We start from the raw sequence: 57671 nt of genomic DNA on the forward strand, positions 1-57671 counted from the left end.
ATTGATCGTTTCTGCCGCGATCAGTCGTGTGTTCAGGAACGGCGTCGCAAGTGCCGCTGATGACATCGCCAAAAAGGCTCTTCTTGATGATTTCATGGTATCCTCCCTTAGAAATCCCGCGTCCTGCGCGGTCAGTATTGTTTAGGTCTGACGCTCAAACGGCCGCGTCCTCCGTCTCGCCAGTGAGAGCGGTTGTCAAATTGCTGAAGAATTCAGCGGTCAACTTTTGTGCTGTGGATTTGATGAGACGATTTCCCAATGCGGCAAGTTTTCCTCCAACCGCCACATCAGCTTTGTAATCAAGTGTAGTAACGTCACCCTCTGGCGTCAGCGTCACACGCGCATTTCCTTTGGCAAATCCCGCAATCCCGCCAGACCCTTTGCCCGACAGCGTACATGATGACCCCGGCACAATATCGCTCAACTCGACGTCACCCTTAAAGCGCGCCGAAACAGGTCCGATTTTCAACTTAACCACTGCGGAGAAGCTGGTGTCACTATTCTGGACAAGGCTCTCGCATCCCGGGATTGCCTGTTCCAGAATGTCGCGGTCAAACAATGCCTGCCAAACCTCATCGGGTGTTGCGGCAAGTTTTTGGCTTCCTTCAAGTTCCATCGAAACGATCCTTTTGTTGAGCGCAATCACACATGGCCTAGAGCCTTCAAAATTCGAATTGGTGTCATCGGCGTTTGAGAAATTCTGGCCCCCATCGGGCGTAATGCGTCGTTGACGGCATTCATCGCGGCGGCACCCGCTGCGGCGGTTCCCGCCTCACCAACGCCCTTGGCGCCCAGAATTGTGTCTTTCGTTGGTGTCTCGACGTGCGCGATTTCGATATCGGGCATCTCACCTGCCATCGGGACCAGATATTCCGCCAAGGTGGCGTTGGTCATTTGGCCGGTTTCATCATAGAGGCATTCCTCAAAGAATGCGGGGCCAAGCCCTTGGACGACGCCACCGCGGATTTGTTCGTCGACCAAAAGCGGGTTGATGATGCGGCCACAATCTTCAACCACCCAATGTTTCAATATGCGGGTCATTCCAGTTTCAATATCGACCTCGACATAGCTGGCTTGGATGCCGTTGGTGAAATCAAACGGATAGCCCGATGGCGCAAAATGCTGCGCCACGGTCAGGGAGTTGTCGCACCCTTTGGGAAGCGTGTCCGGGCGATAAGTCGCAATACGCCCGATCTCAGCCAAGGTGATCCGCTCTGCACCTGAGGCCGCATCAACCACCGCATTGTTCGCCAGTTTTAAAAGCGCGGGGTCCGTCTGCAAGATTTCTCCTGCCAAGGTCAGGATCTGAGCCTGTAGTTTGCGGCCTGCACGCAGCGCGGTTTCCCCGCCAATGCCCGCGCCACGACACGCCCATGTTGCACCGCCACTTGGTGTGGTGTCCGTATCGCCAGTGACGACTTTCACCTTATCGGGCGTGACGCCCAACTGATCGGCAACCACCTGCGCGATAATAGTCTCGGTACCTTGACCCTGCTCGGTCACGGAAATCGCGCAATGCACATCGCCTGAGGGCGTAAGCCGCACAACAGCGCCGTCTTGGGCCGAAATACGCGCACCTCCGACCCCGTAGAACGTTGCACCAGGGTTCGTGATCTCAACGAAAGGCGCAATACCGATGCCACGATAAATGCCCTTTTCACGAAGCTCCGCCTGTTCAGCGCGCAACGCATCATAATCCATCGCCTCGCGCAGTTTTTCCAAACTCGCCTGATGTGACAGTTTCTCAAACTGATATCCTGTGGCCGAGGTATGCGGATAGGCATCATCCGCCAACAGATTCCGCTGCCGCATCTCAAAGGGATCAATGTCCAGTTTTTCAGCGGCGTATTCAATCAGCGCTTCGGTAACGGCACAGGCAATCGGGTGGCCGACCGCACGGTACTGGCTTGTTTGCACCTTGTTTTGAAACACCACCGACAACCGCCCACGATAGTCGGGCATCTTGTAAGGTGCGCCCATCAGACGAATGACTTGGTTACCCTCGGCAGCACTGGTGCGCGGATAGGTCGAGAAGGCCCCGATCTGGGTCATGTCGTCAACATCCATCGCAAGGATGTTTCCATCCGCATCAAGCGCCATACGCGCCGACACACGGTGATCACGCGCGTGAATATCAGAGACAAAACTTTCAAGTCTGTCCGCGACGAACCGCACGGGGCGTCCTAATGTAATACTGGCCGCGACAGTCGCCATTTCCTCATTGTAGACGTGGAGCTTCATCCCGAATGACCCGCCGACATCGGGTGCGATGACCCGCACTTTTCCCTCGGGCAAACCGAAATGACGCGCGTAGACATCTTGGAACTGGTACGGCGTCTGCGTGCCCTGATGCACATTGAGTTGCCCTGTCGAGCGATCAAAATCCGCAACGATTGCACGAGGCTCCAGTGTCACCGCTGTGTGACGTCCAAAGGTGAAGTTGCCCTCAACAATATGAGCCGCCCCCGCAAAGGCATCTTCGACATTGTCTGTTTTGAGGACCGTGCGAAAGCAAAGGTTGCTCGCGCTGCCTTCCGCGGCCAAAGGCGCACCCTCGACCAATGCGGCATCGCCATCGACAACCGCTTCTTCGTCCTCGATATCGAGCATGACAAATTCGCAAGCGTCTTCGGCCTCAGCACGACTGTGGGCCACGATCATTGCGACGGGATGACCGACCCATAGGACTTCGTGTTCGGCCAGAATATTTTGCGGCGTACTTTGCATGTTGGCAAAGTGATCCAATGTCCCGATCCAAGGCTCGCATTTATCGTTGAGCGTTTCTGCGGTGAAGACACGGACAACACCGGGCGCGGCCTCTGCCGCTGAGATGTCCAACTCGATGATCTTGCCCCGCGCCATTGGGCTGCGCACGAACGCCACATGCAACATGCGTGGAAGGCTCAAGTCGGTGACGAACCTCCCCTGCCCTGCGAGATGGCGCAACGCGTTCTCGCGGCGGTAGGATTTGCCGATATGAGGGGCCGGAGCTGTCATTGATCCGCCCCCGTGAGCGCCTTGCGCTGTTTTGCTGTGGCCGCGATGGCATCCACAATCGCTTCATATCCAGTGCAGCGACAGTAATTCCCCGACAGGGCGTCCCGAATTTCTTCGCGTGTTGGTGACGTATTTTGCGCCAGAAGCGCTTGGGCCGACATCATCATCCCATTGGTACAAAACCCGCATTGCAGGGCGTTGCGTTCAAAGAAGTTTTTCTGAAGATCGGAAACATCTCCACTGTCGTTGAGCCCCTCAATCGTGTCCACGCGTTGACCCGCAGCCTGAACCGCCAAGACCAGACAGGCATGAACAGGTGTGCCGTCCAACATGACGAGGCACGCGCCACATGATCCCATTTCACAACCCAAATGGGTTCCCGTAAGCTGCAATCCGTCTCGCAAAAAATCTGCGAGACTTGTACGCGGCTCAACCGCCTCACGCACATCTTCGCCGTTTACCGTCAGTGTGATCTCGGTCTTCATGCAACTGTCCTCAAATTTGACAAAACGCGCCCCAACAACACGCGGGCTAAATGCACACGCATGTGCGCAGGAAATTCCGGATCGTCGGTCGGTGAGAGATCGTTGGTCAACGCCGCTTGGGCCTCGGCGATTGTCGCCGCATCAATGGTGCGCCCGTTCAGGGCCGCTTGGGCAGAAACGGCGCGTGTTGGCCGGTCGCCCACGGAGAACAATGTGATGCTCATGTCCGTTGCAATGCCATCTGTCACGACACCCTGCACCGCGGTGCCGACCATCGCGTAATCACCACGCCGACGCGCGATTTCATCAAATCCGATAACCTGCCCTGCAACTGGGAGTGGGACAAAAATAGCCCGTAGTATCTCACCAGGCTCGATGGCTGTTTCATAGATATCGATAAAGAAATCATCTGCGGGAACACGACGGATTCCGGCTTCAGATACGATTTCAAATTCGGCTTTGAGCGCTAGTGCAACTGCTGGAAATTCAGAGGCGGGATCGGCATGGGCGACGCTGCCACCCAAAGTGCCCCGATTGCGAATAGCAGGGTGCGCAACAAAGGGTGCTGCGGCTGAAAACAGCGGCGCGTATTTCTGAATAAGGGGGTCGGTAATGGCCTGAACATGCCGTGTCATCGCGCCGATCCGCAGCCATTCACCATCAACAGTTACGCCCGACAGCTCTGCTATTTCGGACAGGTCAATCAACAGGGCTGGACCTTGCAAGCGCAGGGCCAGTGACGGCACAATGCTATGCCCGCCAGAAAGGTACACTGCGTCACCGCCAACGCCCGCATGGGCCGCAAGTGCGTCCGCAATGCTATCGACTCGAACGTATTCAAAAGCTGGTGACTTCACCTTCGCCCTCCCCTTTATCCTCCTACCAACAAGATTTTGTAACCAAGTGGTCACTTTTGATAGGCCTGCGACATATCGCCCGTCAAGAAAAAAGTGACCACTTGGTAATTTCTGCAATTCAGGCTAACATTGTCGAACACCAAGCAAGAGACGGATGACATTGGCAGACAGCACCAAAACCCAAACCGCCCCACGGCGTAAAAACATGCGTAGCGCGGAGCGTGAAAAACTCATCGTGACCGAAGCAGTGCGATTTTTTGCCGAATGCGGATTCGAGGGGAAAACCCGCGAGTTGGCAAAACGGATGGGTGTGTCCCATGCCGTGATCTACAAGCATTTTGAAAGCAAAGAGGCGTTGATCGAACGGGTTTACGAACACGTCTATCTGAAGCGTTGGGACCCAAACTGGGACTCTCTGGTATTGGATCGCAGCCTGAGCCTGCAAGAACGGCTGACACAGTTCTATATCGCTTATGCCGACCGTGTTTTTGAATATGATTGGGTAAGAATCTTTGTCTCTTCAGGGCTCAAATCCTATGGTCTGACAGAGCGATATCTCGGAATCATTCGCACCAAAATCATTCGCCCTGCTGCGATGGAATTCCGTCACGATTGCGGCAGAGCTGACGATCTCAGCCCTTTGACCGAAGAAGAACTCGAAGTGTTCTGGGGTCTACACGGCGCCGTCTTCTACATCGCTATTCGTAAATACGTGTACGGAGAGCCCTTAGAGATCGACGTCAAACAGGTCGTCTCCAGAACGGTGAGCAACTTTTTTACAGGACTAAAAGAACAGTCAGCTCAGACCTGAATGAGCTGGATTATAACAGCAATATAGGTAGAGCTTTTCAACAAAGGGTAGAGGGTCGCCCAATCTGGCGGATCAAGCATCTGCCAGATGATAAGGTGCTAAAGCCGCATAAACTGATCGTTTAATAATCAAATGGCACCCGCCATCATTGTTAAACGATCATCATCACGGTGAAACAGCAACCGTTGGCATTCGGTTTCCATCTCGAAAATGAGGCGGTTGATGCATCTCTATATTTTACATGACCTCTTCAATAGTCAGGTGCTAGACCTGAATGCACGGCGTTGTTCGGACCTATGACGCGAGCGCTGCGTTGACATGGAGGTCGCCCACATGAGAACGTAAATCGACAGTTTTCAGGAGAGTCTCTATGCGCCGTATTTTCGCCGCCCTCGTTGTTCTGCTCACTTTCACATCCGCCGGATTTGCGCAGTCGCCACTGCCCGAGCAACAATTACTCAATACCCGCAATGTGGATTTCTACGGGGCTGACTTAAAATCGATTTTCGACACCACTTTGGATACCTGCCAACGGGCTTGTCTGAATGATGCGCAGTGCAATGCCTTCACGTTCAATAGCCGCAGCGCTTCCTGTTTTCTAAAATCGGCAGTCGGGGAACAAACCGTCTATGACGGAGCGATTTCGGGCGAGTTGCGCCGCGTGCCGCAGGCCCGCCACGAACTTGCGAAACTGCGTGCGGGGGAATTGGACTGGTTGCGTGCGGGAGATTTCGATGCGGCCCGTCGCCAAACACAAATGCTCGGCGCTCAAACCTACGCAGGAAGCTGGAAGCTCGACGACGCGCGCGAAGCCTATGCGACCAAACTGTTCTATGACGACAAAATCGCGGCATTCAACTGGCTCGGCGTCGCGCTCGCACTATCCGATGAGCCCGACATGTGGATCGACTATGCGAGATTGTCGCAACAGGCCTATCACCTCATGGTCCAGAACAAACACCCTGCGGACAGTCGCCGCACGGCGCGCAATGCGATCCTGCCAAGTGCCATCAACGCCTATCTCCGCCAAAGCACAGATCAGGGCCGTGCCGCCGCACTTGTGATTCTCAGTCAAGCACTGGAAATGAATGATCGGGGCCGCGAGCAAATTCCCACTCTGCGCTTGGCACAACGCCTTGCCCCAAGTAGCAGCACCGCCGAACAACTTGCCCGCGCCGAACGTCTCTACGGATTCCGTATCATCGACAGTGACGTTGACAGCAACATTGCCCTGCCACGGGTTTGTGTCGAATTTAGCGAGTCTCTGGCCTCTGCGGGCGTCGATTATAGCAACTATGTCAGCTTACCCGACACAGCGACCAACGCAGGGTTTGCCGTCACCGCCGAGGGACGTTCGCTTTGCATTGAGGGCGTGGCGCATGGCGCTCGCTATGCCTTTACCTTTCGCAAGGGCCTGCCAGACGAAAATGGCGAGAAACTCGCCCGTGATGTCCCGCTTGAAGTCTATGTCCGTGACCGCTCACCCTCTGTCCAGTTTCCGGGTCGTGCCTATGTTCTACCGCGGGTGCCAGAGGCGGGCTTGCCCGTCGAGACCGTCAATCTCGACCATCTCGACCTGAGCCTATACCAGATCAGTGATCGCACGCTGATTTCCGCAATCCGCGAGGAACATTTCGGGCGGACGCTCTCCGATTACAGGGAGAAAGACTTCCGCAATAATTTCGCCAACGTGATCTGGCAGGGCGAAGCAGATGTCCAAAACACCCTGAACAAAACGATGGTCACGCGGCTGCCGCTTGACGGGCCAATGAAAGATCTCGCCCCTGGTATCTACGCGCTTGCGGCCTCTGTGCCTGATGATGATCGCGATTATTCTCAAAGCGCGCTGCAATGGTTCGTCGTCTCCGATCTTGGCCTGACCAGTTTCTCAGGCACAGACGGCCTACACGTCTATGTGCGCGGCCTGAATGACGCGAAACCAAAATCCGGCGTGACGGTCGAACTCTTATCGCGGGCGAACGATATTCTGGCCACAACCGAAACAGATGCTGAAGGACATGCCCTCTTCGAGGCGGGTCTCACACACGGCACGGATAGCGCCGCACCCGCAATGCTTCTGGCGCAGACGGGACCCAAGGACGCACCTGAGGACATGGTATTTCTCTCGCTGACCGATCCGGCTTTTGACCTGTCGGATCGTGGGGTCGAAGGGATGCCCCCTGCCCCGCCGATTGATGCCTTCCTTGCAACCGACCGCGACGCCTACCGTCCGGGCGAGACCATCCATGCAACAGTTCTTTTGCGCGATACAAACGCGACGGCGCTCTCCGGCCTGCCGCTGACCGCGATCCTGACACGCCCTGATGGCGTCGAATATTCACGCGTTCTCTCATCGGGGGACGTTGCGGGCGGGCATGTCTTTGACCTGCCGCTTGGCACCAGTGTCGCCCGTGGCACATGGCGTTTGGAACTACGTTCTGATCTGGAAGCCCCCGCACTCACCTCCGCGTCACTCTTGGTCGAGGATTTCTTGCCCGAACGCATTGATTTCTCGCTCTCGCTCCCAGATGGCCCCATCCGCGCGGGCGACACTCCGCCGTTGACCGTCGATGCGCACTATCTCTTCGGCGCACCTGCGAGTGAACTTGCGGTCGAGGGCACCGTGCGCCTGTCGCAGGCAAAAGGACTTGAGGCATGGCCCAAGTATCATTTCGGCCGCTATGATGAACCGCTTAGCTCGGTGATGCACGGCTTTGGCAACGGGGTGACGACCGATGCTCAGGGACAGGCGACAGTCCCGCTGGAATTGCCTGACCTTACAGCCAACGGCCATCTGGTCGAAGCCACAGTTGTCGCACGTGTTACCGAAGGCTCGGGCCGTCCTGTTGAGCGAAAGATGACCCGTATGCTCGCCCTTGACACACCCGTCATCGGCTTGCGTCCCGAATTTGACGGCCTTGTCGGAGAAGGCGATACAGCGCGGTTCAAAGTGGTCGGTCTTGCACAGGACGCAACACCCGCACCGATGGACATTCACTGGACCCTGAACCGTCTGGAACGCCACTACCAGTGGTATCAGGCCGATGGTCATTGGGATTGGGATGTCACCACAACACGCACACCGATTGCCACTGGAGACCTCACCACAGGCACAGACCCTGTCGCACTAGAAGCGCAGGTCGACTGGGGCGAATACGAGATGGTCGTCGAACGCACCGATGGCGAATATGTTGCCACATCCTACGCGTTTTCGGCGGGGTGGCATGTCCCCGTGGGAGCCGATAGCCCAGACACATTGGACATGTCCCTCGACGCCAAAACCTACGACGTGGGCGATACGGCCAAACTGCGACTGGTCTCACGTTATGACGGCACAGCGCTCATTGCGGTGATGTCCAACCACCTGATTGCGACACAATCGGTGGCCGTGAAAAAGGGCGAGAACCTTATTCCCGTAGACGTGACCGAAGACTGGGGAACCGGCGCCTATGTCACGGTGCAGGCCATCCGCCCAATGGATGCAGGGGCAAAGGTCGGTCCCGCCCGCGCACTCGGCTTGGTCTATGCCAAGATTGAACCTGGCAAGCGCGCGCTTACCGTATCTCTGGACGCCGATGAGGTCATCGACCCACGCGGGCCACTGCCCGTGACGGTGAATGTGGAGGGTGCAACGGGCTCCGCCTATGTAACCGTGGCCGCTGTGGACCTCGGAGTGCTGAACCTGACAGGGTTTGACTCCCCCTCCCCCACACAACATTACTTTGGCCAGCGCCGCCTCGGCGTGGAAATCCGCGATGTGTACGGGCGGTTGATCGACGGCATGAACGGCGCAATGGGACAAATCCGTTCGGGCGGCGACGCCACAGGCGGGTTGCAGCGCCAAGCCCCACCCCCAACAGAAGAACTGGTTGCCTATTTCAGCGGCCCCGTGGAAATAGGCGCGGATGGCACGGCGCAAATCTCCTTTGACATTCCGTCCTTCAACGGCACGGTGCGGCTGATGGCCGTGGCGTGGAGCGACGAAGCCGTGGGCGAGGCTGAACGCGATGTGATCGTGCGTGATCCTGTCGTGGTGACGGCAAGCCTGCCACGTTTCCTTGCGCCCGACGACACCACGCAAATGCTACTGGAGTTTGTTCACACCGAAGGGCCTGCGGGGGACATGCCTCTGACAATTGAGGCCACGGGCCTTGATCTGGGCACAGATATCCCCACGACAATCTCGCTCACCGAGAAAGGCAAAACCGCGCTGCGGATACCTGTGTTGGCACGCCTCTCTGGTGATTACGAGATGACGGTCACACTCACCACGCCCGCGGGCAAGGTGCTGACCAAAACGCTGCATGTGCCCGTGCGGGTCAATGATCCGCAGGTCTCGCAAACCCGCCGCTTTGAATTGGCTGCAGGGGATACTTTCTCGCTCACCCGCGACGTGTTCACGGGCCTGCGCGAAGGCACGGGATCGGCACTGATCAGTGCGGGACCATTGGCGCAACTCAATGTTCCGGCATTGATGCGCGACCTTGACAGCTACCCCTATGCCTGCACCGAGCAACTCACCAGTCGCGCGATGCCTCTGTTGTATTTCGACGAGGTCGCCGATGCGATCGGGATGACCCAAACGCAGGATGTTGATGACCGTCTCGAACAAGCGGTGCAACGCATTCTGACACGACAAAACAGCAGCGGCGCTTTTGGCCTGTGGCAGCCTGAAGGTGGTGATTTCTGGCTTGATTCCTATGTGAGTGACTTCCTGTCACGCGCAAAACTGCAAGGCGTCGATGTGCCTGACAATGCTTTCCGCACGGCAATGGACAATCTGCGCAATGAGATTTCCTACGCCTCGGATTTCGAGGTGGATCGAAATGGTGGCGGCGTGGCCTTGGCCTATGGCTTGATGGTTCTGGCGCGTGAAGGCGCGGCACGGATCGGTGATCTGCGCTATTATGCCGATGAAAAGGCAGAGGATTTCGCAACGCCACTGGCACAAGCCCAACTCGGCGCGGCACTGGCCTTTTATGGGGATCAGCCAAGAGCGGACCGTCTCTTTACCCTCGCCAGTCGCAACATTATGCGCCTCGCCAACGACAGCGAACGCGGGGTTTGGCGCGATGATTACGGCAGCACCCTTCGCGATGCCGCCGCGATCCTGAGCCTTGCGACAGATGCAGGAAGCAACGCGGTGGACCGTGAGGCCCTGACGCGGATGATTGCGCGCCATGATGGACCCCGCTCGACACAGGAAATGGCATGGGGACTTCTCGCCGCGCATAGCCTGATCGACGATCCGCGCACGGACGGGCTGACCGTCAATGGCGCATCAATGTCGGGCGGATTTGTGCAACGTGTCGTGGACGGGACTGGCCTGTCACCGCTTGAGGTTCGCAACACGAGCGCGGAGGACACCGACATCACACTGACCACCTTTGGTGTTCCAATCGGATCGGTGGAGGCGGATGGCTACGGCTACACTATCACTCGGCGCTATTTCACGCCAGAGGGCACTGCCATAGAGGGGCCTGTGGAGCAGGGCACGCGGCTTGTTGTCGTGCTCGACGTGACCCCATCGGACGACCTCAGCGGGCGATTGATGATCGACGATCCGCTGCCAGCGGGGTTGGAAATCGACAATCCGCATCTGATCTCTTCGGGTGATATGTCCATGATGCCGTGGCTCAAAACCTCCTATGCGGAACATGCCGAGTTCCGCGGCGACCGCTTCCTTGCACAGGTTAGCCGACAGGACGGGCAACCAATCCGATTGGCCTATGTGGTGCGCGCGATTACGCCAGGCGACTACCATCATCCCGCGGCCTCGGTCACGGATATGTACCGCCCTCAGTATAACGCGAATACCGCTTCGGGTCGCTTTATCGTCACGCCATGAGGCGGTCCCGCGCGGCGCGTATTGGCATTTTAACCGCCGCAGTTTTACTGGTGGCGGGCCTCGTGGGATTGGTCGGTTTCGGGCGGGCGTGGGTGGCGGAAACTCAACTGCCCTCACTCACCCCCGCGACCTCCGCCGAGGTGCTGGATGCCGATGGCCGTCTGCTGCGAGCCTTCACCGTTGAGGACGGGCGTTGGCGATTGGCGGCAGATCCCGAACGGGTCGATCCGCACCTGATCGAGATGCTCATCGCCTATGAAGACAAGCGGTTCTATTCCCACCACGGCGTTGATCCATTGGCCATGCTGCGAGCCACCGCTCAGGCGGTGCAACACGGTGAAATCATCTCGGGCGGCTCGACCCTGACCATGCAGGTCGCACGGCTTCTGGAGGACAGCGGGACGGGATCATGGCGCGGAAAGCTGCGGCAAATCCGTGTGGCCTTGGCGCTTGAGGCGCAGTTGAGCAAGGCCGATATTCTCTCACTCTATCTGACGCTTGCCCCTTACGGCGGCAATATCGAGGGAGTGCGGGCCGCCGCACGCATATGGTTTGACAAGGAACCAGACCGACTGACCCCTGCGCAGGCCGCGCTTCTGGTCGTGCTACCACAATCGCCCGAAAGCCGCCGCCCTGACCGTCACCCTGAGGCCGCAAAAGCCGCACGCGCCGCCGCCCTCACGCGATTTGTCCGTGCAGGAATTATCACGCAAGACGATGCCGATGCAGCGCTACGCGAACCCCTGCCCCGCAATCGCCACGCCTTCCCCGCGCTCGCCCCTCATCTAACCGCGCGCCTCCACCATGACGCCCCCGATACGCCAGTCCTGCGCACAACGATCAACGCTCCCCTGCAAGCCGCATTGGAACCTCTGGCGCAGCAAGCACTTGCTGGCCGCGATCCGCAAAGCTCCGTGGCGATTATGGTGGCCGACCATCAGGCAGGCGCAGTGCTGGCCACGGTCGGCTCAGGAGGATGGGATCGGCCCGGTGGATTTGTCGATATGACACGCGCGCTGCGCTCACCCGGATCGACGCTCAAACCGCTGATCTATGCCTTGGCTTTCGATGACGGGTTGGCCCATCCCGAAACCCTGATCGACGACCGCCCGACCGCCTTTGGCAGCTATGCCCCGCAAAATTTCGATGGCCAGTATCGTGGAGAGCTGCGCGTCTCCGAAGCCCTGCAACTTTCGCTCAACATCCCCGCCGTGGCACTGACCGAAGCCCTTGGTCCCGCCCGCCTGATCGCCGCCCTGCGCCAAAGCGGGGCGCAAACCGCGCTGCCCAATAGCGAAGCCCCCGGACTGGCGGTGGCGCTTGGCGGTTTGGGGATGACCCTCGAAGGACTGACACAGGTTTACATGACCTTGGCGCGGGGCGGCACACCGATACCGCTTCATTATCTGGCCGAGGACACACCCCGTGAAGGCCGCGAAGTGGTGCGTGCTGCAAGCGCATGGCAAATCGGGCATATCCTCGCGGGATTGATGCCACCTGCGGGACAACCCTTGGGCAAAATCGCCTATAAAACGGGGACGTCCTATGGCCACCGCGACACATGGGCCTTGGGGTTTGACGGGCGCTATACGGTCGGCGTCTGGCTTGGGCGCCCTGATGGCACCCCCATTCCGGGCGCCTTTGGTGCTGATGTCGCCGCCCCGTTGTTGTTCGACGTGTTCCAACGGATCGCCCCGCAAAGCACGCCGCTGCCCCCGCCCCCATCCGATGTTCTCTTGGTCGAAAACGCCGCACTACCCGCGCCGCTAAAACGGTTCCGCCCGCGTGGCGCAACCTTTGCACCCCACGCGGATGCACCAAAACTGACCTTCCCGCCAGATGGAGCCACGCTTCTCCTCGACAGCGCACCGCTCACTTTGCGACTACGTGACGGCGCGCCGCCATTCACTGTGTTACTGGACGGGCACCCCGTGATCATTGGCGCACGCAGGCGCGAGGTCACATTGCCACCGCTTGCGACTGGATTTGCGACCATCTCGGTGGTCGACTCAACGGGCCGATCAGACCGTGTGCGGATCGGCGTCACCCCCACGCCGTGAACCCGCTCAAAGACGGTGGGCAGGTCTAACCGTTCCCCTCGCGCTCTTCGTCCTCAACCATTTGGACCAACTCCTCATAGAGTGCCCTGTTTTCGGGGGAGAGTGTGCTGTCGAGGATAGGGTCAAACTGATCGGCACGGATCTCCGACATCGGCATGAGCAACTCGGTCAAAAAATGGTTTTGATTAACGTCCAAAAGCGCATCAAAAACGCGGGCAAGCTCTTTGGCCAATTCAGGTGACCAGTTGCTCTCCAACTCGACCGATGCCTCCCTGATCAACAGATACAGGTTTTCATCCCCGTTTCCGGAAATGGTTTGAACCTCACCAAGCCGCGCGAGATAGGATTTCCCGTGTTCGGATGCCTGAACCTGCCCCCCAACAGACAGGGCCGCAATCACAGCGCAAAGGCGAACTGCATTCAGTGTTTTCATTCGGACTGCTCCCAATGGATTACCAGTGTTCACAAAAGACTATAACCTCTTGGCCTTCGAGCGAAAGCCTGTCTAAATAAGTTGAGAAATTGGACCGTAAGCACGGCCAGACATCATATATTCAGTTTATTTTTCACCCGATTGGATCGGGTGAATAGGCAACATGAACCGCCGCTGTGCATAAGGAGAGGAATCTTAAATGCTGAAATCAATCATGTTCTCAATTACGCTTTTGTGGATGCCTCTCATAGCCCACGCCGACCTCGCGCTCGGGATGGTCACAACCCGTCTCGAAGGTGAGGATATGAAAACCTGGCTCATCATTGATAACGAAAACGCAGACCTGTCAGACATCGCAGAATTCGCGCAAGGGACTTCCAGCTTTGGCTACTTGACCATCACGGCTATGCCAGCGGAGAATCTGAACCCCGAGCAAAACGCCCTGACGTTGGAGGCTATGCTGGAGAAAGAAGGCGGAAAAATCCGCGCGATTACCCCCGTCGTGTCCGTTCTGCCAGAAGGTCCTTCCGCGCCCTATTGGAAGTCGGATGAGGACTCGGGATCTATCGAAATCAAGGCATTCAAAGTGACAATTTCCGAGGGCTGGCTTGATATCACAGGAACCTTCAACGGCACCGTCTACAAAGCTGAAATGACGGATTACGGAGAGCAGTTTTTCTACGAAGAACCGAGAAAGATTCTTGGCCGTTTCAACGCCACTCTGCCCGTGGAGTGAGAAACGAAACACGGGGCAAGGCCCCTTTCTCGCGATTGATCATTGCAGTTCATCGTAGCCACCGAAGAGTGAAACCTAAGACTGACGCGATCAATACAGCGGTAAGAAAAATGGCGGCCGCTCAGGGCTTAGAAGCTCCTTTATATTCCGCAATTTAACAAGGGCGGGGCATCCACATCAAACGTATAGAGGCCCATAAGCGCAAGTTGCACTTACAGGCCTCTAACACCCGGGAGGAAGGATTGGGTTACGCTTTTGGTGCGCGTTTCAGCGTGTTGTAGAAGTCCTCGAAAATCGCATCCCGATCCAGATCGAAGGCCTCAAGCATCATATGCGCGCCCTCTGGATGCTCCCAATACAACTCGTCATTGAGAACAGGCGACGGCATGATCTTGGTCGAGACATAATCAGGATCAAACAGCCATGCGACGTTGATGATGTCCCAGATCACCCATGTCTTTGTTTCCGCATCGGTAATCGCGAACATGTCGTGCAGCGGGTTATGCGTATACAAATGGTGGAGATAGTCGCCAATCGCACCTTTCCCGCTCACAAACCGCTCCATCTCGGGCAGCGAAATTTTCAGCTGCGCACCGACGTGATAGCCGGGCAGATAGACATGCGGGACGCCGCTTTCGAACAAAAGCTGCGAGGCGAGTTTGTCCTGCACGAGGTTCAATGACGGTTCATTGCAGAACGGTGCGTAGGACGGGAAGGATGCGGTCCAGACTACGACGATTTTCTCGATGATATCGGGCGCCATAAGCAAGGCGGACGCGATGTTCGTCAGGGCACCCATAGCAAGAACATACAGCGGGCGGTCATCTTCCGCGCGAGCCCTCTCGATGATGAACCGTGCGGCGGGTGTGTCGATGGGCTGATCAAAACTTTCGAGATAAGCGGGCGATCCTTTAAAGACCTTCCCCTCACTCGATACGCCGCATTTTTCGAAGACGCGCAGGATCTCTTGATAAGAGAGTTCCACCCCTTCGGCGGGTCCGACAAAGGTGACGTCATCAACGGTGCGGCCCTGTTCGATCAGACGCTTGGCCCAACCGCCGAAGCCACCCATGAACCGCTCGGCATCGCCCTTGCCTTCTGCCTGTTTGATCAGGTCATAGGACTCGAGCAAGCCTTCTCGGTGGTGGGCAAAGGAAAACGGCACGGCGGTGACACCTTCCAAATCCATCCGCTCGGGAGAGAGCAACGACCATGCGAGCGCATATTGGTCATCAATTTCGTTGGCGGTGTCGGTATCAATGATCACACGCGGGGATGGGCCGGGCCGACCAAGTCGCGCCTCAAAGGTTTTGGGGTCGATCTTAGGAAAGCGACTTAGGATTGTTGGGTTGATCATGTGAAACGTCCTTTTAGTTTCCAAAGCCTTTGCCGAAAGCTTCTTCTTTGATGAAGCGCTCGGAGATGATGAGCAGAATGATCCCGGGTACGGTCACAATCAAAGCGAGGCCAGCGGCGGAGGCATCGAGCGTTCCGCTTGAGATTTTCGAGAACAAAAGCGTCGGCAAGGTGATGACCTTCCCTTGTCCAAGGAAGAAGGTCAGCAAGAAGATGTTGGTTGACACAAGGAAGGTGAACAACGCCCCCGCCACAACACCAGGCAACAGCATGGGAAGGGTCACAAGGCGCAGGATCTGCAACGGGCTTGCACCCAAGATCATCGCCTGTTCCTCGAAATCACGGCCGAGGCCCTGATAGACAGATGTGAGCATTCGCACCATGTAGGGAATGGTCGGGATCAAATGGGCAATCACGATCCCCACGTAGGTACCCGCCAATCCGAGATGAATGAAGATCATCAACAGAGCGATACCAATCGCAGCTTCAGGCACAATCAGTGGCAGTGACAGGAAAAACTCAAACGCGTTTTTTCCACGGAACTGGTCACGCGCCAGAACCTTTGCGGCAGGCAGGGAGATCGCGAGACAGATGAATGTCACCACAAGTCCGATGACTACAGTGTTAACCGTCGCCTCCCACAGGTTGCTGTAAGGCGAGAGAACATAGTCCCATGCGAGCGGGAACATGGATTTCTCGCGCTGTTCAAGCCACCACGTACTTGGCAGGAGATCAGGCCACGCCCAACGGAAGGCGAAACTCTGAATGATCAAGGGAATGAACGGCCCAAGGATGAAGCCGACCACGATGATCAGGTAGAACTTCTGAAACGGCGAAAGACGTTCGTTCAGTGAAGTATCATGTGTTTTTTTCATATCAGTTCCGCCCCATACGACGCTCATAGCGTCGGTATACTGCGAGGTATGAGAACAAGATCACACCCGCGACCATTCCGATGGACACAACAGTTGCCATGCCTTGCAATTGCAATGTGTAGTCTGCGTCGTTGAAGTAGCGCCACGCCACCACTGGTAGGGTATCGGGGAACCCTCCCCCCAGAATGAACGGAGCTTCGAAAGCGCCGACGTTGAAGGCAAAGCAGATGAGCGTCGACGACACGATCCCTGGCAGGATTTGCGGCAGGGTAACGCTGAAAAAGATGCGGTACTTGCGTGCGCCAAGGATCGCGGCTGCTTCTTCGGTTTCGCGCCCTACACCAAGCAACACGGCATAAACCGCCAGAGTGATGAACGGTGTCTGCTTCCAGACGTAGACAGCAATGATGCCCCACCCGTAGTGCGTCTTGAGGATTTGGATGAACTGCGACGGGTCGTCTATCAGTCCGAAGAATGCCGCCAAGCGAGAGAGCATGCCGCCATTGCCGAGCATGATCATGGCAAGGGCGATCCCTACGGTATAGGGGATCATGAGCGGCAGTTTGTAGAGATATTTATAGAGCGTTTTGCTTGGGAAGGTTTTAACTAGCGCCAACGCCAGAAGTGTCCCGAAGATCAAAGCTAGGATCGTAGACACTGTCGCGTAGTAGAGCGTCAGCCACAGTGACACCCAGAACGTCGATGATCCCCACAGAGCTCCAAAGAACGAGAAGTCGGGGAAAGTGTTAACACCGAACCAAGGCGCAAAGCCGAGAGATTGCAGGACGGCAAGGAAAAGCGCACCGCCAAACAATACCAGCAACACAGCCATCATCGGGACGAGTTGCAGAATTTGCCAATACCGCGCCCTGCGCTGCCGTTCGGCGAGGGTGCGTTTGGGCGCACGCACAGGTTCTGGGACTGTCGCTAAAGGATTTGACATCCTGATCTCCATGTATGGGGATGGCGTCCGCCGCGTTTTATGCGCGGCGGACAAAGATTGTTTTACTTCGAAAGGTTCGTGTAGGCGCGTGCCACGATTGTTTCGATGGAGTCTGTGCTGTCACGCTCAATGTACTCGAGCCATGTGGCCTCGATTACATCAACTAGCGTCGCGTTGGTATCGGGCGCAACGTTGGCCGCAAGCTCCTCGGGCGTTACGCCGATCAAACCAGGGGACGCCTCAGCGAGAGTGGCGGCATCAGCCTCGCTAAGCTTCCACTCATCGATGCCTGCGGGCTGACCCGCCATCTGCATTTTCGTCGCCTGAGACTCTAGCGAGGTCATCCAGTTGGCCAGAACCATCGCCGCTGCGGGGTGTGGCAAATTGGATGGGGCACCCAGATAGTTCTTGTTTTTGATCATCGTATTCTCGGGGAAGATGAACTGCTGTGCAGCTTCTGGGAATGTCCCCATGGCTAGCCCTGTTGCCGCACCGTAGAGGCCAAACGCACAGGAGAAGTCGATCTCTCCGTTCAAGAACAAACCGTCCAGCGAGGGGTTGTCTTCAGGGTAGCGTGCGCTCCCGTTCGTCCCGTCGAGAAGAAGAGGCTCGATCTCGCGAAGATACTCGAACGCAGGTTCGATCAAACGCGCCAGCTCTTCTGCAGGGATGTCGTCACGCGACTGTTGGAATGGCTCCGCGCCCGTGCCATCAGGATTGAAAGCATAGACAACTTCCTGAACGAAGGTGTTGCCCAAATAGTGTGGCGGCTTGACGTAAGTGAACTTACCTGGGTGCTCTTCCAGATAGGCGTGCATCTCTTCGAAGGTGGAAGGTACATCTTCTGCTGCAACGCGGTCTGCGTTGTAGGAACAGACGTATTGATCACCCGACCACGGCATTTCTGCGGCGTTGTTTTCAACACCGAAGTCACGCAGGTTCAGTTGCGAACGCGGATCTTCGGGATCGAATTCAAGGTTTGCCGAGTTCGGCAGAAGGGTTGCAAACGAACCGAACAATGCGTCTTGTCGCTTGAGTGTCGCGAAGTTTTCACCATTCAACCAGATGAGGTCAATGCTTCCCTCGCCCAGACCCTTACCAGAGTTTTTCTCCGCAAGGACCAGATCCACCGCATCTTTGGTCGCGGTAATGCGAACGGGGTTCAGCTTAATGCCGAGATCGGACATAGCGGGTCCAACAATGCGGTCCATCCACACATTCAACGGGTCGATCCCGCCGTAGTAGTACAGGTTGACTTCGCCCTCTTCTTTGGCGCGCGCCTCGACAGTTTCCCAATCAAGCTCACCTGCCAAGAATGCTTCACGGAAGTCATTCACATCGTCTGCTGCGCCAGCCTGTGCCGCTACAATGGCGATAACGCTCGCCAGTTTCCATGAGTGCTTCATTGTAGTCCTCCCTAAAGTTTTCATTAATTCACTCCTCCAAAGTAAGTTTCAGGCTCAAGCGCCAATTCAGTTCCGCAGGAGCCAAACACGCTCGGGCGGGATATCGAGCCACACAGGCGTCCCGACGTCGACCAAACGGCGTCCACCTGGCTCATTGACTTCGATGGTTTGGCCTCCACAATCGACGGCATAACTTACGTTTGCGCCGAAGAAATCGCGCCCCGTTACCGTCCCGCCGATAGCATTGCCTGCAGGAGCCTCCAGCTTCAGATCAAGAGCCTCGCTGCGCAGCATGACCTGCACGGACTGGTTTGCAGAGATGTCATCACGCGCAACGACGCTGACTTCCCCGAGATCAGTTGTGACACTCGTGGCTGAACTCATACGGCCAGGCACGATGTTCGACGCGCCCATAAAGTCGGCGACATCAAGCGTCCTCGGATGATTGTAGAGCGCCTCAGGCGTATCGAATTGCGCCAGATGTCCGTTGAAAATCACAGCCACACGGTCGGCGAGTTCCATTGCTTCAACCTGATCGTGCGTCACGAAGATCGTCGTGATTCCGAAACGTTGCTGCAACTCGCGAATAAACTGGCGCATCTCGCCGCGCAGTTTCGTGTCAAGGTTCGCAAGCGGCTCGTCCATCATCAGGACAGACGGTTTGGTGATGAGTGTTCGTGCAATTGCGACACGCTGCATCTGTCCGCCCGAAAGCTGGGCGGGAAAACGGTGGCGAAACTGCGTTAGTTGTACCACGTCGAGGATCTCATCCAGACGCGGAGCAATCTCGGACTGTGGCGTGCCACGTACTTTCAGGCCAAACGCCACGTTCTTTTCAACGGTCATGTGCGGGAAAAGCGCATAGCGTTGGAACACCATGCCAACGTTACGATCTTGCACAGGCTGCTCGGACACGTCATGGCCATCAAACAGGATCTCACCACTTGTCGGATGCTCAAGGCCCGCGATCATACGCAAGGTAGTCGTCTTGCCGCAGCCCGATGGCCCCAACAAAGCGACCAGCTCGCCCGACTCGATGTCCAAGTCGATATTCTCGATTGCGGTGAACCCACCGAATTCTTTCCTAACCGACTTTATCTGCACTTTTGTCAACGAGCTTCTCCCACCCTAAATCTGTATTGATCAATTTGTAAGTACAAGCTGTACACGCTTTATGGAACCTGTCAAGCAATAGAAAGACTCGGCAGCCCATCATGGGCGGAAATAACCGGGAGTTGTTCCATTGCCATCCACGCCGAGAACTCATTGAAATCGGCTGACCATTCACCAGGCACCAAGACATAGTGGTGCTCAAGCCCGTGTTCCATCACTGTCGTAACCACATCAGATGCAGTGCAAGAACCTGTATTTGAACAGAAATTCGTTATCCAGCCGCGCGTTCCGGTGAAGCCTGTTTCGCCTCCAGCCTGCACATCCCCTTCAATGGTGAAGGTGGCTGTGCCACTGCGAGCAACTCGCAAAATCGTGTGCGGACCATCACTGAATTCATAGTCCACAATGGCCCCGAAACAGGCCCCTTCGGCTGTGCCTCGACCGATCATGGGATTATTGATCCACGCGGCATCTCCCGCCGCCATATAGAGAGGTCCGCCCCCGCCATGCCACATCAGAATACGATTCTGTTCCAACTGCGGGGAGGTCATATCCAGCAGGCAACCGACACGTCCCGTCAGTGCGCGGGCAACGAGTTGCGTCACCGTTCCGAGTACATCGCCTTCGGAGGCCACTGGGATATTGTCATTCTCTTCAAGCCACGTGAACGCCGCACCCGGATGGATACCCTCGACCTCTTGCAAAGTCGGCCAGTCCGATACGGCCAAGCCCGCGAACCCCTCTTGCGCCGCAATGTCACGAAGGGACAATGCCGCCCGCGCGGTTTTCTCCATATGGGCATCGGACACGCCGCGCATCGGTGCCTTCGCAAGCATCGCCGCTACTTCACGCGCAACAACATCCTCGGCACAGTTCGCCATGCCTGCAGTCATGCGCATCATATCAACGTGGACGGGTTCAACCCCCGTGCTGCGCTTCAACGTGTCGGGAGACACTGCCATATTGTAGAAGGTCGGCGCCAAACCACCGACGACCCCCACCCGCGCATGCCGCAGAGCCTTACGCGCCATCAAAGCACGAAGAGTGCGACCCAAACGCGTCTGGAATTCCTCGCTTTCAGGTGCGCCGAAATACCATTGCACAGGCGCTTGACGTAAATCGCGCACGCCGCGTGCAATGGACAGGCTCATGTTCAAGGATACAAAGTTATTGAGCTGAATGTCGTTTTCATGAACGGGCTCAGGCGTGGCCCAAACCCCCATCGGCATTCCGCTCGCGGCGATTTCGCGTGCAACGTCGCCCATGGTAAAACCACCATGCACAAGCAGGATGAAATCCACGCCGTTGCTTTTGCAATACTCGACCGCCTCTCTCGCATCAGAACCATCCATAGGAATGCGCGGCACTTCCACCACACGGGCATCAACGCCAGAGGCGACTTCCTCGACCGCCGCAAGAGCGGCAGGGAAAACCCCGTATTTCTCTGGGAAATAGCTGGGAAGAGACCCTTTGATAATTCCGACCACGAGAGACATGATTTTGTTCCTTCTTTAGATCGTGTCGGAGGATCTTTGCGCTCCGACGAGATTGAAAGTGACAGGGCCTACGCGGTAGACCTGATCGAAAAAGACAGGGTTGTGATCGCTATCGAACGCGGTACAGGCCTGCGACAGGATCGGCGTGTTCTTCTCGATACCGAGATGTTCTGCCGCGTCTTCGGGAGCCGCACAGGGTCCAATGGTTTCACAGGCACGGCCCCAATCGAGGTTGAACCGCTCGGACAGGATACGCAGGATCGACTGGTCCTGCCCTTCTTGCGGGAAGTCTTCAGGGCTCATCCCCTCGACAAGCCGACAGGGCAGCCATGTGCTCACCAACAGTGTCGGCACATCATCCACCGTGCGCAGACGTCGAATGAGTGCCACCGGTTCATGGAACAACGAGGTCACTTCATTCGGTGCCTCGTTATCGACCTCGCGAATTTCAATCAGCCGAGCACCCGGTATCTGACCGTCACGCAGAACCATATCCGTGAATGACGTCAGACAGGTCGTCTCTGGCGGGGACAGGGTATTGACGAGGTAGCCACTGCCCTGACGCGACACCAGATAACCGGCATCAACCAAAGGCTCCAATGCGCGACGCGCTGTAAGACGGCTGACACCGAAAGACCGCGCCAAGGCGTCTTCCGATGGCAGGCGTGTTCCGACGGAATACATCCCCGCCTTCAAGCGCTTAAGCAGCTCGTCATGAACCATCTTATATTTTGGGATCGTTGGGGTCTTCATACTAAATTACTCCCGATGCTAAAACTCGCGGCATCAAACCATGCATTCGTTAACCTTGCCAGACACTCTTGGTCTGCGTGTAGAGCGCCAGAGCATCTGGCCCCATTTCGCGGCCATAACCGCTTTGTCCCATTCCGCCGAAGGGAGAGGCCGCATCGGTGTCTCCCCAGCAGTTGATCCAGATCGTTCCCGCCTTGAGACCCGCCGCCATGCGGTTGGCGCGGCTGATGTCTTGGGTCCAGCATCCAGCCGCCAGCCCGTAGACCGTATCGTTTGCTCGGGCCAAAACGTCATCCTCGTCGTCAAAGGGAAGCACACATAGAACGGGCCCGAAGATTTCCTCGCGCGCCACAGCCATGTCGTCCCGCACACCCGCGATGACGGTGGGTTGCACGAAATAGCCGCTGTTGCCTTGACGAGCTCCACCCGCGACAATCTCGCCACCATCGGCGCGACCGCTTTCGATATAGCCGAGAACCTTGGTCATCTGAGGCTCGGAGATGACGGGGCCAAGAGCATGTGCGTCCTGCGCCATCCCCGGCCCAATGCTCAAACCGTTTGCCAGCTCTTGCAGCCCATCAAGAACTTCATCCATTTTCGAACGATGGACATACAAACGCGCACCCGCCGTACACGACTGCCCGTTGTTGCCAAACAACGCCCAGAACGCGCCTGGAATGGCCTTCGACAAATCCGCATCGTCGAACAGGATGTTCGCGGCCTTACCGCCAAGTTCCAACGAGACCTTCTTGAGATTGCCCGCCGACGCCTCAACGATCCGACGCCCCGTTTCCGTGGACCCCGTAAACCCGACTTTGTCCACACCGTGATGCGCCGCGAGTGCGGCCCCTGCGTCACGCCCATAACCGGGAATGACGTTCAGAACCCCTTTGGGAAACCCGACCTCATGTGCCAGATCCGCGAGATAGAGCGCGCTCAGCGGTGTTTGCTCGGCAGGCTTGAGGACAATCGTATTCCCCGCCGCCAAAGCGGGCGCCAGTTTCCATGCGACCATCAGCGTGGGATAGTTCCACGGTGTGATGATGCCACAGACGCCAACAGGCTCGATGCGGGTAAAATTGAACCGATCCGGCGTCGAGACGGGAATGGTCGCGCCTTGGATCTTGCTCGGCCAGCCCGCGAAATAGCGGAAGTGACGGGCCGACCAAACGGCATCCACGTCACGCGCATGGGCAAAGGGCTTGCCGTTATCTAAAGCGTCCAACTGTCCGAACACGTCTTTTCGCTCTTCGATCGCATCCGCAAGTTTCCACAAAAGCTGCCCGCGATCGTGAGGCGTCAAACTTGCCCACGGACCAGTCAGAGCCTGACGCGCGGCGGAAACGGCCTGATCGACATGACCCGCGTTGGCACAGGCGACCTGCGCCAAAATCGAGCAGTCGGACGGGTTTTCGACCGAGATGGTTTCGGAGGTTGCGATCTGTTCACCATCAATGCGCAGCCCCTGCGCAGCATCGAGAAAGGCAGCCACTTCGGGTAAGAGTTGGATCATCTTCATCTTATTTCCTTTTCATCTCGGCTTCTGGCAGCGCATTCAGGCGGCTTCAGCATTGCGCAAAGCGCGGCGATTGATTTTTCCTGAGGAGGTCATTTCAAAACTGTCGACAAAGGCGATTTCGCGCGGTGCCTTGTATGCGGCGAGGCGTTCACGCACGTGGTTTTGCAGCACCTTCACAAGGTCATCCCCCGCGCTCGCGCCCTTCGCCAGACGCACGAAGGCTTTCACGATCTGGCCACGGTCGGCGTCGGGTTTGCCAATCACGGCAACCTCGGCAACATCGGGATGGGCCAGCAAACAGCTTTCGATCTCGGCAGGTCCAATGCGGAAACCCGAGGATTTGATGAGATCGTCGGAGCGGCCCTTGTACCAGAAGTATCCATCCTCATCACGCACGGCCAAATCGAAAGTCCGCATCCAGTCACCAAGACGCAGCTCGGCTTCCTTCTGCTCGTTCTTGAGATAGCCCAAGTAGCGCGTAGGGGCCGTGGCGGGGGTGACGATTTCACCCTCTTCGCCATCGGGAACCTCATTGCCATCCGCATCGACCAGCTTCACCACATGCCCTGGATAGGCCACGCCCATCGAACCGGGACGACGCGGGTAAAGCGCCGCGCAGTTGCCGATGAGATGGTTCACCTCGGTCATGCCGTAGAACTCGTTGCACACAACGCCAAGCTTGTCTTCGGCCCATGCCAGAGTATCCGCCGCCAGCGCCTCGCCGCCAGTGCAAATCACACGCAAGGAAAGGTCGTAGATGTCACGCGGATTGGCGGTTTGTGCCAGACGTTTAATCGCGGTCGGGGCAAGGAAGGTATGCGTGATCTTGTGACGGGCCATGAAGTCATAGGCCCATTCGGCCTTGAATCGCGCCTCCGATGTGACCACGGGACGCCCCGCCATCCACGCGGGAAAGAGCATGTCGAGCAACCCACCAACCCACGCCCAGTCCGACGGGGACCAGAACACGGCATCCTCATCATACATGCTGAGATCGAAGAACAGGTTGATCGACGGGCGGTAGGACGCCAGCACGCGGTGGCCGTGACGGATACCCTTGGGCATGCCCGTCGAGCCCGAGGTATACATCAAGAGCGCCGTATCGTTCGCGCCTGTGAAGGCGGGTTCGAAATCGGTGGGCGCGTCTGAGGCCAGCACGTCACCGAGGTTTTCCTCGGACCCTTCGCAATCGGCCACAAGAACATGCGCCAGATCGGGGAAGAGGCTCTTTGCATCGGCACGCAATCCCGACCAACCTTGCTCGGACGTCAGCAGGCAACGTGCGCCGCAATGGTTGAGCGCGTGGGACAGGGCGTCGGGGCCGTAAAGCTGCGAGAGCGTCACAGCAACGCCACCGAGCTTGCATACGGCCATATGGGCAATGGCGGTCTCGGGGCGCATCCCAGTGTGCAGCCCGATATAGTCGCCCTGCCCGTAACCGAGAGCACGAAGCCGTGCGGCGAGGGCCGTGGCGGCGTCATCGACCTGCCCGAAACTCCAATGTTCCAACGTGCCGTCGGGCTTTTCGAACACCATCGCAGGCGCATCCGCACGCCCTTCGGCGATCTGCTTGCCAACCGTCATGGCGTAGATATTGGCATCTTCGGGAATGTCGATCTCGACACCCGTTTCTGCCCGTTTCAAACCGATATGTGCGAGTTGATCCGCAGTCCAATCCGTAAACATCTCTTTTTCCTCCTACGACGCCGTGATCTCTAGCCACAGGCCCGTTTCATTTTCGGAGCGCACGAGCCGTCCGCGCGTTCCCTCTGTCTGGTCATGCGCAATCCTGACGAGCGCGGTTGTGTCCGCCCCGTCGAATTGCACCAATGCGAATGCGGCATCTGCCGTATGCGTGATGTGAAGCACCTCTGCCTCCCCCGTCAGGTCCACCCAGTCGAACCCGTCAGCGTGACAGGCCGCGCATGTCGCGCGCGGCGGGAAGGCTGTCTGTCCGCAGGACGAGCAGGAGCTGGCACAGGCCCGCCCTTCAGCCAAAGCGGTGAAGAAGGGTGCCATGCGACCTGTCGCGAGGGTGTAATCAAGTGCGATGTGATACTTCATCGGGGCGCCTCCAAAACGGAGACGGCACACAGGGTGGCAATGCCGCCATGGGTATCAACAAGAGCAAAACGGGGTGGTGTCTGCGGGCGCAAACCTTCGCAGCGCCCCTCAAGTTGCAGGGCGGCAGTCAGCACTTGCGCCACGCCCGTTGCTCCGACAGGAGCCCCCTGCCCCAACAGCCCGCCCGAGAGGTTCACGGGAAGCGCACCATCGGCGGCGAAATGCCCGTTGCGCTCGGATGCCAGTGCATCCTCGACCACACCCAAAGCGTCCAATGCTTGAAGTTGTGCGCCCGAGAAGCTGTCGTAGACTTCGGCCAAACCGATGTCGGCCGGACGGCAGCCCGTCTGCGCATAGGCACGCTGTGCGGCCGTGGTTTTCGCGCGGAAACGACCAACGTCAGGACGATCACCCAACCGCACCAGATCGTTTGCGACGGCAGTGCCCGCCAGTGTCGCACGTCCCCTGCCCGCCTCAGGGAGAGCGTCAGGTAGCGAAAGCACAACACAGGCCGCGCCATCGCTCAAGGGCGAACAATCCAGACGACGGTAAGGCGACGACACCATGGGTGAGGCCAGAACATCGGCAACGCTCACATCCAGTGGCAAATGCGCCTTCGGATTAGAGCGCGCATTTTGGTGGTTCCGCGCGGCGATGCCTGCGAAATCTTCGGCTGTCGCGCCCGTTTGCGCCATATAGGCAAGCGCGGACAAGGCGTAGATGGAGGCCGAACCGATTTCGATCATCCCCTCCGCCCATGCGTCATATGACATGGCATAGAGCAGGCTCATCGACGCCGGCGGAAGATGGGAGGCCGATCCTTCGAACCCCAGAACCGCGACGCGACGCGCTTGCCCCGAGGCGACGAGCGCGGCACCTGCCTGCACGGCCAGATGCCCCGTTGCCCCGCCCCCTTCGACGCGCTGGACATGAATGTCGCGTAGTCCGAGGTGATCCGCGACAAGTGCTGCGGGATTGAGTTGCAGGGAGAAGAAGTCACTTTCGGTGGCGACAACCAGCGCGTCTATATCCGACGCTTCCAGACCCGCATCCACGCAGGCCGCGTGAAAAGCGTCAGCACACCAGTCGCGATAGGAGCTTCCATCCTTGCGACGGTTGAACGGCGTCATTGCGCCACCTGCGATGACAATATCCATCACGCCCATGCCTCCCTACGTGCCGTGCCGACCAAGACCAGCAACAGAGCCAACCCCGCCAGATTTACTGCGAGAACCAGTGCGACCAGACCGTTGATCCCCGATACCGTAGCAACCCATGCGCCCAGAACTGGCGCGACGGCCATGAAGAGCAGTCCGATCATCGCAATCAGGCCAAGCTGCTGTGCGAAACCCGTTTCAGGGAGCCAGTGTGCTGATAGCATCGGACGGATAACCGTCTGCACACCAAAGCCCGCGCCTTGGATGATGAGAGCAATCAGGGCGACAGTCAGACCCGAAGTCATAAAGAGCAGAAGCGGCGGCAGAAGCATGAAACCAAAGAGCACGATTGCCGCGCGGTCCAATGCCATCCGCCCCAAGAGCGCACCCCACACCAAACGCCCGAATATCTGCGCAGGCCCCAAGACCATTGGAAGCAAAAGGGCCGCATCCCCGTCAGTCAGCTTTGCCAGTTGAAGCGGCAGCTGGAACAGCAAAAGCGCATGGCCGAGCATCACCAAGGCAAAGGCCATTCCGATAGCCATCACACGGGATTTACCGCCCGAATGTGTGAGCGCCCCGTCAGGCCGAGGCGCGACGTTTCGAGCAACTCTATCGGCGGGCATAATCACCACGGCCACGCAAACGAGAACGGCAAAAACGCGAACGATCCAGCGCCAGTCCATCCCAGCGGACGCGAGCCATGCCACCAAAGGAAATGTCAGCAGTGTCGCAAGACCTGCAACAAGCGTAACGACAGTAATGGCACGCCGCGACGACTGACCCGCGCCAAACCGCGCGATCATGAGACTAAAGCAGGGATCATAGAGGGTCATCGCCATGGGAAGCCCCAACACGACGAGGATTCCAAGAGCCAAGGTCTGGCTCTGCACCACTGAGAAGACCAGCAGCAAAGCCGCGCCGATACCGCCCGCCAAACGCATTGCAACCGCTCCATACCCGAGATCAATGATTGCGCCAGCGACGGGCGAGAGAACCGCCCAGATCAGAAAGACCGCCGTGAACGCCCCCGACACGACAACACCCGACCAACCTGTGCCCGCAAGCATATGCGGCAGGATAGCGGGCAAGAGATAGTAGAAGGCAGACCACATGATCAGCTGGGCCATAGCGTGACGCATCACGAAGCCGCGCGGGATCACCCTTGATGCGGAGGCGGCGACACTCATGCGTCCGACCACCCTGTCCGAGAAAGACAGACCGTGACGTGTGTTATGCAGGCTGATGCTATGCGACACATGAAAGTCTCCGAAAGAGGGCGCGCGGTATAGTGTCGGGAGGCCAGACGCCACGCGCCCGGCCTCGCCGTTCACCTAGTGGAAGTAGATACCGCCACAGACGTTGATTGATTGACCCGTCACGAAGTTCGACAGATCGGAGCCGAGGAACGCTACGGGGCCGACAACATCCTTGGGATCGCCAAGACGCTTGAGAGCAGCGACATTTGACCAGTGGTCGATCTCTTCCTGACTTCCGAGGTTCTCTTTGCCCATTTCCGTCAGGATGATACCGGGGCAAATCGCGTTAACGGTGATGCCGTCCATTCCGACTTCCTGCGCATAAACACGCGTCAGGGTGATCGCGGTGGATTTCGTCGCCGCATAGTGGCCTTGGGTCGGAGAGCCTTGGCGTCCCGCGATAGAAGCGATGTTAATAATCCGCCCCTGCTTGCGCGCACGCATTTGCGGAAGAACAGCGTTTGTGCAGAGCAAAATGCCCTTCGCATTCACGTCGAAATGCGCGTCCCATGTGGCTTCGTCGAGTTCCTCAAGACGTTTGGGCACAAGAATACCCGCGTTGTTCACAAGGATGTCGATTCCGCCAGCGGCCTCTGTGACTGCTGCAAAAACGTCCTCGATGGCCGATTTGGACGTCACATCGAGTGCATGGTTGTAACAGGTCCGCCCCGCCGCTTCGATTGCGGCTTGAACCTTGGCCAGATCGTCAGATTGGCTTGCCAGATCCGTGATGGCGACATCTGCCCCCTGCTCTGCCAGCCCGATTGCGATTTCCGCGCCTATACCGCGCGATGCACCTGTTATCAGTGCCGTTTTTCCGTCCAGTAGCATGTTTTCCTCCCGAAATTTTATGTTGTGCGCAGACTATGCGTCGCGCACAGGCCATGAGTTCATGGCCTCGATGGTGGCATCGAACGAGGTCAGCTTGCCTTGGGAACCCAAGCCGAGCGCGACATTCGCAGCCACTGCGTTTGCGAAGCGCGCGCATTCGCGGATGTCCCACCCTTTGGACAGACCGACGATAATGCCCGCGGTAAAGCTGTCGCCGCATCCAGTCGTATCGACCACGTCGATCTTGTGTGCAGGCAGATGGAACGCTTCCCCGAATTCGGGATCGACCCAAACGCCGTCACCTTCCAATGTCAGGATCGCATTCTTGACGCCCTTGGATTTGAACCAACGCGCAACTTCTGCGGGACCATCGACACCGGCCATCGCCGCGGCTTCCACGATGGAAGGCACAAAATAGTCGATATACGGAAGCAGCGGATTGACCTTGGCGATTGTCTCGGGGTTGGCCTGAATGAGGTCAAAGACAGTCGTACGACCCAATTCTTTCGCGCGCTTCAACAAGGCAACCGAAGGCTCCCCGTCAAAGGCTGCAAGCAGACCCGTGCCACCGAGGTGGATGATATCTGCGTCGAGAACGTCATCCCAAAGTTCGGGGCCGATTTCCAACGTATCGGACGTGCCAGGAACGAAGAACCCGCTGCGCGATCCGTCAGGACGGATTGGCAACATGCTGGCCGAGGTCTGCACGTCGTCGTCATATTGCACCAAGGAGGTATCAACACCAAACTCGCCCATTTTGCTGACGAGGTATTTCCCCATGTCATCGCGACCTACGCGGGTGACGATCTGGCCATTCAAACCGAGGATCGCGCAGTCAACAGCCGTTGCTGCCGCCGTGCCCGCAACCGTCATCTGGATCTCGTCCACGAAGGTCGCACCACCTGGAGGAGGCATGTCTTCCGCGTAGCGGCAAAGCACATCGAGAACAGAAAAGCCTACCGCTGAATAGTCGTACTTAGGCATCGAGAGCCTCCTTATTTTTTGTCGCTCAGGCCGTAGCCTGCCATTTTGTCGATGACATCCTGAATTTGCTGATCCGTGAGCAAAGGCGGCTCACCCAGAAGCAAGGCGCCGTGATACTGCCGCGCGAGGGTTTCAAGCTCGGTCGCATACCAGAATGCCTGTTGGATCGAGGCGCCGACGGAGATCATTCCGTGGTGCTCGAGGATACAGGCCTGACGATCCTCCAATGCCTCAATCGCATTGTCGGATAGCTCTTGGCTCCCGTAGATCGCATAGGGGGCCACTCGGATATTCGGCCCGCCGAAAACCGCCAGCATGTAATGGATGGCGGGGATCTCTTTGTTATGGATCGAAAGGATCGTGGTGTAGGTCGGGTGCGCATGGACCACAGCATTGGCGTCCTTGCGCGTCTTGAGAATGTCACGATGGAAACGCCATTCGGTCGACGGCTTCCAGCGACCGTGCGGCTCCCCGTCGCCATCGATGAAGACGATGTCTTCAGGGGTAAGGCTCGCATACGGCCGCGACGTCGGAGAGATCAAAAGACCGTCGCCATGACGGATCGAAACATTTCCCGACGTCCCTTGATTGAGCCCCGAGCTATTCATCAAGATGCAGTGATCGATAATGGCTTGCCGCTTTGCCAGCTCATCGGGGGAAAAGGTCATGAAGCAAAACTCCTACATTGCGAACGGGCATCGGCCAGCGTGGCCATCCATGAAAGTTCGGCAGCAAACGCGAACCGCCGCCCCACTGAAACCGTGAAAAGCGAGAGCAATTCGACGGCCTTAAATTTGTATAGTCCAATTTGTTACTACAAATAAAATAAATGGCAAGAGCAAATGTTCACAATCATTCACGACATGGGAATTTCCAGCGTCGGCCCCAGAAAAGCGCGGACCAACGTTACTACCTTCAATCAATCTGTGGTGATCCAAATAAGAGAGACCCTGCATTGAGATCATTGGAATGGGACATCCCCCACCTGCCCTGATCGTTTAACAAGCCAGCCGGGGGCAGTCGGATATTAAACGATCAGTCGTCCGCGAGGAAATCGGGACGGATCGCGAAGACACGAGTGGCGTTCGGATAGTCCGGCAGACACACGTTTTTCTTGCTGCGCCCACCTTCGCCACAGATCAGCGCGCCACGGGCTTTAGCGATCTTGATCATGAGGTCGGTCTCGTGAGGCCCGCAGACATCGCGCCCCCATGCGAACGGCAAACGCGCAGGCGCTCATTGATGTACTTGGGACGTTTGACTGCATTCGAATGCCATTGACCGCACCTGAGAACCAAAACGCCTTCTACAAACTCTATGCCTATGTCGAGAACGACAAGCTCTCCGAGGGGTGGTCGCGTGATCGGATCGTCGCTGAGATCAACGCTAGGGGTGTTCCTTGCATGCAAGGCAGCTGTTCAGAAATTTACCTTGAAAAAGCTTTCGACGAAACAGGCTGGCGGCCAGAACACAGTTTGCCGGTGGCAAAGGATCTCGGCAAGACAAGCCTGATGTTCTTGGTCCACCCAACGTTGTCGCGCGAGAATGTTGAGGAAGCCGTTTCAACCATTCGCGATGTGATGAAAGCAGCGACACCATGATTTAAGGCGCTGATCTGTAAGCAAGAAATGCTTACAGATCAATGTGGCTCCAATGTCCCAGAAGATTGACCCTAACCCCAAACCTCTAGCTATCTTGGTGGGAGCTGCGCGCAAAACCTGGGACTCCGCGCTAAACTGGAGGAAACTTGGGGCTCAGGTCTTCAGCACCCCGGCCCCGGAATAACAGCACTTCCGTTAGCTGCTCAGAAGATCGCTGATGTCCGGCACGGGGAGACGATTGTCACGCATATAGAGCTCATACCCCACTGCATCGTCGAAAAGCTCGGCGAGGCGTTCATCTTGAGGTGTGCCATCATGGAACTCCGCAGCGCGTTCCTTCATCGCGTCAATGTTTGGGCGCTTATGTGTTCTGCCGTGAATGCGTGCGTTGAAGAATGCGGTGAGTTGAACGGCCATATTCACCAATGCGGGATGGGTCCATGCCGCGTTTGAAAACGTAGACAGACAAGTGTTCACCCGCGCCCAGGCTTCAATGGCCTCGACATGCTGCGCCATACGTGCCTCACGACCTTTCGCGATAAAGTGCTGATAGTCGGCTTTCAGAGCGCCGTGAATAGCGGCGCACAGTGCTTCAAAAACATCGATAGACTGATCGAATGTCAAATCCGAAATTTGGGTTACCGACAGGTCGAAGGGCGTGATAGCCTCGGGAATAGCCATGATGATCTCCTCTTAGATCGTTGTGGTCAGAATGAGGATTAAAGTTGCAGCTCGTTTCCTCATGTGTTTTATATAGTATTTGATATTAAAAAATCAAGTAATCATACGGAGAAAAAGTCGTGACGACGCGAGGACGGCCAAAAACAGACACACAACCCGTTATGGTGCGCCTTCCAGCCGGGGTCATCGCGGAGATAGACGCCGCGCGGAAAGAACAACCCGACCTTCCAACGCGGCCGGAAATGATCCGACGTATGATAGAGGCGTGGTTGCAAAAACAATCTGACGAGGCCTAAAAAGGTCTCAACCCCAAATGACGTGGTCCTGTGCGGCCAACGATACGACGGACATCCGATCAGGGGCCGCTTTTATCGACATTAAGGTCACCCGTGACTTTACCCGCGCACAGACCTAAATACCGCCTTCTTGATCCTTTCGGACTCAACCCACTCACGCAGTAATTGGACATCGCTCCCAAATCCGCCGAACCTTTTGTCGATGCTGAACGCGTCGAACAAGTGCTTCGAAGTAAGCTCAGGATGGCACACCACGAAAGCTAGGCAGCGCGGATATCTGGATGGGAGCGGGTGAAAATTCTGCACCGTAAAACTGCGAAACCTCACATACGCCCCGCAGTTTTTCTCAATCGAGACAGTTGCGGTGAAACGATCCAGATACTCGTCTCTGTGGTATGAAAAATGTTGGCTTTCTGCTTCGAATAACGGGGCCGCGCCGTCTACCAAACGCAAAATTTTAGTTCTATACTTCATTGGTGGAGCTTTCCGACGGAGCGTATCCAACGTAACCAATGACTCTGTTCACATCATGAGACGGCGAAACTCTCGCGCCTTTTCAGCCAACGTCTCCCGAAGCGCGGCTTGCCCAATGACACATCCGCATAGGCGATCTACGAACACAAGATCGCCCGCATGCGCCGTAGCCGGCGATCCCAATTTATACCACCGCGACACGGTACGCGCGATGCCGGCATGCACATCAAGCCACACGAGATCAGAGGTCGAAATCAGCGCCGTACCGAGCACGGGATGTTTCTCGACGTCACCAAACAACACAATTCGACCCGGCGGAGTTTCAACGGGCACATAGCCTGACAATGTCGGCGCGCCCTCCACGTCAACATCTGAACCGCGCTCTACTGCATCAAGTGCTCGATTGTAACTCGCGATCATTTCAGTCGTATATCGTCCCATTGGGCCCTCCATGTCCATCGTTTAAAATATGACTAAGAATAATCCCCGCATTTGATAACCGCAGAGCCACTTGCGAAGGCATTTAAGCATCTGGGGTGTTACGAGGATAACACACTGATTTGATGCGAAAAATTTGAAACATTAGGAGAACACATGTAAGTTTCAGGTGTTTTCTCCATATTTTCCATTTGCGAAAAACAAAAGCCACAACGGTGAAAAGAACAGGGCGCATTTTTTAGCACAAGGGAGAAAATCTGTTCTGATCAACCACAGGCCAGCCACGCGATCCTTGATCGCTTAACAAGGATCGCGGCGAAAGGTGGTTATCAAACCCCGCGCACGGAATACCCCTTCCAAGCCGCTGTATTGGTGGGGGATGTGCGGATTGCGCGGCAAAGCGAGGCCTTTGGCCTCTCCATTTCAACATATTCGCATCTTGTAGCCATGCCAAATGCGAATATGTATTATGGGAACATTTTCTCGCGGCACTGAGGATAGATCCAATTGGCCTACGGTAAAGGAAAGACCAAGGACATGTTGAAGCGGATGGCTGACCTCGGCCGCCCGGTGATGTCCGATAATCTGTCCGAGCTACGCAGCCGCTGCCTTGATATTACCGGGCAAATGGCCAAGGCCGGATTCTCAACTCACGTGACGGACCCCGTTCCAAATGGGAAAGATCTTGATGCCACCATGCTGAGAATGCAGCGAGATCTGATCAAAGCCAGCGTCATGAATGTTGTCTGGATCGAGAAGTGCCGCCTGCTTGCGAAATCAGCAATCACAGAGCAAATGAAACGTCGGCAGCGCAATCTCTTTGGCCGTTTTCGCCATATCGATACAATCGGGGATCGGAAGCTGCCAGATGGCACCGCCCGCCTGATCAATCTACCAGAAGAGTGGTCCTATCGCCTCGGTGCCGATGACGTAGCTGAACTGAAGCAGCTTGCTGAGACCATGGACTTCCACGAGGTCATCGACTTCTTCGGCCGACTTCATGCTGGTGAGACACCGGGCAATCTCACGGATATGCAGCGCGACGCGCTTCTTGCTCTCATGAGCCAGGTCCAGGAACGCTTCCAGTGCCCGGAATGGGGTCAGGAGGCCGTGATTCAGCTGCATCTCGACTATCGCTGCATCAAAGGTACCAAGCAGGCCCTCAGCTCGGCTCTCGAGGCAATTGGCAGCGGGTTGGGCCAAGGGCGCCCTGCGGCACATCACATTGCCCTGGCATCGCACACCGCGCGTGGCGCAGGGATTTCTTTGGAGATCAGGCTTGCGCCGGGCACGGCCCAAAGCATTCATGAGCATCATGACCCGGACCGTCCATATAGACTGACCGGCCTGGCTTTGGAACTTGGGCCCGAGGTCGCACAACTGCGGGGCATCCTGGCACGCCCCAAGGTGACTATGGATCTGTCAGAGATCACCCATGTCGTCGCTGAAGACTTCGGGTTGGTGGATACTTCAAGCCTTGTGGTCCTGGAATTGCCGGGATCGATTGATCCGGAGACACTGCCGTCCGTGAACAAGACGAAGACGCAGGCGGAGAAACACCTCTCCAACAACGTCTCCGGAGAAGAGATCCGGCTGGTGGAGTCGCTGCAGCTTTCCGGCCGTAACTTCCTGGTGCGCATCAATGAGATGGCAGGTGCCGTGGATCAGCTCCGCTCCGAGATCGATCGCAGCTACAACCGGCTCGACCGGATCCGCCAGGAAATCAACCGACTTCTCGGTCGTGACCTGCGAGAGATGGTGGAGGAGGCTGTTCTAACCGCGCCACGGGGCCTGAATGCCGCAGATGTCGACCGTCTATTGCGAATGCATGGTCGTTTCTTCCGCCTGCTGGGTGGGATCGGCAAGATGAAGGCGCGGCGCCGCAGCATCTACCGCTCCCTGGCCGGCCTGAAGAAAAGCTGGTTCGGGTATGTGGCCAATATCCGCATGCGCCTGGCCTCGAAATACCGGGCCCTGGTAGTGAGTGAAAAACTCGACTACCAGGTCATTCCGACAGATAAAACCAGCTACAAGGGCCGGACATTCAACCGCATGATCAATAATGGCGCGAGGGCGCAGTATACCTCTCGTGCTGACAACAAATTGGACTGGAGAGGCATCCCGCAGATCAAGATCCCGGCGTTCTACACGAGCTCCACCGACTGGCGGAACGGCCATGTCGACAAGGCACAGCGACGTGGTGAGGTCTTCACTGCCGCAGCAGATGGAGCGCGCTGGCACGCAGACCTGCATGCGGCCGAGATGATCGGGCGCTGGTTGTTTCTCCGGCCAAGGAATACGGCAGCTCAGGCTGCCGCGTGACAAATGTTCCCCATCGACGTCGGAGGGCTCAATGCCAGCCGGCGGCGATCATGGGAAGCCCCTTCCAAACCACTGTATTGGTGGGGGTAGTTCACTAAACCAATCACGCATACACGGGTACCGTTGACTGATCCCACCTACGCGTCGCCTCTCACGAATGATACTAAATAGCCTCCAGCGCCATGCGCTCAAACTCGGGAGAGAACGTGTTGACAAAACGTTTCATCGCTTTGGCTGCATCCTGATCAATAAAAGCCATCTCGACAATCGCGCAATCGAGACTATCGCGGTCCGCCAACATCTGCGGCGGGAGGAAGCCGCGGAGGACTTCGACGTAAGGTTCGCCCCGCGCGCGTCTCTTTACCAGTTCCAACCGCAAGGCGTCGATGCCCCCCACTTCGTCGCGCTTCGGCTCGACATTTCCATCATGCATCATATCAATTTCCTTTCTCTACTGTGCGATGTGATCTTTTACCTATGCGTAGAATACGATGATGGAAGGAAAGCAGATGGGCTTTTCCAAAGTTATCCACATAAGACCGCAAATGCGGTCTCTCTCCGTAGATTTGACAAACGACATGACAGGACGCGCGCACTCGGGGAAAAGTCCCAACGCGCTCCGCACCTTCTGACCCCCAAAAGTGTCACAAGCACCGACAAATGGTAAATATCATTATTTCAATGACTTAGGGAATTTTCTCTCCTTTGTCACAAGATCTGTGACAGGCTGTAACAAAATCTGTGACATGGTTTTTTCTTTATAAATCAATGAGTAAGAAACTATTTATATATATCTGTCACAAGTCACAGATATAAATATATACGTATACACACACACACGCGCACACGCGCACGCACGCACACATATGCGCATGATATACATTCCTAGGTGTGACATGTGACAAACTGTAAGTCATTGACTTTAAACAATACCCGTGTCACACCCTGTGACAGAATGCAACGCTACCCGAAAATTGTCTCTTAAAATCAACAACATACCAAAATATCCCCTCGGGTCCACTTTTGTGGACCTCTCTCCCATTTCAATGATCAATATTGCGAAGGGGGCGCGGCGCAGAGCACTTGCCGCCCTACCCTGTTATGACCGTTTACGTTGTTGGCGCGCTGATACAATCTTAACATTCGTACCCTCATTTTTCCCTTGGTAAAAACCGAGTGGAGAGATATGGAAATTTATGAAATGTGACGTGAAATATTTCAAAGCTTGAGACAGCGCCTTTCTTCAAGGAGATATTTATGCGGAATACGACTGCGGCGGACGTCGCTCTTGAAGCGGGGGTTTCGCGATCGGCTGTGTCCCGCGCATTCCGTCACGATCGATCTTTGAGCGAGGACAAACGGGTCAGGGTTTTGGCCGCCGCAAACAAGCTAGGTTACTTGCCGCCCTCCGCGCAGGCCGTCGCGCGCCTCGCAGACAAGACGATCACGTTAGTCGCAGCAGACATGGACAATCCATTTTATCCGCTGGCGGCAAATGCGTTGTCGCAGGCGATTCACGCGACCGGACGGCGACTCATCTTGCATGCCGTACCGCCGCAAGAGGACGTGGACAGCGTCCTGAGACAGGTCTTGGACTACAAATCGGAAGCAGCCATCGTAACATCGTCGTTAATGTCGTCACGCATGGCCCGTGATTGCCGCGCGCAGAACATGCCGGTCATCCTTTTCAACCGGGTTCAACCGGATCGGCGCATGACCGCAGTGACCTGCGACAACTACGGTGGCGGTCGGCTCGCCGCCGAAAAGTTTATCAAATCTGGATTTAGAAAGATCGGCATGGTTGGCGGTCGGGTCAATACATCGACCCACCTGGAACGAAATCGGGGATTTTGCGATCGACTTGCAGAGGCCAACATACCGCTCTCGGTGACGGTTTCTGGCGAGTTCAACTATGATGTCGCTTTCACAGTGGCGCGAGAATTGTTGATCGCAAACGACCGCCCCGAAGCACTCTTCTGCCTCAACGACATTATGGCGCTGGCGGCCATTGATGCCGCGCGGGTCTTGGGGCTGCGTGTTCCCGAGGACCTAGCGGTCATTGGGTTCGACGATATTCCGATGGCCTCATGGCCATCCTACGGGTTGACGACAGTACGTCAGCCGCTCCGCCAAATGGTTGCGGACACGTTGGATCTCATTCAAGCGCAGCTGTCCGATCCAGAGGTTTATGGAACAATACGTATCGCACCTGTTCGCCTGATTGAGCGGGATAGTGCGTGAAATAATTTCAAACATAAATGCAATTATTGAACAATGATTGGCATCTCGCCTAGGTGGTCCCAAATGCTTTTTGAAAGGACAGCCCAATGGCAATCGCATATCTCAAGACTGGCAAACCTGAAACAGAACGCGCCGAAGATGACGCAAAGGTTCGCGGAATCGTTGAAACGACCCTCAAGGATATCGAGACCCGCGGCGACGCAGCGATCCGCGAGCTATCCGCGAAATTCGACAAATATGAGCCGCAGAGCTTTTTGCTGAGCCAGTCCGAAATCGATGCGGCGATGCAACAAGTGTCGACACGCGACATGGAAGACATCCAATTCGCTCAAGCACAAATCCGACGCTTTGCCGAAGCGCAACGCGCCTCGATGACAGATGTGGAGGTCGAAACCCTACCCGGCGTGATCCTTGGCCATAAGAATATCCCGGTCCAATCCGTTGGCTGTTACGTGCCGGGCGGCAAGTTTCCTATGGTTGCCTCCGCGCATATGTCGGTTCTAACCGCCTCGGTCGCGGGCGTTCCGCGCATCGTGGCCTCAGCCCCGCCCGTGAACGGCGCCCCCCACCCCGCCATTGTTGCCGCCATGCATATGGGCGGCGCCCATGAGATTTACGTCCTCGGGGGCATGCAAGCTGTCGGCGGCATGGCAATCGGGACCGAAACCATCAAACCCGTGGACATGCTTGTTGGCCCTGGCAACGCTTTCGTTGCAGAAGCCAAGCGCCAGTTGTTCGGCCGTGTTGGCATTGATCTTTTCGCCGGACCGACCGAAACAATGGTCATTGCGGATGAAACCGTAGACGCGGAACTGTGCGCGACCGACCTGCTGGGACAAGCGGAGCACGGCTATAATTCACCCGCCGTTTTGTTGACGAACTCGCGCAAATTGGCCGAGGATACGCTAGCCGAGATCGACCGCATTCTCGCTATCTTACCAACCCGCGACACCGCATCGGTCAGCTGGGCGGACTATGGCGAAGTGATCGTATGCGACACTTATGACGAAATGCTCAAGGTCGCGAATGATATCGCCTCCGAGCACGTCCAGATCATGACCGACCGCGACGATTGGTTCCTTGAGAACATGCACAGCTACGGGGCGCTCTTTCTAGGGCCGCGTACCAACGTAGCCAATGGTGACAAGGTGATCGGCACGAACCATACTTTGCCAACCAAGAAAGCGGGACGTTACACTGGCGGGCTTTGGGTCGGAAAATTCCTGAAAACGCACAGCTACCAGCGCGTCGTCACTGACGAGGCCGCCGCTCTGGTAGGCGCATACGGCTCGCGTCTCTGTATGCTCGAAGGTTTCGTCGGCCATGCCGAACAATGCAATGTCCGCGTACGCCGCTACGGCGGCCACAACGTTCCCTATGGCACCGCCGCAGCACATCATGAGGCAGCAGAATGAGCGTTGCGCCATCCTTCCGACTGGACGGAAAACGGGCGCTGATCACCGGTGCGGGGCGCGGCATAGGCCGCGCCATCGCCGAGGCCTATGCCGAAGCAGGCGCGGAGGTCATCCTTTGCGCACGCACCAACGACGAAATCGAGAGTTTGGCGCATAGCTTGCGGGCTCAGGGTGACAAAGCCTCGCCTTTGGTCTCTGATGTGACCGATATCGCCGGTTTCGCTGCTCTCGTAGCGAACCTCCCGCCTGTCGATATTTTCGTCAACAACGCAGGAACCAACCGACCCAAACCCCTCTCCGATGTAACCGAGGACGATTACGGCACGGTGTTCGACCTCAACGTGAAGGCGGCGATCTTTGCCGCCAAAGCGGTGTCGACCGCTATGGTTGCCGCACACGTGCCAGGCTCAATCATTAATATGTCGTCTCAGATGGGCCACGTCGGCGCAGCCAACCGCACGCTTTATTGCGCCTCCAAATGGGCTATCGAGGGCTTTACCAAGGCACTCGCTGTCGAACTTGGCCCCAAAGGTATTCGAGTCAACACCATCTGCCCAACCTTTATTGAGACACCGATGACCAAACCATTCTTAAATGACCCCGATTTCAAGGCTTCCGTTCTCGACAAAATCAAATTGGGCCGGATCGGGCAGGTTGAAGACGTTGCCGGAGCCGCGGTGTTCCTTGGCTCCGACGCGTCGTCTATGATGACTGGTAGCGCACTGATGCTCGACGGTGGATGGACGGCCGACTAGCCCTGCAATGTTAACCTGAACGTATTTCGTCCGACGGATCACCGGGTGGCCACGCCATCCGTGGGCGTAAAAAGACGCTCGCGCTGCGCCATCCGCATTCCAACAGACGAGTTTAAAATTCGACCCTAATCCGGCCAATTGTGGGGTCTATGCGTCTCACAACACCTTCGATGCGCTGTATGAGATTTTTCTCGATATAGTCTTTGAAAAATTTGCTTGGGACCATGAGTGTTAAGGCCCCCTGCCCTTCCTCGATTACCTTGGCATCTTTGAGCCAGTTGTCCACGATATGCGGTGAGATACGGTAGAGCTCGGCTTGGGCCTTTCCCCATACATCAGACCCGAATGCAGGCGTTAGACCCTTTGAGAAGGCCACGACGTTGCCGCTGTCCTGTGGCGCGACGCTAGGTGTGAGACGTTCCACGAGATCAGGCCCGACGTTCTCCCACGTCGCTTTGGTATCGGCCATAATCACGGCTACATCCAAACCATAGACGGCCACCCTACCCCGCACACCGGCGCGTTTCTCAACCAACCAGCCCAAAGCACGGAACTTCGCCATTTCACGCTTTACGGTCCGCTGATCTACTGACCACATCTTTGCGATCTCTGCTTGGCCAACACAAAGCTCATCGCGCTGCCAGTTGTAGCGCGCTGTAATCAGAGACATTAGTCTCAATACGCGACGCTGGAGATGCTTGTCTTGTGACAGTGCATAGGTCGCCAATACTGTGAGAATGTCATATTTCCGAGCCGAGGCGTTTTGCCCGACTGCCTTTGCTACGCGCAAATCCGTGCCCTCACTCATTGCCTTGGGTTCAAGGCTGCCTCGATATCGGGAACTTGTGCCCCGTTTAGAACGCCGAGCACTATAGAAAGAGATAAGATTTAAGACCGACCTGCCGTTTGAAATGGCTGACTTCGGTAAACCCAACGCTATTTGCTCGATCTACGCCATTTGCGTCCAGTGCGTCGATTCTGTCAAGAGCGGAGTGGTCGAGCCCGTGGATTTTCTAAATTCTAAAATCAAATCTTCAAAAGATAAATTGGTATCAATGGTATTGGGGGACAGCCTGGATGTCACCTTATCCGCGAGTTTTGTCACCCTATTTGTCGGTAGGGTACTCCTCCTGTCCCCCTAAATCTAGTGTCGCGAACTAGGGGGATTGGCGCGAGACAGCGGGTTTTGTCCGTCTGGTCCCCGAATCGCCCCCTGCCCTGTTCTTATGGCTTTTTTTGTCTGGGTTTGTTTGTTTCGCCAGATTGTAACTTCTCTTTTGCAATTTTGGCAAATCCCGCGTATTTCAGGATATGTAAATAATCTACGTCCGCAAAAGAGGCTATTCGCTGATGTACACTCATGAAGATCTTGAACGACTACAGGCGCAGTCGCTCAAAATGCAAAGCTGGATCCGCAAGCAGACCTTTAGTCCCGAGATGGAAAAGACGCTTCGGCGCTTCTCGTCTTGGGAGGTGTCTGAGCTGATCTTCAAGATCAATCAATCGACCTTCCGTGGTCGCTTGGCCGCGGAGCCAGACCTTCCCGGCGGGGAAGTTGAGGCGGATGGCCGTCAGCGGTGGTTCTCTCTTGATGAAATCAATGAGCTGCGCCGCAAGATGAAGGTGAACCGCAAGACCCTTATGCCGCCGCGCCCTGCAGGCAAACGTGCCTTCCGCGCCGCCATCGCGAACTTCAAAGGCGGGGCGGGTAAGTCCACCGTTGCCCTGCACTTCGCTCATGCCGCAGCCCTCGACGGTTACCGCGTGCTTTGTGTCGATTTCGACCCGCAGGCCACGCTGTCACACTCTATGGGCCTGAATAGTGTCTCCGAAGATCACACCGTTTGGGGCATCATGGCGCGGGATTTGATCCGCGAAACGGACCGTATGAATGCCTCTTCTCAGGGGGCTGCAAGTGGGACCGCCCTGCCCCAACGGCGTATTCCGTCGTCGATCCGTGATCTTGGTCTCGATCAGTTGCGTGTCGCTGATTTCATTCAGGCTACGGCATGGTCGACCATCGATATTGTGCCGTCCTGTGCCAATGCCGCCTTCGTCGAGTTTGCCTCTGCCCAGTACCGTCACCTCAATCCCGAGTGGACGTTCTTCGCAGCCATGTCGCGCTACCTCGACTCCCTGCCTGATGATGCCTACGATTTGATCATTTTCGATTGCCCGCCTGCTATTGGCTATCAGTCGATGAATGCCGTGTTCGCTGCGGACATGCTTTATGTCCCGTCTGGCCCTGGCTACTGGGAATACGATTCCACAACGTCGTTTATCGGTCAGTTGGCCGAGGCATTGGGAGATTTGTCGGACGGCTATCCGGGGTCCTTCCCCGCGGGGAAGGTTAAGTTGCCGAAGACCTTTGCTGACATCAAATTCCTCATGACGCGCTACGAGCCCAATAACGAATTGCACAGTGCGATGTTTGAAGCTTTCCGAAAGGTCTTTGGCGAGAGAATGGCGGAGCACCCGATTGAAATGACTCGCGCAGTCGAGCAGTCGGGACGGTTTTTGAGTTCGGTCTATGAGATCGACTATCGCGATATGACGCGCGAAACTTGGCGTCGTGCGCGGGCTACGTTCGATCGGGCTTATGACGAGTTCAAGCAAACAGCGCTGACCGCGTGGGAAAAGGTGGAGACGAATGATGAGTAAAAAACGCCGCGTATTTGACATCGATCTTCCCGATGACGTTGAAGTTGATACCTTCCCCGCGGGGAAGGTCGCTTCCCCATCCGAGCCAAAGCGCCGTGGTCCTATGGCCGCCGCAATCACCGAGAATGCGGGCAGCCTGCGCGAGCGTGAAGAAGTTGCCGCGAAGATCCGTGCCGAGAATGACGCCTTGGCCCATGAACATGTGCGGCTCAAGGGGCTCGGTCTTGTAGCGGAAATGATCCCGCTCGACAAGATCGAGACCTACAAGTTGACCCGCGACCGCGTTAAGGGAGACGACTTTGAACTGGCCGAATTGGTTGCGTCGATCAAGGAGATTGGCCTGTCCAACCCGATCCGTGTCGAGGCGCGTGAGGATGGGCGCTATGAGTTGGTGCAGGGGTTTCGGCGCCTGAGTGCCTACAAGCATCTCTTGGCTGAAACGGGCAACACTGATGCGTGGGGCGCGATTCCTGCCGGAGTTGCCGCGACGGGGGAGGCCTTGGAAACCCTGTACCGTCAGATGGTCGATGAGAACCTCGTGCGCAAGGATATCTCCTTTGCCGAGATGGCGCAGCTTGCCATTCACTATGCGGCTGATCCTGCGACGGCAGAGAATGATCCAGACAAGGCGGTTGCAACTCTGTTCCAGTCTGCGGGGTATCAGAAGCGCTCGTATATTCGGACGTTCATTCGCGTGATGTCGCTGCTCGGTGATGATCTTAAATTTGCCCAACACATGCCGCGCTCTCTTGGCCTAGCGCTCGCTGCTCAACTGGATGCGGACCCGTCTATTGCGGGCGCAATTAGAGCCGAACTCGGCCCATTAGACTCTCGAACGGTGCGGGAGGAGTTGGACCTGTTGCGGCGCTATGCGGGCGTTATGGATGCCAAAGAGGCGGCAACTCCTGCGCCGAAAGGGCAGGGGGGGCGGACGTCATTGCCGAAGGCCAAGACAACATTTCAGATCGCGCGAGCGCAGGGCAAGGCCAAGTGTACGGCGGGGGCAGGGCGGTTGGAGATTCGTCTCGACCGCGATTTCTCGACCATTGATCGGCGCAAGCTCGAATCGGCTGTTCGAAGCCTGCTCGACGAGATCGAATAGGGCTGATGTGAGTAACCTTCCCCGCGGGGAAGGTGCTGCTTCGCGCGTTAGGGGCATAGAATAAAGGGTATTCTGTTCTCGTTTTGTTCGTTTTGCGCGGAGCAATTCAAACTGAAACGACTGCCGCTTTGCGTAGGCAGCTTTTTGCCTGTTTGTGTCCCGTGCTCTTGTTACAACAATTGGTCGCGTTTTGACGAAATAAACTCGATTCGACAGTGGCGAGATTGAGGCGTACAAACTATGGTCTGCACAAATATTCGCCACTGTTTGGATGCCCCATGTTTTTGACTCGTCTCTCGGTCGCATTTTGCGCTGTTCTTTTTCTTAGCTCTTGTGGCGTGACCTATACGGCGCAGACAGTGGGTACGGAGGACACGCCTCTGGATGTGAGTGTGGTGCCGTTGACGCCCGAGAATATCAAGGTGGCAAACCGGTCAAGCTATACGCCGCGTGCTTTGCCTGCCGCGTTTTTCGCGACGGCCGGAGCAGGGGGCGCCGTACACGGGCGTGGCGCATTGCCTCAGGCTCCGACGGTTCCAAATCTGACACCGCCCGACGAGATGGTGTTGCGCGTGCCGCCAGAGGTTCAATCGGGCCCTTATCAAATCGGTATTGGCGATGTCGTCATTCTTGCGACGCGGGCAGGGGGCAATTCGGTAGAGCAACTTACGGGTCTCTTGGCTGCGCAGCGTCAACGCCAAGGATACACGGTGCGTGATGACGGTGCGATTGCTATCCCCGAAGTCGGTGCCGTCGCCATCGCGGGCCTGACGGTCGAAGAGGCGGAAGACCAAATTTTTCAACGCCTGGTGCAAAACCAGCTGAACCCTGAGTTTAGTCTCGAGGTAGCGGAATTTAACTCCAAGCGCGCAAGCATTGGCGGCGCTGTTGCGAATTCTGTCATCGTGCCAATTACACTGTCGGCGTTGCACCTTGATCAGGCGATTACTGCTGCGGGTGGTATTACGCTCAAGAACAATGAGTTTGGCGTCATTCGCATTTACCGCGATGGCACGCTCTATCAAATTCCGCTCGATGATTACTTCTCGACGCCAAGTTTGCAGAAAACCAAACTGGCAGACGGTGATAGTGTTTACGTCGATACGGATTATGACCTGACCAAAGCACAGGCGTATTACGAGCAAGCTATCAATGCACTGGACCTGCGACAGCGGGCGCGGACGGCGGCTTTGGCCGAACTGCAATCCGAAATCTCCATGCGTCGCGCCGAGCTGTCAGAGCGCCGCGAGATATTCAATGCGCAGTTGGCTGCCAATGCCGTTGAGCGCGATCATGTGTTCCTCGTCGGTGAGGTGGCAAAGCAATCCCTTGTGCCGCTGCCTTTCGAGCGCACGGCGAGCCTGTCCGAGATTTTGTTTGAAACGGGCGGGTTCTCAACAACCACAGGGAACCCTGCGCAGATCTATGTTTTGCGGCCAGCGGAAGATGAACAGGTCATAGCCTATCACCTCAATGCCAAGAATGTCGTGAATTTAACGATGGCATCGCGTTTAGAGCTGCGGCCAAATGACATTATTTTTGTAAAAGCCCAACCGATTACGACATGGGGCAGGGCGCTCCAACAGGCTCTCCCAATCCTCCTGAACCAAGGCGCGGACGCGCTGTAGGTGCGCAATTGATCGGCTAAGTTTGGGAAGAAGAGAAGCAATAGGTTAGTAAATCAGTCATTGTAGAAATCAATTCTGCGAAGTGAGTAAATAATGTTTGTTGAACGACTGTTGGCGCTTCCGCGCAAAACGAAACGTATGATTTTGTTCGCGATGGATTTGGCGCTGATTGTCGTTAGTCTTTTTGCGGCACATGCTTTGCGCTATGGCATGTTCTTCCCGCTCCCGATGGTGAAAGACAACTGGATTTTATTTGCGTCCATGGTTGTCATTGGCGGGGTTATTTTGAATGTGATGCGCCTGCCGCGTGTCAAACTCCATGCGATGGAACATGGCGTAATTTTGCGCTTGGGGGCGACGGCCATTTTGCTGTCACTCTCTGCAATGTCGGTGTGCTTTATCTTGGATTTACCAGGGCCGCGGTCCGTTCCTTTGATTTTTGGGGCGCTATTCTTTTTGTTGGCGGTGCTGGCCCGTGTGAGTGTGCTTTCTCTTTTGATTACGATGGGGGGGGAGCGTAAGGCGCGTGTCCCAGTGGCCATTTATGGCGCCGGATCGGCGGGCATCCAACTGGCGGCGGCGTTACGTCAATCCCGTGAAGCGCGGCCGATGTTTTTTATTGACGATAACCCGAACCTATATGGGCTTTTGATCAATGGTCTGCATGTTTACGGCAAGGATAGTCTTGAGAGCCTGATCGAAAAGCACCGGATTGAGCGTGTTCTTGTTGCGATGCCCTCAATTGGCCAAGATGTTCGGTCTGTGATCGTCAAGCGTTTGGCTAAGATGTCGGTCGAAGTTATGGTGTTGCCGTCATACGTCGACATCATGGCTGACGGTGGCATGATCAACGCGCTGCGCCCTGTGACGCCCGACGAGCTACTGGGGCGCGAGAAGGTTGCGCTTGATATCCCGGAAATCGCGAAGGCCTATGCAGGGCGCACGGTGATGGTGACGGGGGCAGGCGGATCAATCGGTTCTGAGCTGTGTCGCCAATTGTTGAATTGCACGCCTGCCAAGATCGTTTTGTTCGAGCGCAGTGAATTTGCACTCTATGCGATTGATCGGGACCTGCGAGCGCTTGCTGCTCAAATGGGGCTGTCTTTGGAGATTGTGACACGGTTGGGCTCGGTGACGGATCGCCAGCGCGTGCAGGCGTTGGTCCGTGAAGAGGGGGTCGAGATCATCCTGCACGCCGCCGCCTATAAGCATGTGCCTCTGGTGGAAGAGAACGAGCTTGAAGGTGCGCGGAACAATGTCCTTGGGACAAAGACCGTGGCCGAGGTGGCATTAGAGGAAAAGATCGAGCGGTTTATTCTTATCTCGACGGACAAGGCGGTTCGTCCGACCAATATCATGGGGTCGACCAAACGCATGGCTGAATTGGTCGTGCAAGACCTACAGACACGCAGCACGGATACCAAGTTTTCCATGGTGCGTTTCGGGAATGTTTTGGGGTCATCCGGTTCGGTTCTTCCTCTTTTCGAGTCTCAAATTCGCGCGGGCGGACCGGTCACAGTGACGCATGAAGAGGTCACACGGTTCTTTATGACAATTCCAGAGGCCAGCCGTTTGGTGCTTCTCGCGGGGGCCTATGCGGAGGGTGGCGATTTGTTCGTGCTCGACATGGGTAAGCCACAGAAAATCATCAACATTGCACGTCGCATGATTAATCTGTCCGGCCGCACCGTCAAAGATCCCGAGACGGGTGAGGGCGATATCGAGATCAAGGTGGTGGGGCTGCGCCCTGGTGAGAAACTCTATGAAGAGCTTTTGATTGATGACGACAGTCTTGTCGCCACGCCACATCCGAAAATTATGCGCGCTCAAGAGAACATGCTGTCACAGGCCGACGTTACGGCCATGCTGCAAGAGATTTCAGCCGCCATTGAGGTGGATGATAGCAATCAGTTGCGTGAGGTCATCCAAGCGCGTGTCGAAGGGTATCATCAGCCCGCTCAAGACACATAAGCGTTTCGCTCCGCTGGCGGTGCGGATCGACGCCACCCAAAAGAAAGCCCCCGACACATATCGCGTCGGGGGCTTTTTGTTGTCTGGTAGGGTAGGGGACCTAAGCGTCGTAATACCCGCCGCCGTAGCTTGAATAGGCGCCGTAGGATTCGCCATAGCCGTATTTCTTCATGCCCTTGGGGTCGATCTGGGACAGGACGAGGCCGGTGGGTGTGAGGTTCACGGTTGCAAGCTCGCGCAGGGCGGCAAGGAGTTGGGTCTTGGTCGTGCTGTCCCATTTGACCGTATACATGATCGCGTCGCAATGCTGGCCGATGACGCGGGCATCGGGGACCACGAGAACGGGAGGCGTGTCGATGATGATGTAGTCGTAGAGCGCGCGCATCTCCGTGAGGAAGGCTACAAATTTATCCGAGGAAAAGATGTCGGCGGCGTTGATGTGGGAGACCTGACCCATGAGAATGTCAGCGCCGAGGTGCTCGCTTTTGACGATGGCGTCCTTGAGTGTGACATCGCCCGAGACGACGGAGAGGAGACCATGTTCACCGGCCTCGGATTTGAAGTAGTTGTCGAGGGTGCGGCGGCGGATGTCGCCCTCGATCAACAGCACAGACTTGCCCATGCCGGTGAGGTTTTGCACCAGGGAGATCGCCTGCGTGGTTTTGCCTTCGCCGGGGATGGTCGAGGTGGACATGATGACCTGTGGCGGATTGTCGACATTGGATAGAAGAAGCGACGTCCGCAGGTTTCGCACCGCCTCAACCGCAGGCGAGGTCGGCTTGTCTTTGAGATATTTGATAAGATCGGTGCGAGCCGTCATCGGGAAGACAGGAATCTGACCGATAACTTGCACCCCAGTGGATTGCTGTAGCTCGTCTGCATTGCGGAAGCCATTGGCGCGCATTTCTCGCATCAAGACAACACCTGCGCCGACCATGAGGCCGAGGATCAGGGAGAGCGCTGCAATCATGCTGGTGCGGGGGGCGACTTTTCTACCGTCGATGGCGGTGGACAGCACACGGGCATCGGGCTGTTGGATGCCTTGCTGGATCGTGGTTTCTTTCAATCGCGTCAGGAAAGTATCGTAAAGCACCGATGTCGTATCGATTTCGCGTTGTAGGCGCTGCAATTCGGCCAACATGGTGGCCTGTTCATCAACGCGTGCTTCCATGTCTTCAATAGTTGAGGTGATGGCGGCAACCTGTGCGTTGCCGCGCTCGACGTCTTTTGCAGCACTCTCAATGAGAAGGTCGAGGCGTGCGTTAAATTCGCTCCCTTCGGCCAGTACCGTTGTGGGGGCTCCTTGGGTGGACAGGCGGCGCAGAACCTGATCTTGCGTGAGGGTCAGGATGGCGTCGATATCGCCAGAGGCAGCGACGGCTTTCAACTCGGTGAGGCGGGCGATGGCGCGGTTGGCGTCGTTTTGTTCACTGATGAGGCGTTCACGAAGTTCGCGCACCTGAAGGTTCAGCGCCTGTAGGCCCTCGTCGTTGATATAGTCCGCTTCGGCTGTCTGGATTTTGAGTTCGTCATTGCGCGTTTGCAATTCTGCCTTCAGTTCCACCACGCGCGCCGAGAGCCATGTGACGGCATCTTCCAAAGTTTCAAACTTCACGCGAATTTGGTCTTCGCGATAAAGTTGTGCCAGAGCATTGGCGATTTTCCCTGACTTTTCGGCATTCTGTGTCGTGACAGAAATCGAGATGATGAAGGTCGACCGCCGCACGGATGCAGAAATTGCACGTCCGAGGTTTTCAACGATCTTGTTGGTAATTTCTTGCTCTGTGTAGGTCTGATCATCACCCCCCAAGAGGCTACCGATGAACGATTTCGGCCGGATGGTCGGATTGAATTCCGGATCATTGACCAGATCGAGTTCGGCCGAGAGGCGCTCAAGCAGATCGCGTGATTTGAGAACTTCAATTTCGGTGTTGAGAGAGTCACTGTCAGAGGAGACGCCAGACATCACCGACTCGATGTCGATCACCGATGGACCATTCTCTTTTATGGCGAGCGTGGTGGTCGAGGTGTAGATCGGAACGGCGACAAATTTCGCATATGCGACCCCCAAGCATAGCGCGACTATGGCGCAAATGATGATCGTGACCTTCCCGCGCCAAAGCGTGCCCAAAAGCGCCCCAAGATCAATCTCATCATTAAACTCATTACTTTGATCTGCCACAAACTCGACCTTTCTTTGTCGTTACGGTGATACTTCGCCACCTGTGTGTGCTTTTATCAGGACACGCATAAACATCAATCATAGTAAGGAAGTGTTGAGGTGGAAACCTACCGGTGCGACTGTGTGAATTCCACGTCGCCTCCGGAAAAGACCGCAGCCGTCAGGCGTCCCGTGGCATAGGCGCCCGTATCAATACTGACGCGGCTTCCTTCTATCAAAGGTTGATCGACAATCGTGTGGCCATGCACAATCCAATGGCCATCAAGGCGTGGTTGTTTGCGAAATTGTGGATGCCCCCAGATCAAAGGTTTTTCGCCTTGTTCCTCAATGGGGCGGGCCGGATCTGCCCCCGCGTGGATCGCATAAAGGGTGCCAAATTTGGCGTAGAGCGGGCGGTTGGCTAGCCAATTGATGACCGTGTCACCCATTGCGAGTGCAAGCGCGTCGCGCATTTTGGTCATCTCGGTTTGAGTCCCCGACACGCCATAACTTGCAATGGTCTGAAGGCCGCCGTTGCGCAACCAACGGGCGCCGCGTTCCTCTGGTGCATCAAGAAAATCCAGACACATGCGCTCGTGGTTGCCCATCAGGCAAGTGGCCTCCGGCATCTCCATCAGCATCTCGATCACCTGACGGCTTTCCTCGCCGCGGTCGATGTAATCACCAACGAAAAGAAGCTGTGCGTTCGGGTGATCGGTGTGGAGCGTGGCGACTAGTTTGGATGCAAGTGTGGCGCAGCCGTGAATGTCGCCGATGGCGGCAATGGGGGAGGGGACAGAAAGGGGCAGAGGTTCAATCTCGACGATCGGATCGGGCGTTTGTGATTTACCAAAGAGGCGCGATAGGAAACCTGCCATTTTATGAACCTTCTTTTGAGACCGAGGATCGCTAGGATGCGACGTTCTTTAAACTGTTTCCGAATGGAAATGCCACGATTTTCCCCGCGACATCTTTGCTAATTTCAGAGCTCATCGTGTCTTCGGAGTGTTTAGATGTGGAGTAAAGAGTTAAGATCCGTGTCGTGGATAAAGTAGTCGGGGTGCGCCTCCACGACAGATTTGACGTGTAATTGCAGGCCCGTCAGGTGGTGCTCCATGGCTGCGCTTGCGCTTGCGCTTGCGGTGTCGCGAGCCTCGATCGCAGCAACAACTGCCGCGTGTTCTTCGATTACCATCGTCATGCGTCCGACTTCAGGAAGGGTTAGGCGGCGGAAACGATCAACTTGCAGCTTGATGTTCTGGATCATCGTCCAAAGTCCGGGAAGCCCGCCGATCACGGCGACGTGCTCGTGAAAGTCTTCGTCTGCAAGGTGAAAGTTTGGCATGTCGCCTTGCGCGGCCAGTTCGCGCTGTCGCTCCAGAAGCGCATGGAGTTCAAGAATTTGACTACGCGATGCCACTTGCGCGGCAGCGCGGGCGGTCGCACATTCTAGTGCGCAGCGGGCAATTAGCGCCTCTGGAAGGGCCGAGACGGGAATGCGGGCGACGAATGTGCCTGACTTCGGGACCACTTCCACAAGGTTCTCGCGCGCGAGTCGCAAGATGGCTTCGCGTATCGGGGTGCGGCTGACACCGGATTGTGCAGCAAGTTCTGTTTCCGAGATGGGCGTCCCCGGGGGGAGGGCCATGGAAATGATGTCGTTGCGAATTTTCTGATACTGGCTCTGAGCCAATGTTGGCGCGGCACCTAATGGGAATCGTACGCGGCCAGTGGGCGCTGTGTTTTGCGCGCGTTTTCTGTGTTTTGGCACCTGAAAGTTACTTTCTGTTTGGGTCATTCATTCAGGGTATCCACTTACTTCAGAAAAGGAGCCGCTGCAAAAGTGCCTTGTCTTTTGCCTTAACTTGTATATTAGATATGCAACATACCGTCAACTACGTCGGGAGGACGATCAGATAGACGGTCAGATCAGCCCATCGAAGGGCGTTAAGGGAGAGAAAGATGTCGATACGAAATTTTGCTTCAATTTTAACGGCTGGGTGCATCATGCTGTCTGGCACAACAGCAGCCTTTGCGGCGGAAACACTGAAATGGGCTCACGTCTATGAAACCGGTTCCGCATACCACCAAGTTGCTGAGTGGGCCGCTGATGAGATCAACAAGCGCACCGAAGGCCGCGTGGACATCGACGTTTTCCCTGCCTCAACTCTGGGTAAAGAGGTCGAGATCAACGAAGGGCTCGGTCTTGGTTCGGTTGATATCATCTACACAGGTCCAAGTTTTGTTGAGCGCTATTACGGTCCGATTGCGATCTCTGACTATCCGTTCATCATGCGCGGTTGGGATCACTGGCTGTCGTATCGTTCAAGCGATTTGTTTTCCGAACTGTCTGAAGGTTATCACGACGCGACAGGGAACCAGGTGCTTGGTCTCGTTTACTACGGTCAGCGTCACGTGACCTCCAACAAGCCAATTTTGAAGCCTTCGGATATGGAAGGGCTGAAAATTCGTGTTCCGAACTCTCCTGTTATGTTGATGTTCCCGAATGCGGTTGGCGCCAACCCGACGCCGATGGCCTTCTCCGAGGTTTACCTCGCACTTCAGCAAGGTGTGGTTGATGCCCAAGAAAACCCGCTGCCAACTATCAAGTTCAAAAAGTTCTACGAGGTTCAGTCGAACATTAACCTGACAGGCCACATTTTGAATTCGTTGCTCGTGATTGCCTCGGACAATGCGCTTGATCGTGTTGGCGATGACGAGGCAATTGTACGTGAGGTTTTGGAAGATGCTGCACTAAAAGTGTCGAAAGAGATCTATCAATCAGAGCTTGATCTGGTTGCGTGGTTCCGCGAGCAGGGCATCACGGTAAACGAAGTTGATAAAGGGCCGTTCCAAGATGCGGTGCGTCCGATGCTGACTGGCGATGATGTTCCATACACGATGGAACAGTTCCGTCGGCTTGGCGAGCTGTAAGCTCTTTCAACTGAATGTCAGATATGAATACTCACAAACAGTCGGTGGAGGGGCGCGCGGAAGAGACGCGCCCCGACATCACGTTCACCGATTCAGAGGTCGATACCTCTGATTTCGGTCTCACTGATCTGCCGGGACTGATTGCTTTATGGTTCTTGGCGGCAATCGTATTCCTTCAATTCTTCACACGTTACGTGCTCAATGACAGCTTGGCATGGACCGAGGAAATCGCGCGATACATCCTGATTTTGGTTGCGTTCTTGGGCGCCATTTCGGTCACCCGCAAGGGGACGCACATCTTTCTCGAATTCTTTTATCGTTATCTGTCACCGAGCGCTGGTAAGTGGTTGGCGGTACTGATGGAGCTGTGTTCGACCTTGTTCTACGGCTACCTTACATGGCTGGCAGTGGAGTTGGCACAGAAGACAAGAACCAAAATGGCATCGGTCGAAATTCCGAAAAGCCTGCTCTACTGGGGCGTTGCTGTGTCCCTCGCGGCAATGACGGTGTTCTCCATCTATTGGCTCGTACGCAAGATGCGCCAATCCCCTGAGGATGTTCTGCGCGAGCTTGAAGAGCATTCACTCCACGACGTAACCAACTGACAGGCGGCATTCCGATGACACTTATCCTTCTCTTTGTTCTCTTGTTCCTGTTGCTGATTGCTGGCGCGCCGGTGGCGGTGGCTCTTGGAATTTCATCGTTGGTTTTTATCATGCTCGATGGTCTGCCCAGCGTTGTTGTGCTGCACAACATGGTCAACGGGATTAACTCCTTCCCCTTGATCGCGGTGCCGTTTTTTATCATGGCAGGCCATTTGATGAATTCGGCGGGCATCACCACCAAGATTTTCGCATTTGCGCGCGCGACCGTGGGCTGGATGTATGGCGGATTGGGGCACGTCAATGTCGGCGCCAGCGTGATCTTCGCCGGCATGTCCGGTGCGGCTGTTGCTGATGCCGGAGGGCTCGGTAACATCGAGATAAAGGCGATGCGCGAAGCTGGCTATGATACTGATTTCTCGGTAGGCATTACGGCTGCATCTTCGACCATCGGGCCGATTATTCCGCCGTCTTTGCCATTGGTGGTTTACGGCGTGATTGCAGACACTTCTATCGGTCAGTTGTTTGCCGCCGGTCTGATCCCGGGGCTACTCATGGCGTTCGCGCTCATGCTTATGGTCGCTATCTTTGCCAAGATTAGAAACTATCCACGCGATGAACGGTTCCAAGTCCGCTTGTTCCTGACAACACTGTGGCACGCAATCTTGCCGTTGTTCACACCGATGATCATTGTCGGTGGGATTCTCACCGGTATATTTACCCCAACCGAAGCCGCTGTTGCAGCTGTCGCCTACTCGTTGTTCTTGGGGCTGTTTGTGTATCGCACTCTCAACCTGAAACGTATTTTGCGGGTGTCGATGGATACGGTTGAAACGACAGCCTCGATTATGATGATTGTCGCGGCGTCGTCGATTTTTGCCTGGATTCTTACGGCAAATCAGGTCGCACAGTCCTTTGCAGAGTCCATGTTGGGCTTCACCGATAATCGAGTTGCCATTCTTCTGATCATTATGGTGATCGTTCTCATCGTCGGGTGTTTCATGGAAACCTTGGCCGCGATCACCATTTTGACTCCAGTGCTGCTCCCTGTTGCGATGCAGATCGGTATTGATCCCGTTCATTTCGGAATCATTTTGATTTTGAACTTGATGATCGGGTTGCTGACGCCGCCTGTTGGCTTGGTGCTCTATGTTCTGGCCAAGGTTTCGGACGTGCCGTTTGAGCGTTGTGTGACTGCGACAGCACCGTTCCTCGTTCCCTTGGTGATGGTGTTGCTGTTGTTGACCTTTGTCCCTGCCTTGTCGATGTGGCTGCCGGAAACCATTTACCGATAGAGCGCTTTTCCAGTTTTCACATTGGTTTAGTAGAGCACATCAATAGCCGTCGCCCGTCATGATTTTTGTGACGGGCGGCGGTTGGATTGAGGAGAGTTAGCCGATGAGTTCGCTCATCTCTACCACGCGGTGTTCCGCGATGGAGAGTTGTGCGGCCATGCCCATGAGGACGGCCATTTTCCCGTCGTTGAGCGAGACCTCTGGGGCGTCGCGTTCGCCGCGCACCAGTTCGAGGAATTTTTGGTGCTGGTAGAAGGTGGAGCCGTTGTGATCGCCCGCCGCTAGTAGGGCGGGGTCCACGGGGATGTTGCGGCTTTCGGGGCCTTTGGGAGACCGCGGGCTGACGATAAGTTTCGGCACGGGAGCGGCACCAAGGTGTTCGGGCCAGAAGCGACCGGGGCCGGGGACGTGGGCTTCGATCTTGCCCTTTGGTCCGACGGCGCTGACCTCTTCTTGATATTCCGCGCCTTCAGCGAACATGCATAGTTCGAGCATGGCACGGGTGCCGTTTTCGAAATCCACGATCACATAGCCATTGTCGAGAATGTCGGGTGTTGCGCCGTTATAACTCTCGTCGAGGTGGTTTACGTCTTGTCCCCCCGAGGCGCTGACGCGGACTGGTTCGCTTTGCAGTGTCAGGCGCATGAGGTCGAAGAAGTGGCAGCATTTCTCGACAAAGGTGCCGCCCGTCTGGTGGTTGAAGCGATTCCAGTCGCCGACTTTTTCGAGGAAGGGAAAGCGGTGCTCGCGGATGGTGAGCATCTTGATGCCGCCCGTCGCATCTGCGGCGTTGTGCAAAAATGCGGCAATCGGCGGCATGTAGCGATATTCCATCGCGACCCAAACGGGGGCGGGATAGGTCTCGGCAAAGGACTGGATACGGGCCACATGTGCGGGATCGGTAAAGAGCGGTTTCTCGACCAAGACGGGCAGGGCGCGTGTCGTTGCGATCTCTTCAAGCTGCTCCATGTGGCGGAAATTCGGGCTTGCGATCATCAGGCAATCGAGCGCGTCAATGGCGAGCAGCTCCGCAATGCTGTCCACGAAAACGGCATCAGGTGCGAGGCGCGCGGATCGGGCGCGCATTTCCGCGTCGGGCTCGAAGATGGCGGCGACTTTCGTGTCGGGCAACAACGCGATGTTTTGCAGGTGTTCCTGTCCCATCATGCCGCAGCCGATGATGCCGTAATGCGTTACTTTTGACATTGTGTCTCCTATTGCAAGCGCTGCACGTAGCGCGCATTTTTTGTGTCAAACCATGTGCGTGAAAACTCGACGGGGGCGGGATCCTGTGCCCAGCTCAGCCGCTCGATGTAGCCCGCGATGCCACCAAGCGGGACGCCGAATTCTTTTGGGGCCCAATCGGGTGTAGGGTCTATCGAGACGGAATCGACCGCGCGGGACACCCAGAATCCGAGTTTCTTTTGATAGTAGAGGTAGAGGGAATCGGAGAGCTGTGCGGGGTCAACGCGGCCACTGTCGGCATCGAGCCAAATTTCTTCGACGGCGATAATAATGTTGTCGAGATAGCGCAGGCGGCGAATCATCGACGCGTGATTTGATGCCCCGAATTCGGGAAGGTCAGCGGGTTTTTCGCGATACTCCACGGTGAGGATGTCTGCCGACGGAAGGCCGCCCCCCGTGGGCAGTTCGAGGCGGAACATCGAATAAATTGACCGTGCATCCGCGTTGTAGCGCACGTAGTTCCCCGACCCCTGAATGCGCTCCAACATGCCGTTTTTTTCAAGCTCTGTCAGAGATTTACGCAAAGTCCGCACCGTTGTTTTGTAGGTCGCGGCCAAGCTGCGTTCGGGCGGAAGGCGCTCCCCCTCTACATAGCGACCACCCGCGATATCGCGCATGAGAGACTCGCTGATCTGCATATAGATCGGGAGGGCTGTGTGTCCGTCTTTGCTGTGCATTTTTGATGAGACCATCTGTCGCAGAAAAAATTGATGCACCATTGATCTACATCAAAGCGGCTGCTACGCAAGAGAAAATGTCACGGAGCATTAGGGAGAAAAGTGATGACGGTCGTGCCCATTACGTCAGCGGATTTAGATGCAGCCGAGGTGTCCTGGTTTGCGGCATTGTGTTCCGATGACTATCAGTTTCTCGGAGTTCCTGACGGGGCGTTGCGGTCATCATGGTCGCATTGCTCGAATATCGTGAAGACGGCCGAGGCGCAGGGATTTCGCAACATTCTGTGTCCTTCCTCTTATCAGGTCGGGCAAGACACGCTGAGCTTTGTGGCGGGCTGTGCGCCGATCACCGAGAAGATCAATATGCTCGCCGCTGTGCGTTGTGGCGAGGTGCAGCCGATCATGCTGGCGCGAACTATCGCGACGCTTGATCACATGCTCGAAGGGCGTTTGACCGTGAATATCATTTCCTCCGATTTTCCCGGTCAAACCGACCCGAGTCTCTATCGCTACCAGCGCTCGCGTGAAGTGGTCGAGATCCTCAAGCAGGCGTGGACACGGGACGAAATCAATCACAAGGGCGAGATTTACAATTTCGAAGGACTTACCACCGATCCTGTGGTGCCATATCAGACGGGCGGGCCGCTGCTCTATTTCGGGGGCTATTCACCTGATGCGCTCGACCTGTGTGGCGAGCATTGCGATGTCTATCTGATGTGGCCTGAAAAGATGGAAGAGCTAGAAGGGCGTATGAAGGCCGTGAACGCTGTTGCAGAGAAATACAACCGCACTCTGGATTACGGTTTGCGTGTGCATGTGATCGTGCGCGACACCGAGGCCGAGGCCCGCGAATATGCCGATTACATCGTTTCCAAACTAGACGACGAGCAGGGCAAAGCCATCCGCGAACGCGCCTTGGATTCCAAGTCGTTGGGCGTGAGCCATCAGGCCAAAAACCGCGATGTGGCCGATGATGACGGCTTTATCGAGCCGAACCTGTGGACAGGCGTCGGGCGTGCGCGGTCGGGCTGTGGTGCGGCTCTGGTTGGCTCAACCGATCAAGTGCTCTCGAAACTGGAAGCCTATCAAAAGATGGGTATGCGGGCCTTTATCCTGTCGGGCTATCCACACACCGAAGAGGCGATGCATTTCGGCCAGCGCGTGCTGCCGCAGATGAAGACCTGTTCGT

At 56.3% G+C, this 57671-nt stretch carries 47 protein-coding genes and 1 pseudogene (1 of these 48 running past the window's edge); 17 read left to right on the top strand and 31 right to left on the bottom strand.

The annotated features are described in order from the left end of the window. Window positions 1–154: 154 nt before the first annotated feature. Genes ACN0TS_RS15855 through ACN0TS_RS15870 form a run of 4 tightly spaced genes read right to left on the bottom strand, consistent with a single transcriptional unit; the run spans window position 155 to window position 4339 of the window. On the bottom strand, window positions 155–616 hold the full coding sequence (locus tag ACN0TS_RS15855; protein ID WP_417260340.1) for a CoxG family protein: 462 nt from the start codon (window positions 614–616) through the stop codon (window positions 155–157). Between the two features lie 26 nt (window positions 617–642). After that, entirely contained in the window at window positions 643–2997 is a 2355-nt protein-coding gene (locus ACN0TS_RS15860; RefSeq protein WP_417260341.1) for a xanthine dehydrogenase family protein molybdopterin-binding subunit, read from the bottom strand. Beyond that, entirely contained in the window at window positions 2994–3482 is a 489-nt protein-coding gene (locus ACN0TS_RS15865; protein WP_417260342.1) for a (2Fe-2S)-binding protein, read from the bottom strand. The genes ACN0TS_RS15860 and ACN0TS_RS15865 overlap by 4 nt, the downstream gene beginning before the upstream one ends. Further along, a complete protein-coding gene (locus tag ACN0TS_RS15870) occupies window positions 3479–4339 on the bottom strand; it encodes an FAD binding domain-containing protein (RefSeq protein WP_417260343.1) in 861 nt (286 codons plus the stop codon). Before ACN0TS_RS15870 ends, ACN0TS_RS15865 begins: the two co-directional genes overlap by 4 nt. Before the next feature lie 205 nt (window positions 4340–4544). On the opposite strand from ACN0TS_RS15870, the gene ACN0TS_RS15875 reads away from it, so the two are divergent. From ACN0TS_RS15875 to pbpC, 3 genes are all read left to right on the top strand, one after another. Further along, window positions 4545–5150: a TetR/AcrR family transcriptional regulator gene (locus tag ACN0TS_RS15875; protein WP_417260344.1), complete on the top strand. Its 606-nt coding sequence runs from the start codon at window positions 4545–4547 to the stop codon at window positions 5148–5150. A gap of 370 nt (window positions 5151–5520) precedes the next feature. Then, window positions 5521–10998 carry an alpha-2-macroglobulin family protein gene (locus ACN0TS_RS15880; protein WP_417260345.1) on the top strand — a complete coding sequence of 1826 codons (5478 nt, stop codon included), beginning with the start codon at window positions 5521–5523 and terminating at the stop codon, window positions 10996–10998. Continuing rightward, window positions 10995–13058 carry a penicillin-binding protein 1C gene (pbpC, locus tag ACN0TS_RS15885; RefSeq protein WP_417260346.1) on the top strand — a complete coding sequence of 688 codons (2064 nt, stop codon included), beginning with the start codon at window positions 10995–10997 and terminating at the stop codon, window positions 13056–13058. The genes ACN0TS_RS15880 and pbpC overlap by 4 nt, the downstream gene beginning before the upstream one ends. Window positions 13059–13083: 25 nt before the next feature. Here pbpC and ACN0TS_RS15890 read toward each other — a convergent pair whose 3' ends face one another. Further along, the gene (locus ACN0TS_RS15890; protein ID WP_417260347.1) at window positions 13084–13491 is read right to left on the bottom strand and encodes a hypothetical protein; all 408 of its coding nucleotides are present in this window, start codon (window positions 13489–13491) and stop codon (window positions 13084–13086) included. A 199-nt stretch (window positions 13492–13690) separates the two neighbouring features. On the opposite strand from ACN0TS_RS15890, the gene ACN0TS_RS15895 reads away from it, so the two are divergent. Beyond that, a complete protein-coding gene (locus tag ACN0TS_RS15895; RefSeq protein ID WP_417260348.1) occupies window positions 13691–14227 on the top strand; it encodes a hypothetical protein in 537 nt (178 codons plus the stop codon). Between the two features lie 247 nt (window positions 14228–14474). Here the strand turns inward: ACN0TS_RS15895 and ACN0TS_RS15900 are convergent, their stop codons facing one another. The 16 genes from ACN0TS_RS15900 to ACN0TS_RS15975 all read right to left on the bottom strand — a co-directional run bounded on the left by ACN0TS_RS15900 (window position 14475) and on the right by ACN0TS_RS15975 (window position 31156). Continuing rightward, on the bottom strand, window positions 14475–15584 hold the full coding sequence (locus ACN0TS_RS15900; RefSeq protein ID WP_417260349.1) for a nucleoside hydrolase: 1110 nt from the start codon (window positions 15582–15584) through the stop codon (window positions 14475–14477). Between the two features lie 13 nt (window positions 15585–15597). Beyond that, complete coding sequence (locus tag ACN0TS_RS15905; protein WP_417260350.1) at window positions 15598–16458, bottom strand: ABC transporter permease; 861 nt, start codon at window positions 16456–16458, stop codon at window positions 15598–15600. A gap of 1 nt (window position 16459) precedes the next feature. After that, on the bottom strand, window positions 16460–17401 hold the full coding sequence (locus ACN0TS_RS15910; RefSeq protein ID WP_417260351.1) for an ABC transporter permease: 942 nt from the start codon (window positions 17399–17401) through the stop codon (window positions 16460–16462). A gap of 62 nt (window positions 17402–17463) precedes the next feature. Next, on the bottom strand, window positions 17464–18807 hold the full coding sequence (locus ACN0TS_RS15915) for an ABC transporter substrate-binding protein (protein ID WP_417260352.1): 1344 nt from the start codon (window positions 18805–18807) through the stop codon (window positions 17464–17466). Window positions 18808–18873: 66 nt separating this feature from the next. Continuing rightward, entirely contained in the window at window positions 18874–19911 is a 1038-nt protein-coding gene (locus ACN0TS_RS15920; protein WP_417260397.1) for an ABC transporter ATP-binding protein, read from the bottom strand. An 80-nt stretch (window positions 19912–19991) separates the two neighbouring features. Then, window positions 19992–21416 (bottom strand): L-fucose/L-arabinose isomerase family protein, encoded by a 1425-nt coding sequence (locus ACN0TS_RS15925; protein WP_417260353.1) that lies wholly within the window; start codon window positions 21414–21416, stop codon window positions 19992–19994. A 15-nt stretch (window positions 21417–21431) separates the two neighbouring features. Continuing rightward, a complete protein-coding gene (locus ACN0TS_RS15930) occupies window positions 21432–22169 on the bottom strand; it encodes a GntR family transcriptional regulator (RefSeq protein WP_417260354.1) in 738 nt (245 codons plus the stop codon). 49 nt (window positions 22170–22218) lie between these two features. Then, window positions 22219–23688, bottom strand: a complete 1470-nt coding sequence (locus ACN0TS_RS15935; RefSeq protein WP_417260355.1) for an aldehyde dehydrogenase family protein — start codon at window positions 23686–23688, stop codon at window positions 22219–22221. 36 nt (window positions 23689–23724) lie between these two features. Continuing rightward, window positions 23725–25374 carry an acyl-CoA synthetase gene (locus ACN0TS_RS15940; RefSeq protein ID WP_417260356.1) on the bottom strand — a complete coding sequence of 550 codons (1650 nt, stop codon included), beginning with the start codon at window positions 25372–25374 and terminating at the stop codon, window positions 23725–23727. A 12-nt stretch (window positions 25375–25386) separates the two neighbouring features. Beyond that, window positions 25387–25752, bottom strand: coding sequence for a Zn-ribbon domain-containing OB-fold protein (locus tag ACN0TS_RS15945; protein WP_417260357.1), 366 nt, complete (start codon window positions 25750–25752; stop codon window positions 25387–25389). Beyond that, the gene (locus tag ACN0TS_RS15950; RefSeq protein WP_417260398.1) at window positions 25749–26909 is read right to left on the bottom strand and encodes a thiolase family protein; all 1161 of its coding nucleotides are present in this window, start codon (window positions 26907–26909) and stop codon (window positions 25749–25751) included. Before ACN0TS_RS15950 ends, ACN0TS_RS15945 begins: the two co-directional genes overlap by 4 nt. Next, window positions 26909–28168 carry an MFS transporter gene (locus ACN0TS_RS15955; protein WP_417260358.1) on the bottom strand — a complete coding sequence of 420 codons (1260 nt, stop codon included), beginning with the start codon at window positions 28166–28168 and terminating at the stop codon, window positions 26909–26911. The genes ACN0TS_RS15950 and ACN0TS_RS15955 overlap by 1 nt, the downstream gene beginning before the upstream one ends. A gap of 75 nt (window positions 28169–28243) precedes the next feature. Next, the gene (locus tag ACN0TS_RS15960) at window positions 28244–28999 is read right to left on the bottom strand and encodes an SDR family NAD(P)-dependent oxidoreductase (protein ID WP_417260359.1); all 756 of its coding nucleotides are present in this window, start codon (window positions 28997–28999) and stop codon (window positions 28244–28246) included. Between the two features lie 33 nt (window positions 29000–29032). Further along, window positions 29033–29983, bottom strand: coding sequence for a carbohydrate kinase family protein (locus ACN0TS_RS15965; RefSeq protein ID WP_417260360.1), 951 nt, complete (start codon window positions 29981–29983; stop codon window positions 29033–29035). 11 nt (window positions 29984–29994) lie between these two features. After that, complete coding sequence (locus ACN0TS_RS15970; RefSeq protein ID WP_417260361.1) at window positions 29995–30651, bottom strand: class II aldolase/adducin family protein; 657 nt, start codon at window positions 30649–30651, stop codon at window positions 29995–29997. Between the two features lie 367 nt (window positions 30652–31018). Then, on the bottom strand, window positions 31019–31156 hold the full coding sequence (locus ACN0TS_RS15975; RefSeq protein ID WP_417260362.1) for a hypothetical protein: 138 nt from the start codon (window positions 31154–31156) through the stop codon (window positions 31019–31021). Window positions 31157–31194: 38 nt separating this feature from the next. Between ACN0TS_RS15975 and ACN0TS_RS15980 the strand changes: the two genes are divergently transcribed. After that, on the top strand, window positions 31195–31584 hold the full coding sequence (locus tag ACN0TS_RS15980; RefSeq protein WP_417260363.1) for a DegT/DnrJ/EryC1/StrS family aminotransferase: 390 nt from the start codon (window positions 31195–31197) through the stop codon (window positions 31582–31584). Window positions 31585–31779: 195 nt separating this feature from the next. Here ACN0TS_RS15980 and ACN0TS_RS15985 read toward each other — a convergent pair whose 3' ends face one another. Both ACN0TS_RS15985 and ACN0TS_RS15990 read right to left on the bottom strand, forming a co-directional pair. Further along, entirely contained in the window at window positions 31780–32265 is a 486-nt protein-coding gene (locus tag ACN0TS_RS15985; RefSeq protein ID WP_417260364.1) for a hypothetical protein, read from the bottom strand. Window positions 32266–33083: 818 nt separating this feature from the next. Continuing rightward, window positions 33084–33476, bottom strand: coding sequence for a DUF6634 family protein (locus tag ACN0TS_RS15990; RefSeq protein ID WP_417260365.1), 393 nt, complete (start codon window positions 33474–33476; stop codon window positions 33084–33086). A gap of 504 nt (window positions 33477–33980) precedes the next feature. Between ACN0TS_RS15990 and ACN0TS_RS15995 the strand changes: the two genes are divergently transcribed. Continuing rightward, a complete protein-coding gene (locus ACN0TS_RS15995; RefSeq protein ID WP_417260366.1) occupies window positions 33981–35795 on the top strand; it encodes a hypothetical protein in 1815 nt (604 codons plus the stop codon). A 163-nt stretch (window positions 35796–35958) separates the two neighbouring features. Here the strand turns inward: ACN0TS_RS15995 and ACN0TS_RS16000 are convergent, their stop codons facing one another. After that, on the bottom strand, window positions 35959–36231 hold the full coding sequence (locus ACN0TS_RS16000) for a hypothetical protein (RefSeq protein ID WP_417260367.1): 273 nt from the start codon (window positions 36229–36231) through the stop codon (window positions 35959–35961). Window positions 36232–37052: 821 nt separating this feature from the next. On the opposite strand from ACN0TS_RS16000, the gene ACN0TS_RS16005 reads away from it, so the two are divergent. The 3 genes from ACN0TS_RS16005 (at window position 37053) to ACN0TS_RS16015 (ending at window position 40206) form a co-directional block, all read left to right on the top strand. Beyond that, window positions 37053–38036 (top strand): LacI family DNA-binding transcriptional regulator, encoded by a 984-nt coding sequence (locus tag ACN0TS_RS16005; RefSeq protein WP_417260368.1) that lies wholly within the window; start codon window positions 37053–37055, stop codon window positions 38034–38036. 86 nt (window positions 38037–38122) lie between these two features. After that, window positions 38123–39451, top strand: a complete 1329-nt coding sequence (gene hisD / locus ACN0TS_RS16010; protein WP_417260369.1) for a histidinol dehydrogenase — start codon at window positions 38123–38125, stop codon at window positions 39449–39451. Further along, window positions 39448–40206, top strand: a complete 759-nt coding sequence (locus ACN0TS_RS16015; RefSeq protein ID WP_417260370.1) for an SDR family NAD(P)-dependent oxidoreductase — start codon at window positions 39448–39450, stop codon at window positions 40204–40206. Before hisD ends, ACN0TS_RS16015 begins: the two co-directional genes overlap by 4 nt. A 112-nt stretch (window positions 40207–40318) precedes the next feature. Here the strand turns inward: ACN0TS_RS16015 and ACN0TS_RS16020 are convergent, their stop codons facing one another. After that, window positions 40319–40876: a DnaA N-terminal domain-containing protein gene (locus tag ACN0TS_RS16020; RefSeq protein WP_417260371.1), complete on the bottom strand. Its 558-nt coding sequence runs from the start codon at window positions 40874–40876 to the stop codon at window positions 40319–40321. A gap of 680 nt (window positions 40877–41556) precedes the next feature. On the opposite strand from ACN0TS_RS16020, the gene ACN0TS_RS16025 reads away from it, so the two are divergent. From ACN0TS_RS16025 to ACN0TS_RS16040, 4 genes are all read left to right on the top strand, one after another. Continuing rightward, window positions 41557–42867, top strand: coding sequence for an AAA family ATPase (locus tag ACN0TS_RS16025; RefSeq protein WP_417260372.1), 1311 nt, complete (start codon window positions 41557–41559; stop codon window positions 42865–42867). Next, complete coding sequence (locus ACN0TS_RS16030) at window positions 42860–43969, top strand: ParB/RepB/Spo0J family partition protein (protein ID WP_417260399.1); 1110 nt, start codon at window positions 42860–42862, stop codon at window positions 43967–43969. The genes ACN0TS_RS16025 and ACN0TS_RS16030 overlap by 8 nt, the downstream gene beginning before the upstream one ends. Window positions 43970–44328: 359 nt before the next feature. After that, entirely contained in the window at window positions 44329–45597 is a 1269-nt protein-coding gene (locus ACN0TS_RS16035) for a polysaccharide biosynthesis/export family protein (protein WP_417260373.1), read from the top strand. A gap of 93 nt (window positions 45598–45690) precedes the next feature. Further along, window positions 45691–47568, top strand: a complete 1878-nt coding sequence (locus tag ACN0TS_RS16040) for a polysaccharide biosynthesis protein (RefSeq protein ID WP_417260374.1) — start codon at window positions 45691–45693, stop codon at window positions 47566–47568. Between the two features lie 100 nt (window positions 47569–47668). Here ACN0TS_RS16040 and ACN0TS_RS16045 read toward each other — a convergent pair whose 3' ends face one another. The 4 genes and pseudogenes from ACN0TS_RS16045 to ACN0TS_RS16060 all read right to left on the bottom strand — a co-directional run bounded on the left by ACN0TS_RS16045 (window position 47669) and on the right by ACN0TS_RS16060 (window position 51527). Further along, window positions 47669–48313, bottom strand: coding sequence for a tyrosine-protein kinase family protein (locus tag ACN0TS_RS16045; RefSeq protein ID WP_417260400.1), 645 nt, complete (start codon window positions 48311–48313; stop codon window positions 47669–47671). A 168-nt stretch (window positions 48314–48481) separates the two neighbouring features. Further along, window positions 48482–49750, bottom strand: a pseudogene (locus ACN0TS_RS16050) (GumC family protein); the annotation flags it as partial. 107 nt (window positions 49751–49857) lie between these two features. Then, window positions 49858–50607 carry a metallophosphoesterase family protein gene (locus tag ACN0TS_RS16055; RefSeq protein ID WP_417260375.1) on the bottom strand — a complete coding sequence of 250 codons (750 nt, stop codon included), beginning with the start codon at window positions 50605–50607 and terminating at the stop codon, window positions 49858–49860. A gap of 131 nt (window positions 50608–50738) precedes the next feature. Then, window positions 50739–51527 (bottom strand): GntR family transcriptional regulator, encoded by a 789-nt coding sequence (locus ACN0TS_RS16060; RefSeq protein WP_417260376.1) that lies wholly within the window; start codon window positions 51525–51527, stop codon window positions 50739–50741. Window positions 51528–51691: 164 nt separating this feature from the next. Between ACN0TS_RS16060 and ACN0TS_RS16065 the strand changes: the two genes are divergently transcribed. Genes ACN0TS_RS16065 through ACN0TS_RS16075 form a run of 3 tightly spaced genes read left to right on the top strand, consistent with a single transcriptional unit; the run spans window position 51692 to window position 54560 of the window. Continuing rightward, a complete protein-coding gene (locus ACN0TS_RS16065) occupies window positions 51692–52663 on the top strand; it encodes a sialic acid TRAP transporter substrate-binding protein SiaP (protein ID WP_417260377.1) in 972 nt (323 codons plus the stop codon). Window positions 52664–52686: 23 nt separating this feature from the next. Then, a complete protein-coding gene (locus ACN0TS_RS16070) occupies window positions 52687–53268 on the top strand; it encodes a TRAP transporter small permease (protein WP_417260378.1) in 582 nt (193 codons plus the stop codon). Between the two features lie 14 nt (window positions 53269–53282). Next, window positions 53283–54560, top strand: a complete 1278-nt coding sequence (locus tag ACN0TS_RS16075; protein ID WP_417260379.1) for a TRAP transporter large permease — start codon at window positions 53283–53285, stop codon at window positions 54558–54560. 96 nt (window positions 54561–54656) lie between these two features. Here ACN0TS_RS16075 and ACN0TS_RS16080 read toward each other — a convergent pair whose 3' ends face one another. Next, window positions 54657–55766: a Gfo/Idh/MocA family protein gene (locus tag ACN0TS_RS16080; protein ID WP_417260380.1), complete on the bottom strand. Its 1110-nt coding sequence runs from the start codon at window positions 55764–55766 to the stop codon at window positions 54657–54659. Window positions 55767–55774: 8 nt separating this feature from the next. After that, a complete protein-coding gene (locus ACN0TS_RS16085) occupies window positions 55775–56482 on the bottom strand; it encodes a GntR family transcriptional regulator (protein WP_417260381.1) in 708 nt (235 codons plus the stop codon). A gap of 105 nt (window positions 56483–56587) precedes the next feature. Here ACN0TS_RS16085 and ACN0TS_RS16090 point away from each other — a divergent pair, with 105 nt between their 5' ends. Continuing rightward, a protein-coding gene (locus ACN0TS_RS16090; protein ID WP_417260382.1) for an LLM class flavin-dependent oxidoreductase crosses the window boundary here: on the top strand, window positions 56588–57671 show its 5' portion. 71 nt of this gene lie beyond the right edge of the window; the window shows 1084 of its 1155 coding nt (coding positions 1–1084); its start codon is at window positions 56588–56590; its stop codon lies beyond the right edge, outside the window.

Origin of the sequence: Celeribacter sp., from assembly GCF_048266405.1 — a bacterium.
In the GTDB taxonomy this organism is placed as follows: domain Bacteria; phylum Pseudomonadota; class Alphaproteobacteria; order Rhodobacterales; family Rhodobacteraceae; genus Celeribacter.

Excerpts from the sequence above, each read along its gene's own strand:
- ACN0TS_RS15900 (WP_417260349.1), bottom strand. The coding sequence starts at position 15,584 with ATGATCAACCCAACAATCCTAAGTCGCTTTCCTAAGATCGACCCCAAA.
- ACN0TS_RS15910 (WP_417260351.1), bottom strand. The coding sequence starts at position 17,401 with ATGTCAAATCCTTTAGCGACAGTCCCAGAACCTGTGCGTGCGCCCAAA.
- ACN0TS_RS16075 (WP_417260379.1), top strand. The coding sequence starts at position 53,283 with ATGACACTTATCCTTCTCTTTGTTCTCTTGTTCCTGTTGCTGATTGCT.
- ACN0TS_RS15935 (WP_417260355.1), bottom strand. The coding sequence starts at position 23,688 with ATGAAGATGATCCAACTCTTACCCGAAGTGGCTGCCTTTCTCGATGCT.
- ACN0TS_RS15975 (WP_417260362.1), bottom strand. The coding sequence starts at position 31,156 with ATGATCAAGATCGCTAAAGCCCGTGGCGCGCTGATCTGTGGCGAAGGT.
- ACN0TS_RS16005 (WP_417260368.1), top strand. The coding sequence starts at position 37,053 with ATGCGGAATACGACTGCGGCGGACGTCGCTCTTGAAGCGGGGGTTTCG.
- ACN0TS_RS15980 (WP_417260363.1), top strand. The coding sequence starts at position 31,195 with ATGCGAACGGCAAACGCGCAGGCGCTCATTGATGTACTTGGGACGTTT.
- pbpC (WP_417260346.1), top strand. The coding sequence starts at position 10,995 with ATGAGGCGGTCCCGCGCGGCGCGTATTGGCATTTTAACCGCCGCAGTT.
- ACN0TS_RS15940 (WP_417260356.1), bottom strand. The coding sequence starts at position 25,374 with ATGTTTACGGATTGGACTGCGGATCAACTCGCACATATCGGTTTGAAA.
- ACN0TS_RS16085 (WP_417260381.1), bottom strand. The coding sequence starts at position 56,482 with ATGCACAGCAAAGACGGACACACAGCCCTCCCGATCTATATGCAGATC.
- ACN0TS_RS16015 (WP_417260370.1), top strand. The coding sequence starts at position 39,448 with ATGAGCGTTGCGCCATCCTTCCGACTGGACGGAAAACGGGCGCTGATC.
- ACN0TS_RS15930 (WP_417260354.1), bottom strand. The coding sequence starts at position 22,169 with ATGAAGACCCCAACGATCCCAAAATATAAGATGGTTCATGACGAGCTG.
- ACN0TS_RS16060 (WP_417260376.1), bottom strand. The coding sequence starts at position 51,527 with ATGACCCAAACAGAAAGTAACTTTCAGGTGCCAAAACACAGAAAACGC.
- hisD (WP_417260369.1), top strand. The coding sequence starts at position 38,123 with ATGGCAATCGCATATCTCAAGACTGGCAAACCTGAAACAGAACGCGCC.
- ACN0TS_RS15965 (WP_417260360.1), bottom strand. The coding sequence starts at position 29,983 with ATGCCTAAGTACGACTATTCAGCGGTAGGCTTTTCTGTTCTCGATGTG.
- ACN0TS_RS16040 (WP_417260374.1), top strand. The coding sequence starts at position 45,691 with ATGTTTGTTGAACGACTGTTGGCGCTTCCGCGCAAAACGAAACGTATG.
- ACN0TS_RS15925 (WP_417260353.1), bottom strand. The coding sequence starts at position 21,416 with ATGTCTCTCGTGGTCGGAATTATCAAAGGGTCTCTTCCCAGCTATTTC.
- ACN0TS_RS16000 (WP_417260367.1), bottom strand. The coding sequence starts at position 36,231 with ATGATGCATGATGGAAATGTCGAGCCGAAGCGCGACGAAGTGGGGGGC.
- ACN0TS_RS15895 (WP_417260348.1), top strand. The coding sequence starts at position 13,691 with ATGCTGAAATCAATCATGTTCTCAATTACGCTTTTGTGGATGCCTCTC.
- ACN0TS_RS15875 (WP_417260344.1), top strand. The coding sequence starts at position 4,545 with ATGCGTAGCGCGGAGCGTGAAAAACTCATCGTGACCGAAGCAGTGCGA.
- ACN0TS_RS15855 (WP_417260340.1), bottom strand. The coding sequence starts at position 616 with ATGGAACTTGAAGGAAGCCAAAAACTTGCCGCAACACCCGATGAGGTT.
- ACN0TS_RS16025 (WP_417260372.1), top strand. The coding sequence starts at position 41,557 with ATGTACACTCATGAAGATCTTGAACGACTACAGGCGCAGTCGCTCAAA.
- ACN0TS_RS15970 (WP_417260361.1), bottom strand. The coding sequence starts at position 30,651 with ATGACCTTTTCCCCCGATGAGCTGGCAAAGCGGCAAGCCATTATCGAT.
- ACN0TS_RS15905 (WP_417260350.1), bottom strand. The coding sequence starts at position 16,458 with ATGAAAAAAACACATGATACTTCACTGAACGAACGTCTTTCGCCGTTT.
- ACN0TS_RS15860 (WP_417260341.1), bottom strand. The coding sequence starts at position 2,997 with ATGACAGCTCCGGCCCCTCATATCGGCAAATCCTACCGCCGCGAGAAC.
- ACN0TS_RS15915 (WP_417260352.1), bottom strand. The coding sequence starts at position 18,807 with ATGAAGCACTCATGGAAACTGGCGAGCGTTATCGCCATTGTAGCGGCA.
- ACN0TS_RS16080 (WP_417260380.1), bottom strand. The coding sequence starts at position 55,766 with ATGTCAAAAGTAACGCATTACGGCATCATCGGCTGCGGCATGATGGGA.
- ACN0TS_RS15985 (WP_417260364.1), bottom strand. The coding sequence starts at position 32,265 with ATGGCTATTCCCGAGGCTATCACGCCCTTCGACCTGTCGGTAACCCAA.
- ACN0TS_RS16070 (WP_417260378.1), top strand. The coding sequence starts at position 52,687 with ATGAATACTCACAAACAGTCGGTGGAGGGGCGCGCGGAAGAGACGCGC.
- ACN0TS_RS15990 (WP_417260365.1), bottom strand. The coding sequence starts at position 33,476 with ATGGGACGATATACGACTGAAATGATCGCGAGTTACAATCGAGCACTT.
- ACN0TS_RS15880 (WP_417260345.1), top strand. The coding sequence starts at position 5,521 with ATGCGCCGTATTTTCGCCGCCCTCGTTGTTCTGCTCACTTTCACATCC.
- ACN0TS_RS16065 (WP_417260377.1), top strand. The coding sequence starts at position 51,692 with ATGTCGATACGAAATTTTGCTTCAATTTTAACGGCTGGGTGCATCATG.
- ACN0TS_RS16030 (WP_417260399.1), top strand. The coding sequence starts at position 42,860 with ATGAGTAAAAAACGCCGCGTATTTGACATCGATCTTCCCGATGACGTT.
- ACN0TS_RS16055 (WP_417260375.1), bottom strand. The coding sequence starts at position 50,607 with ATGGCAGGTTTCCTATCGCGCCTCTTTGGTAAATCACAAACGCCCGAT.
- ACN0TS_RS16020 (WP_417260371.1), bottom strand. The coding sequence starts at position 40,876 with ATGTCTCTGATTACAGCGCGCTACAACTGGCAGCGCGATGAGCTTTGT.
- ACN0TS_RS15945 (WP_417260357.1), bottom strand. The coding sequence starts at position 25,752 with ATGAAGTATCACATCGCACTTGATTACACCCTCGCGACAGGTCGCATG.
- ACN0TS_RS15960 (WP_417260359.1), bottom strand. The coding sequence starts at position 28,999 with ATGCTACTGGACGGAAAAACGGCACTGATAACAGGTGCATCGCGCGGT.
- ACN0TS_RS15865 (WP_417260342.1), bottom strand. The coding sequence starts at position 3,482 with ATGAAGACCGAGATCACACTGACGGTAAACGGCGAAGATGTGCGTGAG.
- ACN0TS_RS15950 (WP_417260398.1), bottom strand. The coding sequence starts at position 26,909 with ATGGATATTGTCATCGCAGGTGGCGCAATGACGCCGTTCAACCGTCGC.
- ACN0TS_RS15890 (WP_417260347.1), bottom strand. The coding sequence starts at position 13,491 with ATGAAAACACTGAATGCAGTTCGCCTTTGCGCTGTGATTGCGGCCCTG.